The sequence below is a fragment of the Cohnella soli genome, assembly GCF_042655525.1.
GTDB lineage: Bacteria > Bacillota > Bacilli > Paenibacillales > Paenibacillaceae > Cohnella > Cohnella soli.
The window spans coordinates 288,356-339,314 of the sequence record NZ_JBHSMI010000002.1; the positions used below are offsets into that span (position 1 = coordinate 288,356).

A 50,959-nucleotide genomic window follows, 5' to 3' on the forward strand; every position below is an offset into this window, starting at 1 on the left:
GCCGTCATCGGCTACAAAGTGCTTCCGTTCATTCCTCAGAAACAGTTTCAGGCTATCGTTCTGATTCTGGCTGCTCTTGGAGGTTTGAATTTGATCCTCTTCTAAGTTCCGCAATTGACTTTTCTATGTCGGGACACCGAATCGCAATCGGTTTTAGCAATCCGGCGCACGTATCCGGTTGTCGACGTAACGCATCTGCAGAATAATCACAGTCGGAATTAGGATAAGCGCAATAACATCATTTTTCAGGTTATGGGTCACTGGAGGAATCCCCCATTTAAATTGATATCTTTTCGGACATCGTAATTCCGATCTCTCCCGAATCAAATCGCATCATCACGATCGCGTTGGCACCCGTAGCGGAGCATTCTTGATCATGAGGTCTATCGCGGATTTGAGAGCGTCTTCGATCATCTCGGTGTATTCCTTGATCTCGCCTCCGTCGATACTGCGAAGACCCGCTACGATGTTGCCGCCTTCACCGCGACTTCTTACAACAACAACACTTAATCATAGTAATATTTATCAATTAATGTGATTAAGATTACTCTGAGCTCTACCGTTCACGTGAGATCTCCTTCATAACATAGCGTCATTCGTCGGCATCACGGGCCCATTTCCAATCATCCGAAGAATGCGGATCTCCTAATCGTGCCGCAACCGTACTCATACTCTTGAATGACCTCTCGAAGTACGGTTTCTTTTCCGTTTGTCGATCGATAAATGGCTGAATAGGGAATTCTAGCCTGTTTAAAAGTCTGCTTATCATCCATGCCAGATCGATTTATTCGATGCAATAAATTATAAATGAGCTTATAGGCAGCCAATCCATACCGTGGATTCAGCTAAACATTTGATATAACTACAATTAAACTTAAACTGAAGAACAACAAAACAATAACTAATTATCAATAATTTAAATCAACCAACAACTGGTTTATACCTCAAAATAATATTTCCACGAAGACACTGTGCCCTCGCAGGAATTTTTACAAACACCCGCAACGCATTAACATGTAAATTTACATTTGACATTTATACTGGAATCGATACCATACTGCATTTGAAGGAGATTACGGAGAAATGAATAGAAAATTGAAGGCTTTTGGTTCCGTTTCATTCGCCTTTTTAGTGCTTTCGCAGAGTGCGGCGACGGTGTCGGCGACAGAGAATACCGTTTCCGCTGCTCCAATTGGAAAGTGGATGTCCGGCGAGTATCACGTTCATACGGTCCAATCTGCCGATGCATCCGAGCCTTACATGAAATTGGAAAATGTACTCAATGCTGCGTTTCGAGAGAATATAGGTCAGATGCCTGCGGAAACAGTTACTTCGTTGAGTTTCGGCGCTCCCTTTGACTACATTGTACTGTCCGATCACCTGCGAGATTCGCCGAGAAGCCCGGACGGCGCCGATAATCTTACTGCGCGCTGGCAAGCGATCAAAGATCAACAAACCAAACTTGCAGCACTCCAGGCTGACCGTAAGTACCAAGGCAAAATCGTTTATTCCGGTTTCGAGTGGGATATGATGGGGCTGGATCATGGTTCGGTAGGGATCATTGACTCCAACAGCAACGAAGTACCAGTCGAGGCGATTCACCAATTCGAGTGGCTGTACAGCTATGACACCACTCCAGGCATGTTTCACTCCGATGAAGCAACTCTTTGGGGAGCAAGGCCTCAAAAGGCTGACTTGAAACCCGACAAAAATAAAACTCTTGAGGCAATCGGATGGCTGAAAACGAATTACCCGGAAAGTTACGTTTTGCTTAACCATCCGTCCCGACATAACGGCGACAGCAGCGGTGTTGTCACAATTGAGGACATTCGCAAAATGAATGATAAGGCTCCTGAAATCGTGTTCGGCATGGAAGGCTTGCCTGGTAACCAGATGGCAGCCGGCAAGAATAGAGGGGAATTAGCTGACATATACGGCGGGGCTGACGTCATGGTTGCCAAAGTTGGCGGCATATGGGATTCGTTACTTGGCGAGGGTCGCCGTTTCTGGAACTTTACCAATTCCGACTTTCATTTCAAGGTGAGCAGCAATAGGAGTTACTCTAGTGGCTACTGGCCTAGTGAATACTCGCGGAACTACACTTGGGTTGAAGGCAACACCTTTAAAGATGTCGTAGAGGGAATGCGCTCAGGCAAATCCTATTCGGTATTTGGCGATCTCATCAACGCGCTTGATTTCAAGGCGGGAGGTGGCGGCAAACAGGCGGAAATGGGCGGGAATCTGCAAGTGACAGAAGGGGACCTGACGACGATCACCATTCGTTTCAAAAGCCCGGAGCAGAACAATTATGCGCCAATTAGCGCTCATCCGTCTTCGGTCACGAATGCGGTTAAAGTCGATCATGTCGATCTGATCTCTGGAGAAGTGACTGGCAAGCTTGATGCGAGCCAATATGCAAGTAACACTACGAATGCCACAACGAAAGTTATTAAACGTTTTACAAAAGAAGACTGGGGACAGCCGGATGCCGAAGGTTATTACACGATATCCTATAAAGTTCCGGCAGACAAAAACCGTTATTACCGTCTACGCGGCACGAACCTGGGAACAGACGTCGAAGGTTTCACAGCTAACGGCGAACCGCTGCAAGATAAGTCTTATGACTACAACGGTACCCCAACGCCGACAGAGAATGAGACACGTTTTAACAACATTAATGACCGCAACTACACAAGCTTATGGTTTTATTCCAATCCGATTTTCGTAGACGTTGAAGCGCTTAGCGACGAACAGGCAGTGAACGATACGATTGCAAGCGTCACAACAACACTTGGCGATACGAGCGCGGTTAGCTCTAATGTTGCCCTCCCGGTTGAAGGGTTGCACGGCACCAAGATCGAATGGAAGAGCAGCAACACGAATTATATTCGTATCGATAACAACAACGCGATTGTTACACGTCCATCTTCCGGCTACTCGGATGCGAACGTCACATTGACTGCCACGGTATCCCGCGGCGAACAAAGCAAAGATAAAAATTATACATTTATCGTAAAAGCTTATCCTTACACCGGCACGCCAGGCAACGGTATCGGCAAACCAAATACGTCAGTCTCGGGCAGCGGTGGAACAATTGCCGCAGATGCCAACGGCACGGTTACAATTACACCGGACAAAGGTTACCGGGTTAAAGAGGTTACAGTGAATGGAGTATCTAAAGGAGCGCTCACCCAATTGACCGGTCTGAAAGCTTCGGACCAAGTGGTCGTGACTTTCGAGAAACTGCCGGAAGAACCTGAGAAGCCGACCAATCCGACAGAGCCGACTAAACCAGAGGTGACTTTCAACGATATTTCGAATCACTGGGCGGCTTCATCTATCCGTTATGTTGTAGAGCATGAGCTGTTTACGGGAACGGCGGCGAATACGTTTAGCCCTGATCGTACGATGACTCGCGGCATGTTAGTTACGGTTATGCACCGCTTAGCTGGCAAACCGGAAGCGGGGACCAACCACTTCCAGGACGTCAGTGAGAATAGCTACTACCGTGACGCGGCCGCTTGGGCTAGCCAGAATAACATCGTAAACGGGATGGACAGCACTCGATTTGCTCCGGAACAATCTGTCACCCGCGAGCAACTTGCTTTGATCCTTTTCAATTATGCTAAAGCGAACAAATGGAATGTCAACGGCAGTCAGTCTTTAGGGGGCTTCTCGGATGCGAATAGCCTCTCCAAGTGGGCGACTGACGCGATGAAGTGGGCTGTCAGCAACCAAATCCTTTCCGGCAAAGGAAACGGTATTTTGGATCCGAAAGGCGCGGCGTCGCGCGCTGAGGTCGCGGCCATCATGAATCGTTTTATGGCAGCCTTTAATCTGTAACTTATAGTATTTGTTGAACAGAAGCGCACCTGTAGAACTATCAGTAGGCGAATCCCGAGAGGGGGCAAGCTGATGTTCTGGAGGTGCGCTTTTTTGCTTTTAGCAGTCGTGTAAGTGGTAATGATTTTCATATTAAAGAAATGATTCCTATGTTAATATTTAGGAAATTAGTCTATTAGTCGTCGTCGGGGGGCTTGGATATGTCGCACGAGAAGTATATGGAATTGGTCAAGAAGCTGGAGGAGTCGTCAAGAAGTAATCCGAAGGGCTATAAGTGGAAAATAATTGGATTGGTCAGTATTGGCTTTGCTTATGTGGCGGGGATATTACTACTGCTTCTTGCCTTGGCGTTGACACTCCTCTTGACGATGTTCAAGCATCCGCTTCTGCTAATTAAGCTGGGGATTCCGATTGGCGGATTAATCTGGGTTATTCTGAAGTCCTTCAACATTAAATTTGAACCGCCTGAAGGCATAGAGCTTACGCGCGATTCTGCGCCTGAGCTTTTCCGAGAAATTGATGATCTGGGCAAAAGTCTGCGTGCAATCAAAATACATAAAGTCTTGTTGACATCGGAGTTCAACGCGTCGGTCGTGCAAATTCCGCAAGCCGGCGTATTGGGCATGCACCACAATTATTTAATGATCGGGTTGCCGCTTATGCAGGCGCTAACTCCGGCTCAATTTCGTGCGGTGCTTGCACATGAAATGGGACATCTGTCGCGGTCTCACTCCAAGTTCGGCGGTTGGATTTATAGGCTTCGCCGTGTATGGGGACAGCTAATGGAGCAATTCGAGGAAAGTGGACGAAGTGGGCAATTTTTGTTCAGACGTTTCTTAAGGAGCTACTCTCCGCGTCTTAATGCGTATACGTTTGTTCTGGCCAGAGAGAACGAGTATGAGGCTGACCGATTGGCTGCGAAAGCGGCTGGGTCGCGGAACATGGCAGACGCTCTTATTCAATTGAGCGTCCGTGAGTCACAATTGAACGAGTTTTTCTGGCCGGAAGTGAACAAGTTGCCACGCTCGCAAAATCGACCACCTAAAGTATTTACCGACATGAAGGTATTTTTGGACAGACCTGCTGGTTCTCCTGAACATGCCAATCGGGCTCTTAAACATGCTCTTCGTGCCGAGACATCGTATGATGATACGCATCCTTCGCTTGCAGAACGGTTGCAAGCGCTGGGAGAGGACATGCGATTGCCGGAATATGAGGAGCGGTCTGCTGCAGAAAATTATTTGGCCTCATCTTTGGCGTCACTAATGAACCAATTGGATCATCAGTGGCAGGAGGAAGTCGAATCCAATTGGTCGGAGCGGGCGGAGCAGTATGATGCCATGCGCGAGGAACTGGACAAGCTTCGGACAGAACGTCCGGACGAACTATCGGAGCAGCAAGTCTGGCAATTGGCGAGAATTACGGAGGAACTCCACGGTCCATCTGACGCTCTGCCTTTGTATGAAGCGCTCATTCAAAGAAATGACAAATTGGCCCCAGCCTACATGGCGGCGGGGACAATACTGATTCGAGAAAGCAATGCTGCAAACGATGAGAAGGCCAGAACTTACATAAGCCGGGCAATGGAGCTGGATTCGGACTATACGTTCGCATGCTGCGATGAGTTGATCGCCCATTACGAGAAGCGGGGCGATGATGCAAAAGCTCAGGAGTGGTTGGAGATCGGCAGAAATCATGCCCGTCTTCACGGATTGGCAGTGCAGGAACGTGAGACCATTCAACCGACAGACGAGTACGAGCCACACGGTTTGGAAGATTATCAGTTGGTGCCGTTCATTAATGAATTGCAGCGTTACCCGATATTAAAGGAAGCTTACCTCGTTCGTAAGAAGGTCAAATATTGGCTGGATAAGCCGCTGTATGTCCTACTCATCCGCAACAAACGTAAATGGCTAACTGGAAAACGGAAGATAGCGGAGCTTGTAGTCCGCAATTTGGGACAAGATGAGGCGTTGCTACCCGGAACGGCGATCGTCGTACTGAATACACATCGTAAGTTCAGGAGAGTTCGCGATCAAGCTCAACGGCACCCGGAAGGTTGTCTGTTTCAAAGATATTCGGTGCTCGAACGGGTGAGCCCGATCCGAATTTACAAAGATGTGGTTGCGAAGCGGCTTATGCGAGCAATCGACCTGAGGAAAGCTGGTGCGGTTCGCATGTGGCTGGCTCTCGGAGCGGATCCGAACGGCCTGACAGACAATATGTTGCCACTTTCGCTTGCCGCTCATGAGAACGATATTGCGACGATGAACGCGTTGCTTCGTGCCGGTGCTCAAGTGAACGGCATAAATTCGGATGGGAATACACCGTTGTTCTGGGCGGCGTACCAAGGCCACGAAGAGGCTGTTGGCTGGTTATTGAAGCAAGGTGCGGATCCGAACGTGCGTTACGTGTCGGGCCGCTCTGTCTTGTCGCCTGTATGCATGCATGGCTATGAGAACATTCTGAAGTTGCTTTTGGCAGCTGGGGCAAAGCCGATCTATACCTGTCATGCAGATGGAGAGACGCCGCTCATGATCGCTGCTTACAACGGTAGATATGAATGCGCTGAGATACTGATCGAAGCCGGCGCCGATCCGAGTACGAAGGACAATCATGGCAATACGGCATTAAGCTTTGCCAAGCAATATGGTCATGAACGGATTGTGGAATTGCTGCAGCCATGTGTGGCTGCCGGATAATCCTTTACACGGGAACAATCGTTCGGTATAGTTGTTTTATAAAAGTGATCAATCGTTGAGTGAAGCACACTCCAATTTGCGCGAAATCGCGCTTTGGGGTGTGCTTTTTTCATTCGTTCGTATGATCGCGATGAAGGGGGGAGTGGTGTATAATGAAGGCAACGGACCGACGAAAGAAAGAGAAACTGAAGCTGGATCAGATGATGCGCGTGTTGTTTCGTTTGTCCAAGCGACTGACGATTCAGCTTATCAACGGCTTGTTCGGCGAAAATTTTGCCAGTTCAGATGTAGAGGCGATTCATTATGGCAATGCCGAGTTTGTTTTGGACGAATACGAACGGATTATAGGCGACCTGTTTATGAAATTGGACACCCTCCGAGGACCCGTTCATTATCACGTCGAGTTCCAGACGCTGAACGATCAGTCGATGGTTATTCGCATGTTCCGCTACGGCTTCGAGAAAGCGTTGGAAGTGTCTGCGGGAGAAGCTGAGGACGGCGTACCGCTTGTCATTTTCCCGAAGCAGATCGTCATTTTCTTGGAGGAAAATGAAGCGATATCCGACGAATTGTTGTTCAGGATGCGGATGCCGGATGGGACGGAGACGGTGTACACTGTGCCGGTGTTGAGGCATTGGACGCTGACGCCCCGCGATTTGCAGGAGCGGCAACTGTTCGCGCTACTGCCGCTGAAAGTGTTCTCTTCACGCAAGAGTATGAGGCTGATCGCTACTAGCGGGCTGTCCGACGATGAGAAACGGCGGTTGTTTGCCGGGGAATTCGTACGATTGAATGAGACGATCAGAGAAACGCTGGAAATTATCAGCGAGCTTCATGGGAAACGGCAATTATGGCTGGGAGATATAGATAAAATTTTGCGCGTGTTGGATAGCATTGTGAACTACTTATACCGAAATTACGGCAATAACCAACAAACCGAGGAGGTTAGTCGAATGATCAAGACGTTCATAGACCCGGAAATATTGAAAAAGGGACGGAAAGAAGGACGGCGGGAAGGCTTGCAGGAAGGTATGCAGAAGGGCATGCAAAAGGGTTTGCAAGAAGGTAAAGCTACGGTAGCCCACAATTTGCTAAAGCTTGGGGTCGATATCGGTACGATCGCTGAGGCTACGGGATTGACACAAGAAGAAGTGGCGAACATGAACGAGAGAACATAAATTAATCGAGCCGATTAATCGATTCGAATCAAATGCGACACCGAATCCGGGATTTCGGAAAGGTGTCGCATTTGATTGTTAGGAAACGGCAAAATCGGCTGTTTTATCACCTATTCTGACTTCTTCCAACATTGGTACAAGGACATTATTTTAATCTATTTCCAATAGTGTTACACTGTAATAGATGATAGTCGAATCGGGACGTAAAACGAATGAAATAAGGAAGAGGTAATCATGAGCGAAAGACAACAGCAAACAGACATTATTTTGATCGGTGCCGGAATTATGAGCGCCACATTAGGGACGCTTCTGAAGGAACTGGCGCCGGATTGGAACATCTCGGTGTTCGAGAAGCTCGGCAAAGCAGGGGAAGAAAGCTCCAACGAGTGGAATAACGCAGGCACTGGCCATGCGGCGCTGTGCGAATTGAATTACACAGTCGAGAAACCGGACGGTTCCGTCGACATTAGCAAGGCGATTCAAATTAACGAGCAGTTTCAGCTCTCAATGCAGTTCTGGTCTTATCTGGTGAATAACAAACTGATCCGCAACCCGCAAGATTTCATCATGCCGCTGCCCCACATGAGCATGGTTCAAGGGGAGAAGGACGTTGCGTTTCTGAAGAAGCGTTTTGAAGCGATGTCCGGCAATCCGCTGTTCGAAGGGATGGAATTTTCCGACGATCCCGAGAAGCTGAAGGAATGGATTCCGCTGATTATGCACAATCGTCAGGCCAATGAACAAATCGCCGCAACCAAAATTGACACGGGCACCGATGTTAATTTTGGCGCTTTGACGCGCAATTTATTCGAACATTTGGAGCACCATAACGTAAAGCTGAATTATAATCATACCGTTAACCACATTAAACGTAAAAACGACGGTTCGTGGGAACTGAAAATTCGCAATGACAAAGGGATCGTCGAACGTCATTCGGCGAAATTTGTCTTTATCGGCGGCGGCGGTGGAAGCTTGCATCTGTTGCAAAAATCCGGTATCCCGGAAGGAAAACGTATTGGCGGGTTCCCTGTCAGCGGTATTTTCATGGTGTGCAACAATCCGGAAGTCGTCGAGCAGCATCATGCGAAAGTGTACGGAAAAGCGAAAGTCGGTGCTCCTCCGATGTCCGTTCCTCACTTGGACACCCGGTTCATCGACAATAAGAAATCGTTGCTGTTCGGACCGTTCGCCGGCTTCTCTCCGAAGTTCTTGAAGAACGGTTCGATGTTCGACTTGATTACTTCCGTGAAGCCGAACAATCTCACGACGATGCTAGCTGCCGGCGCTAAGAACATACCTTTGACCAAATATTTGATCGAGCAAGTGCTGCAGTCCAAGGAAAAAAGGATGAATGAGCTGAGGGAGTTCATCCCGAACGCCAAAATCGAGGATTGGGATCTTGTCGTTGCGGGCCAGCGCGTGCAAGTCATCAAGGATACGCAAGCTGGCGGCAAAGGCACCCTGCAATTCGGCACGGAAGTCATCAGCGCGGCCGACGGTTCGATCGCTGCACTGCTGGGAGCGTCGCCGGGTGCTTCCACCGCTGTTCACGTCATGCTCGAAGTGATGAAGAGATGTTTCCCGCAACGGATAAACGAGTGGGAACAGAAAATTAAAGAAATGATTCCTTCCTACGGCTTATCGTTGTTGAAAAATCCGGAGCTTCTGCGCGAAGTTCATGCCTCCACGTCGGAGGCACTTGGCTTACATGCCAACGCTCCGAAACAGGCTGCTCGCGAGGCTTTGTCTGTGTGATAACGAAACGATGGGGAATGATTGATAAAGCAAACAGGCTGCCGATCGTCGGCAGCCTGTTTATTTGCTGTGTTTTTCTATGATTTCCGCGATCTCGAGAAACGAATACTTATGATTCACCATGTCTACCGTAAAGTCTTCGGCTGCTTTCTGCTCCATGTCGAAATCAAGACCGTTATTTTTTAGAAATAGAACAAGAGCAATGAAGGCTGTTCTCTTATTGGCATTATGAAAAGGATGGTTTTGTCCGAGAGACTCAAAAAGGGCGGAGGCTTTCTCCGATATTGTGAGATAAGCATCTAGACCAAAAGCAGAAGATTGCGGACGTATTAAGGCTGACTCTAGTAAGCCGCCATCTTTCACGCCAATAATCTCTCCCGGGCTGTATTTCTGAATGACTGCGACGTTAATGGCGATGGCCTCTTGAACGGTAACATAGCGGATTTCTGGCATGTTAACGATCCTTTAGACCCTTGATCGTCTCGTCGTACTGTTCCATGACTTGAGACAACGTTTCCATAAAATCAGGACTGATCCCTGCGGGCAAAGTGACCTTGTTTGCCTTTTTGATCACGATTTCGCCGTCTCTTTCCCGGACGTCGATGGTTACGGTATCTCCCATATCAACGCCAATTTGCTTTAGGGCTTCGGTCATTGTAATGCCCAAACTATTGCCGAATTTAGTTACTTTGCGTTCCATATCCATCACCTTGCCCACATTAAGCTCAACTCCTTAATTATATTATTCAACTGTTATAACAATTATACGTATTTTAAATCATAATTAATGGTTGTGCAAGCCATCGTATACCGTTTATTTGTCCTGGGGAAAGGACCGAAGCGCCTGCTCCGATTCTTGAAGTCGGGCGCCGATCATGTGGAGCGCAGCTATTCGACGCATTATGTGAAATTAGTTAAACCTGCTGCTCCGGCGGTTAATGTTGTTCCGCCATCCTCTGGCCACTAGTGGTCAGGGGATTTACCATCGTGTCATTGAATGCAGACCGAGGGTCTTACTCTAATTCAGAGCGGGATGGAATAATCGAAAAAAGAATAATACCTTCTACAATGCTATAAAGGTCTTTGTGTACAAAGTTGGGGAATCTATCCATGTTGGTAAGGATGGAGTTTTTAGGTGGGTGCACATGATAGGGTTCGGTTGTGGTTTGATACCGTTTATCTTGATCGTGAGGTTCACTATGGTATTGGGCCTTTAGACGCCCGTTTACATCTACCCAATCGTAGAAATATTTATCGATAATGCCACTTTTGCTCGTATACTCAGTTACATATAGGATCGAGTCATCGAGGAAGGTTATAGTTGCTCGAAGTGCGTAAATCGTCGATGCTTGTCCTGAACGGTCTGTTAAGCGAATCTCCCCTAATATTCCATGACTTAAGTCTCTTTGAATATGGTTGAGGTTACTCCGAGGCCTACCGTTCACGAGTAATTTCCCGAATGACATATCTCCACTCGTCGGCATCACGGGCCCATTTCCAATCGTTTGATGATTGCGGGTCTCCCAGTCGTGCTAAAACTTCCTCGTATTTTCCTCCGTACAAGGCTTCAAAGGATAACACCGTTTGTACAAGGTTTTTCATTCGATCAACCTCGGTGTATACAGGCTCTTGCGCCTTTTGATACTCATACTCTTGAATCACCTCTCGAAGAATGGTCTCTTTACCATTCGTGGACGTATAGATAGCGGAGTCGGGAATTCTTGCTTGTTTGAAAGATTGCTTATTATCCATTCCGGGGTACGCCAACCGCTTTTCTCGCAACCAGTTATTAATTGTCGTTGTAGATACTCCGAAATAGTTGGCGAGTTGCCCTGTAGTATACACTAACGGTTTGTCTGCCTCTGTCGCATACTCGAATGCTACTTGCAGTAATTGGCTTAAGGAATGGTTTAATTCCTCTTGAGAAAGATTTTGCAGGCTACTGCGATGGGTTAACTCATTAATGTAGCCGTCTAACAAATCGGTATGACGAATTCGATTCAGAAGGTTATAAATAAGCTTATAAGTGGCAATGCCATACAGGGGATTTTGCTGGATATTCCGATGCAGTTCATCCTCGACCAATTTACGTTCTTCGTAAGTTATCACAAACATCACCTCGCCTCCATTGTAGCAAACATCAATTCGAACTACAATTAAACTAAAACTAAACTTAAAGAAAACAACAATTTCTTTTTAATAATATAAGCATCAATAAATATATTTATACCGAAAGCGGAATTCATGTCAAAGTGAATGACGACTTCGAGTTTTGCGGTAAAATATGTAATAAGAAGAGTACTAACATAATCTGGAGTGCACCATGACAAGGACGTGTCGCGATGGATAACATTCAGCAAAAGTATGAAGCCGCGCTCATGGAAATAGAAGCACTTAGGCGAGAACAGGAGAAGTTGAAACGCGAAGTTGAGAGTTTAAAAAATCAATTAGCGTCACTGTCATCAATTGAGCCTGAAGGGAATCGTACCTCACAAAAGAATGAGGCACCTTACGATGAAAGTATTCCACCGATTTTGGCAGCGGAGTTGGAAGAGGATAGTGTAGTCGTCCACCAACTATCAAAGGTCGAGGATAAACTTGCTTTATATCGTAATTATTTTCGCGGGCGTGAAGATGTATATCCGATTAGGTGGAGCAATAAGCAGGGGAAATCGGGCTACTCGCCTGCCTGCGGCAACGAATGGACGTCAGTTTGCCAAAAACCGAAAGTGAAGTGTTCGGCCTGTGCGCATCAACAGTTTCTGCCTGTGACAGACGATGTCATTTCAAAGCACTTGGATGCACGACAGGATAAGACTATAGGAGTTTATCCGATGCTGTCGGACGAGACCTGCTGGTTTCTGGCAATGGATTTTGATAAACAGAATTGGCAAGAGGATGTTGCTGCGGTCATACAAGTCTGTAAAGAAAACAGCATCCCTGCGGCTCTTGAACGATCGCGTTCCGGTAATGGCGGGCACGTCTGGATATTCTTTGAAAAATCAATTGATGCAGGTTGGGCGAGAAAATTCGGATCAACGATCTTGACACTTACAATGAAAAATAGATATCAAATTGGCTTGGATTCCTACGATCGCCTGTTCCCCAACCAGGACACGCTTCCAAAAGGCGGTTTTGGTAATCTGATCGCTTTACCGCTTCAGGGTGGGGCGAGAAAAAGTGGAAACAGTGTCTTCGTCGACCATAATTTCGAACCCTATGAGGATCAGTGGCGTTTTCTGTCAAGTGTGGGGAAAATGACAGAGGAAGCTGTATCTAAGTTTATTCAGCTTTATTTTGCCGAAGCGGACTTAGACTCCGGATTGATAAACGTAAGCGATGATGAAGATGAAAAGCCTTGGGAAAGAAGAAGCAAGCCATCTCAAGAAACTTGGAAACAGGATTTGCCGGAGACGATTCAGATCGTATTATCCAATCGGCTGTACATTAACAAACAAGGGCTAACTTCGAAAGTCATTAACAAGCTGATGAGGCTGGCCTCTTTTTCAAACCCGGACTTCTATAAGACGCAGGCGATGAGACTTTCTACTTACGCGAAGCCGAGGGTTATTTCTTGTGCGGAAGATCTTGTCCGCTATATTGCACTTCCACGAGGATGTTACGAAGCGGTGCTGGATTTCTTTCAGCAAAATCATGTCAAAGTGGATGTCGAGGATAATCGGGTTGGCGGTACTATAATTCATGCTGCCTTTACCGGCACTTTGACGGTTCTCCAAGATACAGCTTCCAGAGCGATGCTTTCGCATGACTTGGGGATATTGTCAGCCGTTACGGCTTTCGGTAAGACAGTAGTTGCAGCAAGCATAATTGCAAAGCGCCGTGTCAACACATTGATCCTGGTGCATAGACGAGAGCTGATGGACCAATGGCAATCGCGATTGCAAACATTTCTCGATTTGCCGAAGCATTCTATTGGTTTGATCGGTGGGGGAAAGACAAGCAGAACAGGTATAGTGGATATCGCGGTCATCCAGAGTGTTAATAACAAGGGTGAAGTCAAGGAATGGATCGAAGAATACGGACAGATTATCGTGGATGAATGTCACCACGTATCCGCATTCAGTTTCGAGCAGGTTCTGAAGAAAGCTAAGGCGAAGTATGTGTTCGGACTTACGGCGACGCCGAAACGCCAAGACGGTCAAGAGGCAATTGTCATGATGCAACTTGGCCCTGTCCGTATGAAAATCGATGCCAAAGCGCTAGGGAGCTCACGCAGTTTCTCACTCACGGTTGTTCCCCGATACACGGGCTTTACAGTGCCTGCAGACATAAGAAGTCAAGGAATTGGAATTCAAGATGTATATCAATACTTGATTGTGGACGAAGAGCGCAATACATTGATTTTCAATGATCTCCTGCAATGCTTGGAAGAAGGTAGAACTCCACTTCTGCTCGTCGAAAGAACCGCACATGCGGAATATTTCGCGGACAGGCTGCGCCCTTTTGCTCGCAATGTGATTGTTCTTCGCGGCGGCATGGGCAAAAAGCAAAGGGAGGCTGTTCATCATCAAATCGCAACGATCCCGGATACGGAAGAGAGAGTATTGATTGCAACGGGAAAGCTCATTGGCGAAGGCTTCGACGACGCGAGGCTGGACACCTTATTCTTGGTTCATCCGATCTCATGGACAGGGTCGTTGGAGCAGTATGCCGGCAGGCTGCATCGGGCGCATGCGAATAAGCAAGAAGTGAAAATTTATGATTACATCGATCTGATGGTACCTGTATTAATGGGCATGTACAAGAAACGGATGAGAGGTTATCGGAAAATGGGCTATAGCGGCATTGTATGAAAACTCTTCATTCAGATGCCGCCGTCTTAGCTATCCTACTCGTTTATGCAAGCGGAAGCCACCCTGCCAACATCGCTCCGTTGCCTTGAGGGCGATTTCCCGCACGAAGCTCGCCGTTATGCGCCCGAAGAATGCGCTGAGCAATCGTAAGGCCAAGTCCTGTGCCGCCGTTTTCCGGATTACGGGAATCGTCTGCACGGTAGAAAGCTTCGAAGACGTGAGGCAGGGCTTGTGCCGATATACCGGGTCCGGTGTCCTCGATGGAGAAGGCGATCCGTGCGTGCTCTACATGCCAACGGATCGTGACTGTTCCCGACCCCGGCGTATACCTGATCGCATTATCCACCAGATTCCCCAAGGCACGCCTAAGCAGATGGGCATCCCCAAGCAGCATGGAGCGTTCGACCGGTCCGTCCAGCTCGATTTCGATTTCCTTCTCTTTGCCGATTGGACGGTAGTCGTCTACGATTTCAGCGAGCAGGTCGTTAAACGCGATCAGCTTCGGACGCATGGCCTGGCCTAGCGATTCCAGCTTCGCGTAATCAAACAGATCGGATACGAGCCGGTCGATCTGTTCCGTCTTCTGGCTGCATATCGCAATGTACCTCGCTGTTTTCTCCGGATCGCTCGTTGTTCCCCGCTGCAGTCGCGACAAGAACCCTCGCAAAGCAAATAACGGCGTCCTCAAGTCATGGGCGATGGCGCTAATGAAAAACCGCCGCTCCTCCTCCAGCTCGGACTGCCGGGTCAGCGATTCGCGAAGCCCGTTGCCCATCGCATGGAAGGCAGCCCGAACGTCCGCAACCTCCCGCACAGTCGTAGCGGGCAACTGAAAATCCAGATCGCCGTCGGCGATTCGCCGGGCCGCGACACCCATTGCCTCAAGCGGCTTCACGACGACTCGTCCCATCTGAAAACCGATAAAAAGAATGGCGCACGCCGTGGCGATAATGGCTAGCGCGTTCGCGAAGACGCTGTTCTGTTTCGGCGCGTAGAAGAGAGCGCTACCTTGCAGTTGGCCTTGCTCCATGACGTCAACTTGCCGAAAGGCGCGCTTCTCGGACCCGGACGGCACGGAACGAAACAGTTCTTGTCCGGAGGCATCGAGCAGACGAATGCCGATTTGTGAGGAAGAAGCCCGCTGGGCGATGGGGGTCCGCCAGTTCGCATCGCGCCACTGGGGCGTATCCGCCCGGCTTACCTCTTGAATGATCTCGTTCAGCGAGGTTTGCTGCTCGGCATGCAGCGAACGTTCGAAGACATGGCGATCGAGAAAACCCGGAATTTCATAAAACAATCGAGGAACGATAAGGACGATGAGCATGCCGACGAACATCCACTCGCGAATTTTAAGTGCTCTCATTTGCGAATTCCTTCGAAACGATAACCGACGCCCCACACGTTGGCGATAAGCTGGGGATTCCGATGATCCATTTCGATTTTCTCGCGAATTCTCCCGATCTGCACGGTGACCGCGTGTTTGTCTCCGATGCCGTCCCAGAATCGATCCAGCAACTGCTCATAAGTAAACACTTGTCGAGGGTGTTCGGCGAACAAGCATAATAGCTCGAACTCCTTGGGCGAGAAGGAGACAGGTTTCCCGTCGACGCGGGCTTCATGCGCTTTTACATCCAACACGAGGCGGCCGAAGTCAAGCTCCAGCTTGAGTTCTTGCTCGTTTCTTCCATAGCGGCGGAGTACCGCTTTCACGCGGGCGACGACTTCTTCGGGAGTAGCTGTCTTGACGATATAATCGTCGCCGCCCAGACTCAGCCCTCTGATTTTGTCCATATCTTCGTCCCGAGCGCTCAGGAACAGAATAGGCGTATCCATCGTTCTGCGAATGTGACGACATAGCTCTAGACCGCTCTGTCCCGGCATCATGACGTCGAGCAGGATGCAGTCGATGCGTTCGCGTGAGAGTACCTCCAAAGCTTGTGCGGCATTGTAGGCTTCCCTTACCGCGTAGCGTTCGTCCTCCAGGTAATCCCTCATTAATTCCACGATTTCTTTATCGTCATCCACGAGCAGTATCGTGCGGTCGTTATTCATGGCGCTCATCTCCGCTAAGTGTATTGGCGCTGTCGTGCATATTGTAGCATAACCGCGCCGCGCTCACGTTCGGAATGATCGCTATGATCCCTTCGTGTGACTGTATCGTGATTATTTAGGAAGCCAGCGCCTCGTCCGTAATCTTCGCAATATCAATCGGGGAACGCGAGCCTTCGCGCACGAGATCCGGCAAAATATGCTTCAGAAAATACGCGACGCAATGAAGGTCGATTTGCTTAATTTTAATCAGAGCCGAACGGTACATGACGATGAATTCTTTCTCCGTATTCCCCCGCTGCAACTCCGCGAAAGCTTCGTAGATTTGATCCATTTTATCGGCAACTTCCAGAATCTGTCCTTCGACAGAGTTATCTTTGCCTTCGCGCAGCTGTCTTCGGAAGATCGGCTTTAACTCCTCCGGAATGTGCTCGTCGATGAACAGTTCAATCATACCTTCCTCGACTTTCTGCAACATTGCTCGAAGCTCCAATGAATAGTGTTTCACCGGCGTCTTGATATCACCAATAAAAATTTCCCCGTAATCGTGGCTGCTCGTAATTTCGTAAAGCTTCTTCCAATCGATGGTCACGCCGCAGCTTTCCTCGATGTCTGCCAACGTCTTTGCGTATTGTACGACTTTCCACGAATGAGCTGACACGCTATGTTCCTGAAACTTGAATTTTCCAGGGCAACGAATGATTCTTTCCAGATCGGTCAGCGATTGAAAATAAGTGTGGATACCCATGTCGGATGTTCCTTTCGGATGAGTGTGCGGATGTGCGGGTACATCTTCAGTGTAAGCGCCGATTGTTATAGGGCGATTAAATCCGCCGAAAAACATATTGTGTCGACTGATGTCCAAATTTGGCCAATCTTGTTGTAAAATAAGGGTTATATCAACCACGGAAGGTTGTTTTGATCATGAATGCGTTCAACGATAAAAGGCACAGCATCAAAAGAAAAATAAGCGCCATGATGTTGGGCAGTCTATTGCTTATTTTGGTCGGCGCCTTATTCGTATCTTGGAGCACTTTCAATACCGTAAGTAAATACGAGCGGGTCACTCAGAAGCTCAGCTTGAGCCAGGAATACATCACGGATTTGTCGAACGAGACGAACGAGATCATTTTGCGTGTCAGAGGGTATTTTGCGTATTTGGATAGTTACGAATACGAGCAAATTTTTAAGGCCAAAGAAGGCTTGGACAAGGCGGTCGCGTCGATCAAGGAGACGTCCGTCAATGGCGACGAACTGGAACTCGTTGAGAGGGTTCACGATTACTTCGAAGATTACTTAAAGAACGTGCTGCCAAAGGGAGCGGCATTCGCCGAGAAGGGCGACTACACATCTTTGCGCAAGCTGATTACGCTCGGCGTCAACAATCCCGTGAACGAGACCATTCAATACGCGCACCAGTCGGAGAAGCTGATTCAGCAGCACTTGAAGGACGAAAGAGAAGATCTGCTTCGAACGCTCGTGCTTCAAGGCATTTATTTTATTATCTACATAGTGCTGATATTGGTTGTGTCTGCGTTGATCACCCGGAGATTGGCGAAGGATATTGGCAACCCGTTAAGCCGTCTGTCGCAATACGCGCTGAACTATGGCAAAGGGGAGACGATCCAAGCCGAGCTGTTAAGCCGCCGAGACGAGATCGGGATGTTGTCCAGATCGCTCGAGAGAATGACTTACGAGATTCAGGAGAAGGAAGAAGAACTGCTTGCCCAGAACGAGGAGTTGCATGCGCAGCAAGATGAGCTTGAAGCCCAGCAAGCGGAGCTTCAACGGGCGATCGTCATCATGGAACAGAACGAGCTGTTTCTGAATAAACGCAATTCGTTAATACAATCGCTCGCGAATACGCTTAACCGCAAAGAACTGCTGGATAGCGTCATTCGCAACGTCGTGGAGATCTCGCGAACCGACAAAGGCATGATCGTCCTGATGAACGAATCGATGGATTACTCGGCTCACGGATTGTCGGAGGAAGAAGTGGCGCAGTGTCTCGAGGGATTCGGACAGAGCGCCGCGGTTCGGGCAGTGCAAAGCAAACGGGTGTTTATCCGGGAAAGGGACGCGACGACAGGAGAGAAGGGATACGTCGCCGACCTTGCAAGCGCGTATGACATCTTTATCCCACTGCTCAAAGGGGATGACGAAGTTGCGGCTTGTATGATGCTTACTCGTATTGGCAAGGCGATCGATACGAAAGACGAGACAGAGATCTACGGACTAGTCGGTCAAATCTCGCTGTCGCTCGAGAAGCTGGAGATGTTCGAGACGATCGAGAATCAGCGGCAAATGACGCGGGATATGCTGAACACGATTCAGGAAGGCGTACAACTGATGAATCTTGGAGGCCAGTCGCTCCGGGTAAACGAGAAGTTGTATGAACTGCTTGGCCTCTCTTACGAGAGCGCCGAGTTGAACGGAATCGGGCTTCCTTCGCTCAAGGCGCTGCTGTCGGAGAGAATCGATGAGCCCGAAGCGTTGTTCGATTGTTGGGACAGGGCGCTTGGCAGCGATTCGGAACAAGCCCGAAGCATGATTTACGTCATTAATAAGCCGGAACACCGAACGATTCAAATGTATTGGGAACCGATTTACCGCAAACAGCAGCAATTCGGCATTTTGCTCGTACATCGCGATGTAACAAAGGAATTCGAGGTCGACCGGATGAAGTCAGAGTTCGTGAGCACTGTCAGCCACGAGCTGAGGACGCCGCTCGCCAGCATTCTCGGATTCTCGGAGCTAATGCTGCATCGCGAGCTTAAGCCTGAACGTCAGCGCAAGTACATGGAGACGATTTATCGGGAAGCGCAGCGGCTGACCTCGCTTGTGAATGACTTTCTAGACTTGCAACGCATGGAAAATGGCATGCAGTTCTACCATATCGGTGAGGTAGACTTGGCCCTCCTTCTGGAGGAAGTCGTAGAGATTCAGCAGGCCGGCACGGCGAAGCATCGACTTATCCGGAGCATCCCTCGTGAGAAGATGACTGTGCTAGGCGATAAGGATAAGTTGTTCCAACTGTTTGTTAACCTCGTGAATAATGCGATTAAATATTCTCCCGAAGGGGGAGCGATCACGATCGAAGCCCGCCGAGAAGGCGACAGCTACAGGATCAGGATTGAGGACGAAGGCTTAGGCATTCCCGAGCAAGCGATCCCGAACTTGTTCGCCAAGTTCTACAGGGTGGACAATTCGGATCGCAGGGAGATCGGGGGAACCGGTCTCGGACTTGCGATCGTCAAGGAAATCGCGAACCGGCATAAAGGAGACGTCAGCGTGCAGTCCCGGCTCGGAGAAGGCAGCACGTTCACGATCGAGCTTCCGGTGCATGAATCAAGCATAGTGGGTGTTGGCGATAGAAATGACTCAGGCAATCAAAGCGAAGAAATCGTCCCGACGCCGCAAGTGATGCTTGTGGAGAACGACCATAGCTTGTCCGTCATGCTTCACGACCATTTGACGGAGAAAGGGTATACGACAAGCGTTTTTTCCGACGGCGAGAGCGTGATTCGCGCCTTGGAAGCCGGTCGGCCGGATATTGTTATTCTGGACTTGAAGCTGTCGACTGATATGAGCGGCTGGGAAGTAATCGAGCGGATGAAGGCGTCCGAAGCGCTTGTGAACGTACCGATTGTTATTTCCAGCGCTTTTGAAGAGCAAGGGAAAGCGTTGCAATGGGGCATATCCCATTTCCTAACTAAGCCGTACGACCCCGACAAGCTGATCGAGACGATCGAAAGCATCATTCAGTCGAAATCAGCAGTCCCAATACTGACAAGTAGCGGAGAGAATGCAATTGAGAGATAAATCCTACAAGCATCTGATCAAGCAACGGATGCAAAACGTGCTGGACGATTGGTCAAGCAAAGAGACGGTCGAAGAGACCGAAATTTACAGGTTTCTGCACAATACGAAGGGGACTGCCGGCACGATAGGATTACCGGACATCGCATACGAGGCGTCGATCCGGATGGAGCGGTTCTCGGAATCGGGAACCCGGCGCTGGACGTATTCCGAGTGGTATAACGAGTTGCAGAGCTTATTCGACCTCCTTCCCGGCATTCAAGGGAAGGAAGAGCGAAGAGGTGAGGGAGAGGGTGATCCCCCTACCGCTTCGCTGCCCGATCGGATGGGCAAGCGCATTCTGGTCGTTGATGACGACGTTGATCTGGCCGGGTATTTGAAGGGGATTCTGGAAGAGCGCGGTTACCCGGTCAACATTGCGTTAACGGCAGAGAGAGGGTTGAAGCTGTTTTACGACTGGAAGCCCGATTTGATTCTACTTGATGTTTTTCTGCCGGACACGAACGGGATGGACGTTCTGCGGCAGATCGTAGACAAAGCGCAGCTCGAGCATTCGCCGGTCATTGTGATCAGCACGGAGGATACAAGAGAACATCGCATGCACGCCTATCGCTTCGGAGCGATGGACTTCTTCCCCAAACCAATCGACCAAGAGTTGCTGGTAGCTTTAATAGAGAACCGGTTCCAACTGATCCGGCATTGGCAGCATTCCATTATCGTTGACGAGCTTACGGGCGCCTACAATCGCAAGCATCTAAACCGCTCGATGCAGCAGCTAATTTCCGATTATCGGCGTGAAAGTCAAATTTTTTCCGTGGCCATGATGGATTTAGACCATTTCAAGAAAGTGAACGATACGTATGGGCACCCGATGGGAGATGAAGTGCTCAGATCGTTCGCCGCGACAGTGATGGAGACGAAACGGGAACGGGATACGTTGTGCCGATACGGAGGCGAGGAATTCTCGCTTCTGCTGCCGGATACGAATAGGGAGCAGGCGCTTGAACTGCTGCAGCGAATCCGGGTGAGTTTCTCGGAGAAGACATTCTCTGCCGGAGACGATACTTTTCGAGTAACGTTCTCCTCAGGCATTACGGATATTCACGACGCCAACGCCCATGCGATGCAATTGATCGAAGAAGCCGATCAAGCGCTATATTCGGGCAAGCAAGCCGGACGAAACCGAACGGTCGTCTACGCGCCGCAATTGTCGCAAGATTCGGCTGCGAAGCGGCTTCATTTGCTCGTTGTCGATGACGATCCGCTCATCCGCAACATCATCGTCTCGCATTTCGAGCGGTGGCAGCCGGACCGGAATACGCAAGTATCGATTCAAAGCTACGAAGACGGCGTGCAGTTCATCGCCTCCGATTGGTACTCCGAACAGTCCAAATATATCGTGCTTCTTGACGGTGCGATGCCGGGAATGGACGGTGCGGAAGTGTTGAGCAAACTGCGCGAAGGCTATCCCGAGCGCAACATCGTCATTGCGATGCTGACGGCGAGAGTGAACCAGGCGGATATCATCTACGCTCTCCAGCAAGGGGCGGACGATTATATCGTCAAACCGTTCAAGCCGGAAGAACTGATGGAAAGAGTCGAGCGACTCGCGCACAAATTATTTAATTGACGGAAGTTGGGTAGCGCATGAGGAAAATATTGATCGTGGACGACGAAGAAATTCTACGTATGTTAATCGCGGATACGCTCGAAGATTTGGATGTGCAGATCGACGTAGCGGAAGACGGCAAGATCGCGCTCGAGAAGCTCGGCCAATCAGAATATGATCTTCTGCTCCTCGATTATATGATGCCGGAGCTTACGGGTATGGAAGTGCTGGAGCGGCTGCCGCAGGCGGCGAGAGATCGGATGCCCATCATTATGCTGACAGCGAAAGCCCAGGATTCGGATCGGACGAAAGCGATGGAGGCAGGCGTTCACCGCTTTATTCCGAAGCCGTTCAGCCCGCTTGAATTGTTGCAGGTCGTGGAGGAAATGTTGGAGGAGCAAGAAGGGCGATAAGCGTTGGCATACGATGATCAAAGGGGAAGATCGACAGCATGAACGGATTAAGAAGTCGATTGGTAGTGAAGTTGTCAGCGATTATTTTGGCTGTTCTGCTTGTGCTGTCTTTTACGCTCATCTACATGCAAATCCAGAATACGAAGAAAGCCAGTGAGGAGGCGATCGGCAAGTTCAGCATCCATAATGCGGAAGCTTACGCAGGGCAATTTGATCTGAAAGCGTACGGGGAATTCCTGAAGGATGCGCAGGAGAATGACCTCTATTGGAGCATTCGCGATCAGATGAACCATTACCGCGTTCAGATCGGCGCAATGTACGTCTACACGGTCAAGATCGATGATAAGGGTCAGCCGATTCTGCTTATCGATGGCCAGCCGAAAGACTCGGACGCCGCATCCCCGATCGGCGAAGTGACCGATATTCCGAAGGGCGCGATCGAAGCGTTGTTGAAGGGCGAGACGGCCAAGTCCGGCGTTATCCAAAATCCGGAGTATGGAGACTACATATCGGCTTATGCGCCGCTTCGCGACGCGAATGGCACTGTCGTTGGCGTGCTCGGGATCGATACGGACGTCTCCGTATCGCACACGATCTTCCGTGAAGTGATGAAGGAGAGTATGCCGCTCTTTGTCTTGATGGGCGTGTTGACGTTGGTGTTTTTCCTTGTCATCGTGTTGTTCCTCTCCCGCGCTTTGAAGCCGCTCGGCGTCATTGTGAAAGGAGCAGAAGCGATCGCCCAAGGCGACTTCGCCACAGCGAAAGCGAGCCTGGGCGCGATCCGAAGGCGATCTAAGGACGAGATCGGACAAGCTTACTCCGCGATGGGGCAGATGATCGAGAGGCTTGGCGTCGCGATGGGCGAAGTCGTCCGCGATATGGAACTGACTGCCCGTAATCTCGTAGATTCCACTGGACAATTCAGCACTGAAGCGGCGCAGATGGTCGCCTTGAACGAGAAGCTTGAACAATCGATCGCGACGCTCTCGGAAGGAGCGCATCACCAGCGGGTCGGTGCTGAAGAGAGCGCCAAATCGATGGAAGAGATTACGGTTGCTATCCAGCGGGTGTCCGAAGCTTCGTCCAGCGTCTCGCGGGCGTCAGTCGAGGCGCTTGAGACAGCCGAACAGGGCAGGGATTCTATTCGACAACTCAAGGAGCAAGTCGCTTCGATTTCCGGCGTCGCGACGGATACGGCGAATTCCGTTCAGTCTCTCAACAGGTACATGTCCGAGATCGAGCCGGTGCTTCGCTCGATCTCGGATATCGCCGAGCAGACGAAGCTGCTCGCTCTGAATGCCGCTATCGAAGCGGCGAGAGCTGGCGAACAAGGCGCGGGTTTCGCCGTCGTCGCCGGCGCAGTACGCAAGCTCGCCGAATCGTCGGCCGTGTCTGCAACGCATATTACGTCCTTGCTGCAGCAGATTCAGCAAGAATCCGCTCGGATCGGCGAGAAGATGGAAGAGGGCAGCCGGGAGATGCTTGTCGGCACCGAGTTGTCGGGGCAAGCAGAATCGTTGTTTAACCTGACGCTGGATCGGTTCGTGCACGTAAGCGGCCAGATTCAGGAAATATCCGCCGCATCGGAAGAAGTCTTGGCGGGCTCCGAGGAAGTCGCTGCGTCTGTCGAGCAGATTTCCGCTATCTCGCTTGCGGCGGCCGAAAATACGGCATCGATACGGAGGATGTCTGGCGATCAATTCGAATCGGCTAAACGAATTGCCGACACGACCGAGCTGTTGAAGACGAGGAGCGCCAATCTCGAGGCGGCCGTCTCGAAGTTTAAATTGTAAGTACTTAATTTTTCCATATCCGCAGTAACTCCCTCAGACGAAGTACCTCCGTGCCGCGCTTTGTACGAAGTTTCGTACAAACGCCCTCTGTCTGAGACCCTTGCGCACGGCTTTGTACGAAATTTCGTACAAACGTCCTCTGTCGGAGTGCTTTGCGCACGGCATTGTACGAAATTTCGTACAAATGCCCTCCGTCGGAGGCCCTTGCGCCGCGCTTTGTACGAAATTTCGTACAAACGCCTCCGTCGGAGACCCTTGCGCACGGCTTTGTACGAAATTTCGTACAAACGCTACCCGGCTACCTGATTTTTGGTTCTTTGTTACAGACAACGGAACCCGCCAACCCGTCACCAAAGAAATTACTGATCGTCCTAACGATAAAGAGAAGGCCCGATTTGCTCACCACGGAGCAGTCGGGCCTTCTTCTTGTCTAACTCACAACGGCATTATCAAGCCTCAGCCTCGACTGTCGTCGCGTTTGGTCGATCCATCGTATGGGCATCGGCTGCACCGTCTGCAAGGCGTTGTTCTCTTTCCTCTGACAATTTACCAATCCACCATCCGGCCATCACGTTCACGACCGCCAATGCGCCGAACAAGAGATAATCCCCCCAGGGTTCCGGAAGAAGCAGGTCGGCTCCGAGCCATCCTCCTGTAAACGTAAGCCCCGTAAACGCTCCCTTTAGCGCTTTCGAGTAACGACTTCCATTCATTTGAACGCCCTCCTCGAACATGGTTTATCTTCATTAGTTCATCGTATGTGAGCCGAAGGGGCGAATATGCTTGCGGTGCCGCCAAGGTATAGAATGCCTGCAAGCGGCATATATTAAATCGTCTTTTTGCCCTTTTCTTTGATTGGGTTATGGAACGAATTCACCCCGGAAGGAGATGGGACGATGTGGGTGAAACCCGACTTTAAGATTATCGAAGTGTGCGCCGAAGTGACCGCATACGCCTATCAGAAGTAACGACGACGCACGAAGCAGATTGGTCTGGGGGCGGGGAAACTTATGTTCATCCGGGTGTTAGGTTCGGCGGCGGGAGGGGGATTTCCCCAATGGAATTGCGATTGCCCGACTTGCCGCCGCGCGCGCACAGGGCATCGTTCCATTCGCGCCCGCACAACCGATTCGCTGGCCGTCAGCGATAACGGCAAGTCGTGGTACCTCATCAATGCAACGCCGGATGTCGGCGCGCAGGTTGAAGCATTTGCCGCGCTGCACCCCGGCCCCTACATACGAGAAACGCCGATCCGGGGCGTCATACTAACGGATGCGGAACTGGATCATACGATCGGGCTGCTGCAAATGAGAGAAAACGCAGAGATTGAAGTGTATGCGCCGTCCTGTGTCCTTCAGGCTTTGAGCGGCCCTTTGCCGATCAGGCGTATTCTTGAGCCTTATGCGAAGTTCCACTGGTCGAATGTGGAAGCGGGGGAATCTTTTTGGCTTTTTGAGGAGAGATTGAACGTATATCCTTTCCGTCTGGGCTGTAAGCCGCCGAGGTATGCAACCGCGAGCGTAGACAAGGAGAAGGAAGCGTGGGTGATGGGCTATCGCATAACCGATCGATTGACGGGGGGCGTATTCGTCTATGCGCCGGGAATCGAGTCGTGGACGGACGAATTGACAGAGCATCTATCGCATGCGGATTGCGTGATGATAGACGGGACGTTCTGGGAAGCCGATGAGCTGCAGAGGTTAGGTGTGTCCGACTTGCTCGCATCGGAGATGGGGCACGTCCCTATCTCGGGGCCGAGTGGCAGCCTGGAGCGGCTTGCCGATCTGACCGCGAAGCGGAAAATTTACATTCACATCAATAACACGAATCCGATTCTGGATGAACATTCAGCCGAGTACCATCGTCTCCGATCGCTTGGCATAGAGATTGGCTTCGACGGATTGGCAGCGGAGGTCTAACATTACAGGAATATGAACAACCACCTCATGTCCAACGAACAGTTTACGGAGAGGCTCAAACAAGTTGGGCAACATCGTTACCATGACAAACATCCTTTTCATGTCCGTATGCACGAAGGCAAGCTTAGCCCTGAACAGCTTCGGGCTTGGATAGCCAACCGGTTCTATTATCAGAAAAATATCCCTGTTAAAGATGCGATCGTCCTCTCCAAACTTCCATTGCGAGAAGATCGGCGCATCTGGATTCAACGGATTATCGACCATGACGGGCGAGAAGGCAGCGAAGGCGGCATCGAGGCTTGGATACGCCTTGGCGAAGCTGCAGACATTCCCCGAGCGGATATGTTGAATGAAGTCCACGTGCTTCCGGCCGTCCGTTTCGCAGTGGACGCCTACGTGAACTTCTGCCGACTGCAGCCGTGGGTCGAAGCTGTCGCCTCTTCGCTTACCGAGTTATTCGCACCGATCTTAATGTCCCATCGAATCGCCGTCTTCGAGCAAGTGTATCCTTGGGTTCGCGTGGAGGGGCTGGAGTATTTCCGAAACAGACTGCACCAGGCTCCACGAGATTCGGATCACGGCTTGGCCATCGTGATGCGAGAATGCCGGGATCGGGCGGAGCAGGAGCGAGCAATCGCTGCGCTGAATTTCAAGTGCGATGTGCTATGGGCGATTCTGGATGCATTAAGCTTGGAATTCCCGAATAAGGAGTAATCGCCATGACGCGATGGGAGTTATCGGATCAACCGAGATTGCGCAGCCCGGCTCGTATGAAATACGATAAAGCCCGCTCAACGGAATTGCTCCTGCTCCCGGAACGCGTCGTCGAACTTAATGCGACTGCCGGCGCGATTTTGCGGTTGTGCGACGGGGAGCGCACGATCTCCCAAATGATCGAACAACTCGAGGCCACGTACGGGGAATCGAATCTGGAGGCGGACGTCCGGGATTTTCTGCATCAAGCGGCCGACAGAGGCTGGGTGGAACGATGGAAGTGAGCGCACCCTACGCGTTAGCCGCGGAGCTTACCCACCGCTGCCCCCTTCGCTGTCCTTACTGCTCGAATCCGCTAGAGCTTCAGAAAAAAGAAACCGAGCTGACGACCGTTGAATGGTTGCGAGTATTAGAGGAAGCAAGCGAGCTTGGCGTCGTTCAAGTGCATTTTACCGGAGGAGAGCCTTTATTGCGGCCGGACCTCAGCGTGCTTATTCGACAGTCGAGGCAGTTAGGTCTGTTCGTCAATCTGATTACGAGCGGCGTAGGGCTGACGGAGCGGCGGGCCGAGGAGCTGGCAGAGGCCGGCGTAGACAGCATCCAACTGAGCGTTCAAGCTTCTGAGGCCGAGCTCGCCGACACGATTGCAGGGTTCAAAGCGCATGAATTGAAACGGCAAGCGGCCGGCTTCATTCAAGCCGCAGGTGTTCCTCTGCATATGAATGTCGTGCTGCACAGGCGTAATCTTCATCTGGTCGAGGAGATCATCGAGCTTTGCCTCGCATGGGGAGCACGAAGATTGGAGCTAGCCAATACGCAGTATTACGGTTGGGCACTTGCGAACCGACGACAACTGCTGCCAACGAAGGAGCAGCTCGTCGCCGCGGAAGAATCGTATAGGACGACGAAGGAGCGTCTAGGTCATCTCGTCGAACTGATCTGGATTGTGCCGGACTATTACGAAGATCTCCCGAAGCCTTGCATGGGAGGCTGGGGCAAGTTATCGCTGACTGTAGCGCCCGACGGTCGAGTATTGCCGTGCACGACAGCGGGCAGTATCTCATCGCTAAGTTTCGAATCCGTTAGGAAGCGGGATTTGGCCTGGATATGGCGAGAGTCGGAGAGCTTTAACGCTTTCCGAGGGTTCGAATGGATGCCCGAGCCATGCCGAGGCTGCGATCGCCGCTTCGAGGATTTCGGAGGGTGCCGCTGCCAGGCGTTCCTGCTCACAGGCGATGCGGGCCTGACGGATCCTGTATGCGGTCGGTCGCCGCATCGTGGCATGTTGACGGAGTTAGTATCGTCCATGAACGATGCCGATCAAGAGCTTGAGATTTCCTATCGTTATCGCGGCGGATGAACAAGGGGGAGAGAAAATTCCGGTGAAAATATTCGACGCTCATTGCGATGTGCTGAGCAAGCTGCTCGAGAACCCGGAGCTCGATTTTGTTCATGAACGGCATCGTCTGGATGTCACGTTGGATCGTATGGTTGAAGCGAACATCGGGGTACAGAACTTCGCGATTTATTTGTCTGAGCGAATGTCGAGACAATTCCAATTTGTACTGGACAGTATCGATTTGTTTTGCCAGCGCATTCTTTCCAATCCGCAAATGCGGTTCGTCCGTTCGAAGAACGACTTGCGTCGCGTGGCCGCAGAGGGAAGCATTGGGGCCATGTTGTCGCTTGAAGGTGTTGACGCGTTGCAAGAAAATCTCGCGAATGTTCGCATTTTATTCTACCTGGGCGTTCGAAGTGTCGGGATCACTTGGAATTATGCGAATTGGGCAGCCGACGGCGTGTTGGAGCCGAGACGGGGCGGGTTAACGGAGCTAGGGAGAAACCTCGTCAAGGAATGTAATCGAATTGGCATGATTTTAGACGTCTCCCATCTGTCCGAACGGGGCTTCTGGGAACTGGCGGAGCTTTCCAATAAACCGTTTATCGCCTCTCACTCGAATGTTTACGCTGTTCGACAGCACCCACGTAATTTGAATGATGAGCAGATCAAGTCGATCATCAGCTCGGAAGGCGTCATGGGAATCACGTTCGTTTCTCCTTTCGTGGATGCGGTCCAGCCGGTTGCGATAGATAAATTATTGCCTCATATCGACCGCGTATGTTCGCTTGGCGGCAGCCGTCACCTCGGTTTAGGTTCGGATTTCGACGGAATCAAAGAATGGATGATCGGGCTGGAGCATGCGGGAAAATACGGACAATTGGTCGAGTTGTTGCAAAAACACTACTCCGAGTCGGACGTCAAACGTTTCGTTTACGGCAATTGGTATGACTTTTATTCCAAACATTTGCCGGATGGGCAGGCGAATTGAGGATTGGTCTCATAAAATAAGAAGATTGTGCTAATATTAAAATGGGTTACACACAAAACGGAATCGGAAATCGTGAATCGGAAATCGTGAAACGGAAAGAGGGATAAGCTTGTATTCTTCTCGCAAAAAAACGGTCGAAGAGCTGCCCGAGGAATTAACGGCAATCTGGTCTTGTTCGGACGACAACTGCAACGGATGGATGAGGGATAACTTTGCGCTCTCCTCGACGCATCAATGCCCGTTGTGCCAATCTGAGATGGTGAAAGGCGAAAGAATGCTCGTCGCTCTCGCGAACACAAGCCCGCTTCATCACAAAGCCGAGGATTAAGTTCAACGGGGCGACGAAATGGCAATAGGAGCACCTTCATGTCGGCTCCGGCAGAAAACCCGGTCTTTCGAGGCCGGGTTTTTCCTGTATGCAGGCGGGTCACATTCGAACGTTCGATTGATGCGTGAAAATGTGATGTTTCTCACATCGCGGGCGAGCGGTATGGCGTATTCTACGTGTAACCCAAAGAGAGAAGGTGAGGAGCGGCATGGAAGTTGAAGCGCTCGAGAAGGTCGAGCAGCTCGCCCTCAAGAAACATCGAATATTCGAGACGAGCCGGCTCCGTTACATCGCCCGTTCCGCGCTTGCCAGCATGTTTATCGGCTTTGGCGTCATCGTCGCCTTCAAGACGGGCAGCTTCTTCTACGCGGAGCATTCGCCGATGACGTATCCGATGGCGGCGATTACGTTCGGGGCTGCCATTATATTAATTTGTTACGGCGGCGGCGACTTGTTTACGGGAGATACGTTTTATTATACGTACGCTGCGTTAAGACGCCGAATACGATGGCCTTCTGTTATGCGGTTATGGCTGTTCAGCTACTTGGGCAACATTCTCGGAGCTTCGTTCTTCGCGCTGCTGATCTACACGACAGGGCTGTTCTCGGAGTCGTCGGTGAACGGGTTCTTGCTCAGCGTCGTGGACAAGAAGATGAACTTGCCGACGATGGAGCTGTTCTTCCGAGCGATATTGTGCAACTGGCTTGTCTGTCTGGCGTTTTTCGTACCGATGTCGATGAAGGGCGACGGGGCCAAAATGTTCGCGATGATGCTGTTCGTATTCTGTTTCTTCATTTCCGGATATGAGCATAGCATCGCCAACATGTGCACATTTGCGATTGCGCTTGTACTGAATCACCCGGGAACCATTTCCTTAGGCGGCGTTATTCACAATCTAGTCCCCGTCACCTTAGGCAATCTGATCGGCGGGGGATTGTTAATGGGATTTATGTACCACTACGTTAATAAACCGGAATTGGAGAGTGATCGACATGAGTAAAACGAAGATTGTTGTTATCGGAGTAGGCGCGGTTGGGGCGACAACGGCGTACACGCTGCTGCTGAGGGAACGGGTGGACGAACTGGTGCTCATCGACGTTAACAAGGACAAAGCCAGAGGCGATGCGATCGACATGAACCACGGTCTTCCGTTCGTCGGGAAAACGAAAGTGTGGGCCGGCGATTATGAAGACTGTCGCGGGGCCAGTATCATCATTATTACGGCAGGCGCGGCGCAGCGGCCGGGCGAGACGAGGGTCGATCTACTGAAGCGGAATGCGGCCATCTTCGAAAACATTATCGACGCAGTGCTTCAGCATAATGATGATGGCATTTTACTAATCGCGTCCAATCCGGTAGACATTATGAGTTATTTTACGTGGCGGAAAACGCAATGGCCGGTCGAGCGCATTATCGGCTCGGGCACGCTTCTCGACAGTGCCCGGTTCCGCTATCTCATCGGCGAGGAGCTCGGCATCGATCCGCGCAGCATCCATGCCCATATTATCGGCGAGCACGGCGACTCGGAGCTGCCGGTCTGGAGCTTGGCGAACGTGGCTGGAACGAGCATTCCGCTCGGCGAGGAGAAGAAGGAGCGAATTTTCGCAAACACGAGAGACGCCGCATACGAGATCATCTCTGCCAAAGGCGCGACGTATTACGCGATCGCCCTTGCGCTTGATCGGATATGCACCGCGATCCTCCGCGACGAAGGCGCTGTGCTGAACGTATCGACGCTGCTGAAAGATTATCATGGCATCTCCGACGTATACCTCGGCGTTCCTTGCGTCGTTGACCGCAGCGGCGTACGCGAAGTGCTGAAGCTGAGTTTGTCGGAGCGAGAGCAACGGCAATTGCGGATGTCCGCGGAGAAGCTGCAAGACTTGATTCGCTCGATGAATGAATAGTAGATCTGCCCGTGGAGCCAATCCGCGGGTTTTTTTGTGGCTATCCAAATGCAGGAAAAGGCCGCGATAAATCGAAATAGCATAAATAGCCTATTTAAGTCAGGTCTGGAGGATTGCGATGAATATCGATTTCGGATCAATCGCGGATGCTGATCAGAAGCGGCAAAGCCTATAAAAAATATTTGCGTGAATCGATCAAGAAATATAGCCGGGTCAAAACGATTCTGTACCGCGATGCGCCGGTGTATCTGTATGAGTTCTACTTGGATACGAATATGAGCATTAACAGCCGGACATACAGCGCAAGCCATGTGAACAACGTGCTGACGCATGGGTATTTTATCAATTTCATCGGTTCTGCCGGAAGCGGCAAAAGCACGCTGTTTAAGCATTTGTTCCTCGATACGATCAAAAACACGTCGCACATTCCGATCATGGTCGAGCTGCGGGAAATCAACAATCGGGACCAGTCGCTAGGGTAATGTCTTTTTCAATCGATGTGCAATTTAGGATTCGATCTGGAATACGAACACTTCAGCAAAAGCATCGCGAGCGGAAGATACGTGTTCCTCTTCGACGCCTTGTACTCCCAGCACGATGCCACCAAGTCGGGGTACAAAAGAAGAATGAAAACGCAGCTCGCTTCCGATGATTTCAAGAGCATCGTGGCTGCCGTGTCGATTTCCAGCTATTTGGACAGGGTGTTCTCCATGGCATCCGACCAGCTCTTATCGTACTTGAGCCTGCGTGCAATCAAGTGGATATGATCAGGCAGTATGGCGTGGAAGAAAGCGACGGGGTAGAAATTCTGGTCGACATTAACCAAATTCACCCCGGAACGGAGTTAAGCAAGGAGTTTATCGGCCATGCGCACTTTATTCTAAATAAGCTGAATTACGCCACGGCGTTGCTACCGATTATTGGAGAAACATAAGGATAGGAAAACAATTAAAGAGCTGCTTTTCAAAAAAAGAGTTAGCCATTGAGTAAGCGATCCCGGGGATTGTGTGAAAACGTTAATGCTACAAATCGGTTATGCTGTGATATATTTTTACAGTATTCATAAAAGCGATTTCACGTTAATTCACGATCACCGGGAGGGTTTTATGCTCCGTTTGTACAGTTCAATTCGAAGCCGATTGCTGATCCCGTTAGTCGCCATCCTGATGCTGGCATCGGTTGTTCCGAGTGCTGCGGCTGCAGCTAAAGCGGACGATGCGGCAGTCGACGTGACGATTATGATCGACGGCGAGAAAGCGAAGTTGGCCGATCCGGCGCGCATGAAGGATAACAGGCTGCTCTTGCCGATCGCAAGCGTAGCGACGCTGCTGAAAGCGAAGACTAAGTGGGACGCGGCCAACGAAGCCGTGACGATTCAATCCGTGCGCGGAGACAAAATCGTGCTGAGCAACGGCGTGCCGGTCGTCTATTTCAACGATAACCGTTATGTAATGGACACAGTGCCTTTCCTGGACGACGGTCGAATGTACATCCCGCTGCGCGCCGTCGCGGAATTGCTTCACGCCAACGTGAAGTGGGATATGGAAACGTTAGTCGCCGAGATCACGCAGGTCGAGCCTGCTGTCATAACGGCGGAGTACGGTCTTGCGGAGATCGGAGAACAGTTCAGCGTCAGCCAGGATGCGCTGCTAAAGCGAAACGGGTTAAAAACTGCCGCGGAAGCGAAAGAAGGAACGGAGCTTCGTGTCGTCATCCCTTCGATATTCGATAACGAAGCGGAGCCGTTCACGAAAGAGGATTATGCGTTGCTTGCCAAGCTCGTGCAAGTGGAGTCTGGATATGAGCCTTACGAAGGCCAACTGGCCGTTGCGAACGTCGTACTGAACCGGGTGAACGATCCGCGTTTCCCGAAATCGATCAAGGACGTCATTTACTCCGGCAAGCAATTCCCGGCCGCTCACAACGGCTTGCTGCAGAAGAGTGTCCCGAACGCGAGCGTGCTTCGCGCCACCAAGGATGCTCTGAACGGGAGAAATAACGTGAAAAACGCCGTGTACTTCTACGATCCGCGAGTAACCAAAGGCTCGTTCTGGTCCGGTCTCGACACGATCGTGACGATTGGCACGCACCGTTTCGCGAAGTAATCTCTGTCGTGGGAGCAAGTAGAGCCCATTGTATAATCCCTACCGGTAAGTCGGTGGGGATTTTCTCGTTAGCGGGCAGGACTCGGCGGATTTGCGTCTACAGCACTCCTGTAACGATGAAAAACATCGCACCAGTCCGCCGATCAGCCCATTTCGATGCTGTAGCGATGTTTTTCATCTTTAACGGGTAGAACTCGGCCGATTTGCGACTGAAGCACTCCTGTAACGATGAAATTCATCGCACCAGGACGCCAATCTGACCATTTCGATGCTGCAGCGATGTTTTTCGTCGTTAGCAGGTAGGGCACGGCCGATTTGCCGAGCCTCCGTTGGCCATACGTTCTAAGGCACAACCTGCGCCCGAGAAGTTTGGGCAAACTGCAAACATTTTACCCGAGTCACGACATTATTATCGATTTACCGCTTTAAAACGCAAAAATTCATCATAAGATGCCAAATATATACATGTACTAATCGCGCGGAAAGAGATAAAATATACATATAAATGTGATTAAATTCACAAAACTTTCTTAGATTGCTGATGATTTCGATTAGGGGAGGAAACAGAATGTCTGAATCGACTGTTTTGAATGCCGATCAAGGGTCCGTAGCGACCGATGCTGCGGCGAAGCTTGACGTGTTGGATCAATTGTTGAAACCGGAAGTGCAGCAAGCGATCACCCAATTGGTGGATCAACTGCCGAGACTCGCCGAGATGATGACCGTTCTGACGAATGTGTACGATTTCGCGCAGAAGGTTGCAAAAGATAAAGTGTTGATCGAAGATACGATCGGCGGCATCCAAGAGGTGGTCAAGCCCCTCGCGGAGAAAGCGAAAGGTGTCGCATCCGCCGTCATCGAAGCCAACGACCGCGCGGAGAGCAGCGATGCGACGATCGGCGTGTTTGGCATGATGAAATTGCTCAAAGATCCGGAATTGCAGAAGATGCTGCGTTTCGGCCAAGCTTACTTGAACATCATTGGCGAAAGAAAAAACAACGGTTAATCGGACCGATCCATAGGCGATGAACGGAGGAACATAGATGAGAAAAGAAATTTTGATTCTCGGGGCGGGTTACGGCGGCTTGCTGAGCGCCCTGTCCGCCAGACAGCATCTGTCGACCGCGGAAGCGAACATTACGATCATCAACCGCTCGAACACGCACCAAATCATTACGGAGCTTCACCGTCTGGCTGCGGGCAACGTGCACGAGAAAGCCGTTGCGCTCCCGCTTGAGAAATTGTTCAAAGGCAAAATGATTAACGTCGTCGTCGGCGAAGTGTCGTCCGTCGATCCGGAAGGCAAGAAAGTCGCGTTGAACGACGGCACAACCTACCGTTACGACGCGCTTGTTCTTGCGCTCGGCAGCGAAACGAACTATTTCGGCATTCCGGGATTGCAGGAGAACAGCCTGATCTTGAAGTCCGTTAACGATGCGAACAAAATTTTCGCTCACGTGGTCGACCGCGTTAAAGCATACGCGAAGTCGAAAGACAAAGCGGATGCAACGTTCGTCATTGGCGGCGGCGGCTTGACCGGCGTCGAATTGGTCGGCGAGTTGGTCGACGAATTGCCGGCGATCTGCCGCGAGAACGGCGTAAACTTCTCCGATCTCTCGTTAAAGCTTGTCGAGGCGATGCCGACGATTTTGCCAATGTTCTCGCCTGAACTGATTCAGCGCGCAGTTACGAGCCTCGAATCCCGCGGCGTGGAGTTCTTGACGAGCTTGCCGATTACGGAAGTGAAAGGCAACGTCGTTACGCTGAAGGACGGCCGTACGATCGAATCGAACACGGTTGTCTGGACGGGCGGCGTTCAAGGCAATACCCTCGTTGCGAATTGCGGTATCGAAGTGAATCGCGGTCGCGCGTCGGTGAACGAAGCGCTGCAATCGGTGTCCCACCCTGACGTGTATCTCGCAGGCGACTGCGCGGTCGTCTTCGGACCGGAAGGCCGTCCGTATCCGCCGACAGCCCAATTGGCTTGGCAGATGGGCGAACTTGTCGGCGCCAACATCGCGGCAGCGTTCAAAGGCACGAATCCGGATTCTTTCAGCCCTGTGTTCTCCGGCACGCTCGCCAGCCTCGGACGCAAAGACGGCATCGGAGCGGTTGGCGGCACGGGCATCGAACTGCGCGGCACGTCGGCTTCCCTCATGAAAAAGGCGAGCAACGCACGTTACTTGTCCCACATTAACGGATTGTTCTCGCTCGCTTACTAAGATTTCAAATCAATAATGTCCAACCCGCGATGCTAATTCGTTCGAATGGCATCGCGGTTTTTTTGTTTTAAAGTAAAGGCAAGAACCGAGGAAGGGTGGTGTTGTCCGGTATCATCGCAACGCGGCAGTGCGTAAGCGCTTTCCAAATCGAAAGAGGAGGTTTCGTAATGAGAAAACGGAGCAAGCTGAAATGGATCTGCATGAGTGTCCTGCTGGCGCTCGGATCGTTGACCGCAGCGGGGGCGGGATCACCCGGGAAAGCGGAAGCGGCGGCGCTTGGGGCAAGCGACTTCCTGAAGGCTGCAGGGCCGGTGCTGAAGAACAACTCGGGCACGGGATCGATCGTTACGCTTCGAGGGACGAATCTCGGCGGCTGGCTGGCGACGGAGCAGTGGATGTCGCCGCAAGGAGAAGGCGCGTTAAGCCGTAGTGGATGGTCGGCTAGCGGGTCGGGCAGCGGGCAGTCAAGCGCATTCGACGGTAATCTTGCGACGCGGTGGACGGACGGGGCGGTGCAAACTCCGAACAGCAACTGGTTCCAGCTCGATATGGGCAGTCAGCGCACATTCGATCATTTGACGATTGACGCGGGTTCTTTTACCGGCGGACTGCCTGCAAGTTTACTGATTCAAGTGTCGGCGAACGGCAGCAGTTGGACGACGGTCAGCGTGCTTAAAGATACGGGCAACTCCCAGAAAATGAACCTGACGCTCGACCAGGTCTATACGGCTCGTCATATTTTGCTTATCCAGCAAGGAACGAAAGCGACGCCTTGGTCGCTGGCCGAGCTGACCGTCTCGCAAGCGGACGACTTCAGCATGCGAACGGCGCTGTACAACCGGTTCGGCATTTCTGCGGCGGATACGCTGCTGGACGGCTACCAGAACACGTGGATTACGACGAGCGACCTCGATAACATCCAGAACATGGGCATGAATTTTGTCCGCGTGCCGATCAGCTGGCAAGAGCTTGTCAATCCGGACGGAACATGGAAATCCGGCGCCTTCACGCAGCTCGACTGGGTCATCAGCGAAGCGGGATCGCGGGGCATCTACGTGCTGCTCGACCTGCACGTGCTGCCCGGCGGGAATTGCCCTTGGGCGAGCTGCGGCCAAGCCGGCACGAATCCGAACGGCTTCTGGACGAATACGGCCAATCAGGATTTGGCTGTCACCATCTGGCAGGGGCTGGCAACTCGATACAAAAACAATCCGGCCGTCGCCGGCTACGACCTCATGAACGAGCCGATTCTGAGCTTCAGCGAGACGCCGACGGAGATCGCAACGAAAAGCGCGGTGTACAACAGGCTGTACGACGCGGTTCGGGCGATCGATCCCGACCACACCATTTATCTCAATGCGTTTTTCGGCTTCGATAAGATTGCGGCTCCTTCCACTTACGGCTGGACGAACGTCGTTTACGAGATCCATCCTTACGACATGCCGAACGCCAAAGATTGGGATGCGCAGAACACGCTCATCACGAACTCGCTTTCCTTGCTCGGCACTTACCAGCAACAATGGAACGTACCCGTGTATGCCGGCGAGTACAGCTTCTATTTCTTCTACGACCTGTGGGCGAAATGGATGTCCGGGTTGAACGCGCTTAACGCTTCCTGGACGAACTGGAGCTACAAAGTGACCGGTACGGTGTCGGAAGGCGGCGGCGCGAACTGGGGCTTCTACAACACGAACACGAATCCGGTGCCGGATGTGAACAATGACAGCTCGGCGACGATCGCCTCCAAGTGGAGCCAATTCGGAACGAGTAACTTCCTGCCGAATACGAACTTGATCAACACCGTTAAGAAGTTTACGACGGGCAAAGATTGGATGGCAACCGTGCCGATCGATCAGACGGGCTGGACGGCGACTGCATCATCAAGCGGGGCGGGCAACCCGGCGTCTAACGCGCTCGATTGGAACGCGTCCACTCGTTGGAGCACTGGAGCGGTGCAGGCAAGCGGCCAATGGTTCCAGGTGAACATGGGCTCCAAGAAGGTGATCGATCAGATTTCCATCGAGACGGATGCGACGAATACGGGAGACTACCCGATTGGTTATCAGGTGCAGTTGTCGAACGACGGCTCGACATGGACGACGGTTGCCACTGGCGCGGGATTCGGACACAAAATGGTCATTCCGATCGCGACCGCTTACGCCCAATACGTCAAAATCACCCAGACGGGAAGCAGCACGGTCAATTGGTGGAACATCGCCGAATTCCATGCGTTTAACGAGCAGCCGGTCAGCAAGACGGGCTGGAGCGTATCGGCATCGTCGACGGATACGGCGAGCAGCTCGCTGGCCGGCGCGATCGACGGCAATCCGGCGACCCGCTGGAGTACGGGGCTGCCGCAGGCGAACGGCCAATACTTGCAAATCGACATGGGGCAAAATCAGACGTTCGACCGCGTGCTCATCGACGCGGGCGCATCGGCCGGAGACTATCCGCGCGGTTATCAGGTGCAGGTGTCGACGAACGGCACGGCGTGGACGACGGTCGCGAGCGGCGCAGGCAGCTCCGCCGCCATTATCGCGGAATTCGCCCCTCAGACGGCCCGGTATCTCAAAATCGTTCAGACCGGCACGTCGGGCAGTTGGTGGTCGGTCGCGGAACTGGCCGTATACGGCGAGCTGGAGAGAGGCCATTCCGGCTGGACGTCTACCGCTTCTTCGACGGAACCCGGCGGTTCGACGGCGAACGCCCTCGACGGCAATCCCGCCACCCGCTGGAGCAGCGGAGTCGGTCAGGCAAGCGGCCAATATTACCAAGTGAACCTGGGTTCTTCCCAATGGTTCAACCATCTGGTTATTGACGCCGGATCGAGCACGGGAGATTATCCGCGCAAATATATCGTTCAGGTATCGGGCAACGGCAGCAGTTGGACGACGGTTGCGTATGGGGAAGGCGCAGGGCAAGTCGTAACGGCGAACTTCCCGATCGTTCAGGCTCAGTATGTGAGAGTTTCGCTGCTTGGCAGCTCGGGCAGCTGGTGGTCGATCGCGGAACTGAAGCTTTACGAATGACGCGATAATCGTCATGGAAGGCGGGCACCTTCGGCGTCATAATGGCGACGGAGGTGTTTATCGCTTTTTCTCTTGACGGCAGGCACCGCGTGCCCCACAATACGGTCAAGTCTGGAAAGCGCATTCATCGGCAAGAGGGGGCAAACCGCGGTGAACCGAATGAGCATACGGGTCAAGCTGATGGTCATGATGATTTGTTTAACGACGCTGCCGGTTATGACCGTCACGTGGATTGCCACGAACAATACGCGAAGCTCGGTTGAGAAAGAGATTTTGCGCGCTAACGAATCGCGCATGATGTGGGCGGATCAGTATTTGGACGAATTGACCCAGCAGATCGATATTTTGTTTTATACGCTGCAGATTAACGAATCGCTAATGTCGGCGATCATGATGACCGACGACCCGAACGTCGGCGTGCAATTCCGGACGCAGAAAACGATCCGGGACACGCTCACTTCGACGTTTCATGCGAACTCCCGCAAAGTCGACGATCTGACGCTCTATAACCACGCAGATCGCAAAGCGTTCACCGTCAATTACGCGAATAGCGGCCTCAGCTCCAAGCTCGATATCACAAGCGGACCTTGGAGCCGGATGCTGACAACGCCGGTCAATATGTATTTCAAGCAGACCGGGGACGGCATCCGGGCCTACCATAGCATCAACCGGTTCGAGGATCGCAAGCTGCTCGGCGGCTTATCGGTCCGCATTGACCGCGACGTCTGGGAAGAGGTCGCGCGTATTCTGCAATCGGAGGCGGAGAGCTCCGTCTTCCTGCTCAACGACGAAGGAGAGCCGTTGTCGGGCTCGACGTCGGGCGCGATCGGGGAGGAGGAGCGGGGGGAATTGCTGTCGGAATGGCGGGTGTCGCATTCCGATCTCGAGTTCCGCCGTACGGCCAATTATTACGCGTTCGCCAAGCGGGTGAACGACGGCCAGCTTACGATCATCAAGGCGATTCCGATCCGCACCGTGACGGCGAGCGCCCGAGCGACGATGAAGGCGGGCATCGTCACGGGCGGTTTGTTCGCTGCTGCTTCGCTGCTGCTTTCCGTTCTCGTGTCGCTCAGAATCAGTCGTCCGATCGTCAGCCTGGCGCGGACGATGAAGATGGCGAACGTGCAAAATTTCGCTCTCACGTCCGTTCGCACGAGAGACGAGATCGGCCTGCTCCAGCATGGCTACAACGTCATGATGCAGCGGATTAAGTCTCTGATCGAGAGCGAGTACAAGCAGGAGATCGAAGTGAAGAACGCCCGGCTGCTGGCGCTTCAGGCGCAGATTAACCCTCATTTTCTGAACAATACGCTTCATATGATCGGCGGCATGGCGCTATCGAAGGACGCGCCGGAAATCTATCGGATTACGCGGGTCATCGGCGACATGCTTCGTTATTCCATCAGCCAAGAAGGCGACATCGTGCCGATCGATCGGGAGCTGTCCCATATCGACAACTATTTGTTCATCCAGGAGCAGCGCTTTATCGGGCGGTGCGCCATAACGGTTGAGAAGGACGAACGGCTTCAAGGCGCGGTACTGCCGAAGTTCACGCTGCAGCCGCTTGTGGAAAATGCATTCGAGCACGGTTTGCAAAAGAAGGAAGGCGCCTGGAGGCTGCGCGTGCGGGCGTTCCGGATCGGAGACCGGGTCGCGGTGGCGATCAAGGACGAAGGCGTCGGCATTGCTGCGGATAAGCTGGCGGACATCCGGGAGGAGCTGCGCAGCGGGACGCCGCTGCAGGTACGGGCGACGGAGTCGCTGCCGCGGCAGCGAGGCATCGGGCTGCGCAACGTCGATGCCCGCTTGAAGCTGCAGTTTGGGCCGGCGTATGGCGTGCGCCTTTTCGGCAAAGAAGGCGAAGGCTCGCTCGTTATCGCCGTCATGCCTTATCGGACGATGGGAGGGGGAAATCCGTGAACAAGTACAAAGTGTTGATCATCGACGACGAACCGTGGTCCCGTCAAGTCGTGAGGGCGCTCGGCGATTGGGAGGGCCACGGTCTGACGATTGTCGGGGAAGCGGAAGACGGGACGGAAGGGTTGCTGCGGATCGAGCAATGGAAGCCGCACGTTGTCGTGACGGACATGCGCATGCCGGGCAAAGACGGCGATGCGCTGCTGCGAGAGATCGGGCAACGTTATCCGAACGTGCGCATCATCGTCATGAGCGGCTACGACGATTTCACCTACATGAAGCAGGCGGTTCGTTCGCGCGCAGTCGATTATTTGCTGAAGCCGCTCGATCCGGCTGAATTTAACGAAGCGCTGGCGAATTGCGTCCGGGGCTTGGATCGGGAGCGTGCGGAGGCGGGGGAAGCTTGGGCGCCGGCTTTCGCGCGCCAAGATGTCCACCGCGAATATACCGCTTATCGGGACAGAACTCACGCGGGTTTGCTGGAGCTGAACCGGGCGGCGGTGTCCGAGGCGTTCGGTAAGCTGGCGGCATTTCTGTCCGCCTCCGTTGCGCCCGGTGAAGAGCAGGCGTGCGTCGCGGCGGTAACGAGGGATTACGCGGCATTGCTGCAGCCGTTCCTCGCGGAATACGAGCTTGGCCGCGCGGCTGATGGGCTCCGGAACGGACTCGGGGACGGACTCCGGGATGGCGAGGGGCTTTCCCCAGATCTTGAGTCTGAAGTCTCGAGGCCTGCTGCGGCTCGTTTGGACGGTGCGCTTTCGCAGGCGGTCGCTAGCATTGCCCGCGTGTACGAGGACGCGATGGAGCGCGCCGCCGTCATTCGCCGCAATCGGAACCGGCTCGACCTGGAAGCGGTGCGCGCTTACGTCGACAAGCATTTTCTTGATGCGATTTCGCTGGAGACGATCGCCCAATGCTTCTATGTCAGCAAGGAGCATCTAAGCCGGGCGTTCAAGGCGCACACGGGGGAGACGGTGACCGACTACATGGTGCGCAAGCGGATGGAAAAGGCGCGCGAGTTGATCGTTGAGCAGGAGCTGTCGATCAAGAACGCGGCGCATCTGACCGGGTACGACGATATCGCGTATTTCTACCGGGTGTTCAAGAAGCATTTCGGCTGCACGCCAGGCAACTTGCGGGGGGAGCCGTAACGACCGCCCCCGCGATGATCAATATTGTGCAATACCCGAAGCTAATATCCTGAAATGTTCGGGAGCGGCTCACCTTCTATACTGAAGATGCAAGCCAAGAACAAGAGGGGGAAACATCCAATGAAGAAAGCGCTTTACCTCGCGACTGCTTTGACGCTGGTCGCCTCGCTCGCCGCTTGCGGCGGCAACAACGATGACAAAGGCAATTCCTCGCCTTCGAACAGCCCCGCGAGTCCTTCCGCTTCCAAGGAGCCGGCTTCGAGCGAGCCGTCCCCAAGCGCAAGCGCGCCGGCGACGAAAGTTGACCTGAAGGTGTTCATGAGCTTCCCGCGTTTCAAGGACCAGTTCGATAAGTATTTCGAACAGTTCAAAGCGAAGGAACTGGCCGAGAAGAACATCGACGTCACGATTAAGCTCGAGATGCCGAACCCGGATCAGGCGAAGCAGATCTTAGAAACCCGCCTTGCCTCCAACGACGCTCCTGATCTTTTTACACTTCATGCCAACGATATTCCGACCTATTACAACGCCGGTTACCTGGACGATATCTCGAGCCAGCCAGCCATCGCGACGCTATACGATTCGGTCAAGAAAACGGTCACCTATGACGGTAAAGTCGTAGGGCTGCCGCTCGAAAGCTTATCGTGGGGGTACTTGTACAACCAGAAAATTTTCCAAGACCTCGGCATTCAGCCGCCTCAGACGCTTGACGAGATGAAAGCGGCGATCGAGAAAATGAAAGCCAATAAAGTGACGCCATTCCTGCTCGCCTTCCAGGAATCCTGGGTACCGCAATTAATGACGGCGCTCTCCCTAGGCGGAATCGTCTCGTCGGAGCACCCGGACTGGATCGAGAAGATGAACAAGGGCGAAGCTTCCTACGCCGACGTTAAAGATATTTTCAACATTATCGATCTGGTCATGGCCAACGGTACGAAAAAACCTTTCGAAGTCGGCAACGAGGCAGGGGCGACGGACTTCGCGAACGGCAAGGCGGCGATGTGGCTGCAAGGGCCATGGAACGCGGAAACGATTCTGAAGGTCAATCCGGATATGAAGTTCGGCGTTGCACCGCTTCCGGTCAGCAATAACCCGGCCGGCACGATGATCAACCTGTCCACGTCGACGACGCTTGCCGTATCGCCTTCGAGCAAAAACAAGGAAGCGGCGCTCGACCTGCTCAACTACATGCTGGACGCGAAGGACTCTTCGGCGCTGTTCCAGGAGCTTAAGTTCAACCCAGTGTCCACTGTCCACCAATACGAGGCGTTCCCTTGGGTGAACGAAGCGTCGACGTACGTGTCGCAAGGCAAAGCCTATCAGGACTTGAAGCTGCCGAACGGCGTCACCGACGAGCAGGCGAAGCTGCTGCAAAGCTACTACGCCAAAGACGTCACCCAAGAACAGTTCATCAAGACGATGGACAAAACGTGGGCGAACGCCGTTAAGGCCGCCGCAGCCGCGAAATAAATCGACGAAAGACCGGGGGTAGGCCAACATGAGCACGGTAGCCAAACGCAGAAAAATCATCAGCCTGCTCGCCTTCGTCTTCCCCGCGCTTTCGTTCTACGTCGTGTTCACCATCGCCCCCGCTTTCGGGGGCGTGATGTTCAGCCTGACGGACTGGAACGGACTCAATCCCACCTACCGCTGGGTGGGATTGTCCAATTATCGGGAAGCGTTGGTCGAGGATCCGTATTTCGTCGCTGCGATTTTGTTTACGTTGAAATATGTCGTCTGCATGGTCGTTTTGCAGAACGGCATCGCGTTAACGCTCGCTTTGCTCGTAGAGACGCGCAGGCGCAGCAAAGCGTTGTTCCGCACGATCTTTTTTACGCCCAACATGTTGAGTCTGATCATCGGCGGTTTCATGTGGGTGTTCATTTTTACGAAAGTGCTGCCTTCCATCGCGGAGGGCACCGGGCTAACCTGGTTGGACCAGTCCTGGATCGGCGAGCCGAAGTTCTCGTTCATCGCCATTCTGCTTCTGTCGCTATGGGGCGGCGTCGGGTACTTGATGGTTATTTACATCGCGGCGCTTCAGAACGTGTCTGGCTCTTTGATTGAAGCGGCGGCGATTGACGGTGCAAGCGGCTGGCAGATGACGAGGTATATTCGGCTGCCGATGATCTATCCCGCGATGACGATCGGCGTGTTTCTGACGCTCGGTTCCTCGTTTAAGGTGTACGATGCGGTGTACGCCTTGACGGGAGGCGGCCCGGGCCGCTCCACGCAGGTGATCGCGCTGAATATCGCGGAGGAAGCTTTCAGCTTCAATCACCGTTACGGCTACGCGAGTGCGAAAGCGATTCTACTGTTCCTGATGGTGATGATCGTCACGCTAATTCAACTGGCGGTCATGAAGCGCAGGGAGGTGGAGGCGTGAAGACGAAAGCAGTCAACGCGCTTGCTCTGCTGGCGCTTGCGGGAGCGGCAATCTTCACGCTGTTCCCGATCTATATGGCCGCGCTCAATTCGCTTAAGACGGACGGAGAGATGCTGAGCCGCGTGCTCGCGCTGCCGGAACGACTTCAATTCGCCAATTATGCGGACGCGTACCGCAAAATCGATTTTCCGCACAGCTTCGCCAATACGGTGATCGTCGCGGTCGTCGGTGTAGGGGGCATTCTGCTCTTCGCGTCGATGGCGGGGTACAAAATGTCGCGGACGCCGGGAAAGCTGAGCGGTTTCCTGTTCGGATTTTTCGTGCTCTCGTCGCTCATACCGTTCCATTCGATCATGATCACGCTCGTCCGTATCGCCAAAGGGTTAACCGTACAAGGGTCGACATTCGGGCTCGGGCTCGTGTACATCGGTCTCGGGGTGGCGATGGCGATTTTCCTCTATCACGGCTTCGTGAAGTCCATTCCGAGGGAGCTGGACGAAGCGGCGCTGATCGACGGCTGCGGGGAGCTGAGGTTATTTTTCGTCGTGATTCTGCCGCTGCTGCTACCGATTACGGCGACGGTAGCCATTCTGAACACGTTGTGGATGTGGAACGATTTCCTGCTTCCGCTGCTTATGCTGACCGACTCGTCGTCGTACACGCTGCTTATTTCGACGAACATGCTGTTCGGCGAATACAACAACGACTGGTCGGCGATTCTGTCGTCGCTCGTGCTGACGATGCTGCCGATTCTCATCTTGTACGTGATGCTGCAAAAATTCATTTTGAAAGGAATCGCGGAAGGCGCGATCAAAGGGTAACCGGGATGACGGTAGACGCGGAAAAGTTTCTGCGAGCGGAAGGCGGCCGGCTCGTTAACGGAGCGGGTCGCGAGGTGCTACTGCGGGGAGTCGGGTTCGGAAGCTGGTTCCTCCCCGAAGGGTATATGTGGAAGTTCCCGGACGGAGGCGACCGTCCCCGCCGGATTGAAGCGATGATCAGAGAACTCGTCGGCGAGGAAAAAGCGGTGCTGTTTTGGGAGACGTATTACGACCGATACGTGACGGAAGCGGATATTGAGCAAATTGCGGCGGAAGGATTCAACTCGGTGCGGGTGCCGCTGAACGCTCGTTTTCTGCTGGACGATGAGGGAACGTGCAGGGAGGATCGGCTTCGGCGGATCGATGAGCTACTTGGCTGGTGCCGCAAGCACGAGATCTATGCGATATTGGACTTGCACGGCGCGCCGGGCGGGCAGACCGGGACGAACATTGACGATTCGGAGCGGGATTTGCCGGAGTTGTTCACGGACGAGCGAAACCGGGAGCTGACGATCGGGATATGGCGTGCGCTCGCGGAACGGTACAAGGAGGAGTGGATCGTCGCGGGGTACGATCTGCTGAACGAGCCGCTGCCCGAATGGTTTTCTTCCTACAACGATCAAATTATGCCGCTGTACGAGGACATCGTGCGAAGCATTCGGGAAGTTGATGGCAGGCATATGATTATTTTGGAGGGCGCGCACTGGGCGACCGATTGGTCGGTGTTCAGCGGCGAACCGATCGACAGCAACGTGATGCTGCAATTCCACAAGTATTGGAACGTACCGGATACCGCGAGCATTCGCCAATATATCGAAGCGGGGGCGCGATGGAACGCGCCGATCTTCATGGGCGAAGGCGGCGAGAACAATACCGACTGGTATGCTGGCGCTTTCCGTTTGTTCGAGGATCACCATATTTCGTGGAATTTCTGGACGTGGAAAAAGATGGAGACGACGAATTCTCCTTATTCGGTGCGCATGCCTGAGGATTGGCCTTTGCTGGTCACGTATTTGGAGGGGGGCCCGAAGCCGGATGCGGAGACGGCCTGGGCGGCGTTGTCGACCTATCTTGATAACCTGCCGCTCGATCGATGCGACTATCGGCCGGAAGTCGTTCGTTCGCTGTTTCGGCAGCCGAACGCCCGCATACCGGCGATTTTCTACCGGAATGCGGAGGAAGGAGTCGGATTCGGTTTCGGCGAGGGGAGCGATCGTCGGGACAGCGAATTTGGCGAGGAACGGAGACGAGGAGGCGGTGGGCTTGGGTTCCGCGATGCCGACGGCACCGATATCCGGTTCGTCGACAGCGAGCGAGAGAAGCCTAACTTCCAGCACATGCGCGGAGAAGCTTGGGCGAGCGATGAATGGTTGTGCGTGCGGCTCGCGCCCGGCGATTGGTTGGCGTATGACGTCGAAGTTCCGGAAGTTGCAAGGGAAGGAGCGGGCTTGACGCTTCGGATGCGGGGCATTGGCGGCGGAGCTGGAGCCGGAGATTCCGGAACGGGAGCCGTCGAAGTGCTGAGGGAAAGCGGAGAGGCTGGCGTTCTGGAGCCTATTGGGGCTGTTCGCATTCCGGACGAAGCGGAAAGTTGGATCGACGCGAAGCTTGCCGGAAGACTAAGCGGGAGACCCTCCGCGCAACGGATCGTCATCCGAGCGGCCGGGCGATCGGTAGACGTGCAGTGGATCAAGCTGGATCTTTAAAACAAACCCCGCGGTGTCCATTCCTTCGAATTGCATTCGCGGGGTAGTTTTTAAATAAGATCTGTAAAGGTCATCCTATGTCCCAGGCCGGGAGTGCCGGTAGAGAAATCGAACTTTGACGTCTCGCTGAGCGACATCATGATATCTTCGTACTTCCACCAATCCCTTGAACCGGTCCAGAATACGCCGTCGATCTGCGAATCGCAATTGATGTAGTTGTACTTGCCGCCGCGAATATCTTCGATGATAAAGGAAATGGAGTACGGAGCGTGCATCATCATTAATTTATCGTTGTTCTTCAGCAGGATGAACACGACGGTAATTTCGTTGTTTAGTTGATGGAACATCATTTCCCTGCCCGGGGAAATATGCTTCTCTATCAATTCCTTGCTTTGCAAGTATGGGGCATTATGGCATACGAATATTTCCCGGCTGCTTAGAAGAGGGAAATCAAGCAGCATTTCCTCATAGTCATCCGAGTACATGCAGATCGGCAAATCCCCGAATTTGCAGACGGTCGCCTCGAACTTGTCGCGATCGGCGTGGAAAAGGAATCGTTTGCCGAATCCGATATCGTCGAAGATTAGGCAATAATATTTATTCTGTCCCCCGAGGATCAACACCCACATCGAGCTTATAATTCCTCGCTTCAGATCGAAATCTTCAAGCTGGATGTCGTCAATCACTTCGTACCTCTGATTGATCGGCGCAGGTCGGACGAGATCGAGCTGTTCCATAAACTGTTCAAGTTCGTTTTTATTCGGATCGTTGTTGACTGACCCTGCGCCAAGATCGCGGATGTTTTTGTCCAGTATCTTTACCGGAAGCGAAAGGAGCGTGAACTCTTTCTTCATATGCTCGACCAGCTTTATGCAGCTCGGCGGATCTAGAGGCGAAGAGTCGAGCTTCGCGCGCTGCAGCAGAAGGTCGTCGGTAATGCTGCCAACATCGTACTCCGTCAATAATGCCTCCAACGAGTTCAGCAGCAGATGAAACCTGTAGTCGGGATTATAGTCGATTTTATCGGATACGAGTTGCCGCACCAGTTCCGATTCATTCAGAATACGCAACTCCAGCAGGCGGCCGAATGCCAAGTTCATCGCCAAAGAGCCGATGCGAGCAATGAGACCTGACGACAGCATTTCCTGCCAATTGTCCGAATTCAAGTAATGGAGCACCCGATGCAATTTAAAGCTGCCGTAAGCGTAATTCGTCTGCAGCTCGGCAAATTTGACGTCGAAGTCGGCGGGGTTCATAAATTTGATCATAGCGTATTGCGAGTAATAGGAGAGACATTCGTATGTCAGCTCGGAACTGGCGACGTAGTGGCTTGACAGCCCTGCAAGAAACGCGTAACTTTCAAAGTTTCCCGACGCCAGACAGTGTACGGCCGTCTCTTGAATCAAATAATTAACCGCGCCGAAAGATGTGCTTTGGGCGACTTCTCGATGTTTCAATTCATGCAGGACAATATGAAGCAAGTCGTTGGGTTGTTCGTAAAATCGATTGGATTCCAGGTGAACAAAATTCTCAAACGTATATTTACCCGAGATGCGGCTCATCGTTCGAATCTCCCTTTGGCAATTCTCAAAGGTATATTTGCCCGAGATGTAGCTCATGGTTCGAATCTCCCTTTGGCTTACGACTCGTTGTCGGAATAAAATTTGCACCATGCGTTTCGTCCGATTTTGTAAGCGCCGAGGAGAATGAGAGAAATAACTCCGGTGACGAGACCGACTTCCAGCCCGAAACGCGCCGCGACAGCCGTGGACACAAGCAGCACGACTTTGTTGAAACTTTCCAGCGCACCTTTGCGTTCTTGCGCATATTCTTTCGAATCCCCGCACAGAAGCTTATGGATTTCGGACTTGATATACGTGTAGATGCTTTTCTTGCCTTCGTCGAGATTTAGATCGGACTTTTTGGATTCGAGCGCTTTAGCCAAAATTCTTTTCTCGATGCTTTCGCCGTCTTCGGGAACGAAGTCAGTCTGACCGTATGTCGCGCTCCATTCGTGGAAATAAATAGGGGATACCCCGTTTGCCCGCAAATTTTCGCCGATCGCCGCTTGAATGGACTCGAATTCTGCATCCGAGAAAGTCAGATTCATTGAAGTTCCTCCGTTGTTCATAAACTGATGACTCGACTTTATTATGGCATAATTTGGGGTTGCGTGACATCGGCTGCTCGAACGTTTGCTTAGCGACAGAGTCCTGTGTTAGAATGGGCATACTTTCAAAATGAACGGAGGGTTACGTGTGAACGATTTTATCCGAGTTAGATCTTTGCGCGGCTAATTGCATAGCGCCAAGGCTCTGCCTGCGTGCAGAGGACTCAGGATAAGTCTGTAACGCGTGACTTATAATTTCGGATACGCAAGACGACTCGCCGAAAGGGTGGGTTTCTTAACGTAACTCCGATGTCCTCTTCTCGTACGCAGAACGCACTGGCCGACGTAGCCGTGCGTTTTTTTGCGCCCGAAACCGTGATACGAAAAAGGAGGAATTTTTCTATGGAACAACCGAACAACAAAGCCGTCATCGTCGGCGTGAACTTAAACGATCGTCCGGACTTCGCCTACTCGATGGAGGAGCTTGGCAACCTCGCTCAAGCGTGCGACATTGAAGTCGCCGGGCAACTGACGCAGAACGCGTCCAAAATCAACAGCTCGCATTATCTCGGCACCGGTAAAATCGATGAACTGTCCGCACTGGCGGAACAAGTCGATGCATCGACGATCATTTTTAATGACGAGTTGTCTCCTTCGCAACTCCGCAACTTGGAGAGCTCGCTACAGAAGCGCGTTATCGACCGCACCATTCTCATTCTCGATATTTTCGCGGAGCGCGCCCGCACCAGGGAAGCCCAGCTTCAAGTCGAAGTCGCGAAGCTGCAGTATATGCTGCCTCGGCTCGTCGGCTTGCGCGAATCGCTCGGTCGTCAGGGCGGCGGTTCGGGCCTCAAGAACAAAGGCGCGGGCGAGACGAAGCTCGAGCTTGATCGTCGTCGCATTGAAGAGCGGGTAACCGCGCTGCAAGATGAGCTCGAGAAGCTTGTCGCCCAGCGGCAAGTGCAGCGCAAGCAGCGCCGCAAGACGGGCGTCCCCGTCGTCTGTCTTGTCGGCTATACAAATGCGGGCAAGTCCAGCGTGATGAACGCGGTGCTGGAACGTTACATGCCGGATACGAATAAGCAAGTGCTGGCGAAGGATATGCTGTTTGCCACGTTGGAGACGTCGGTTCGGAGCATCGAGCTGCCCGATAATAAATCATTCCTGCTTACCGACACCGTTGGCTTCGTCAGCCAGCTTCCTCATTATCTCGTCAAAGCGTTCCGCTCGACATTGGAGGAAGTGGCGGAGGCGGACCTGCTCGTCCAGATCGTAGATTACTCCAACCCGGAATTTGAGCGGCATATCGAAGTGACGAACACGACGCTGAAGGAGATTGGCGCGGACGGTGTCCCGATGATCTATGCGTTCAACAAATCGGACTTGACCGACAAGCCGTATCCGTTGACAGTGGAAAACAAAGTGTATATGTCCGTGAAAGAGAGAGCAGGCTTGGAAAGTCTGGTCGGGCTTGTGAAGGAACGCGTATTCCAGGATTACGTGGAGTGCGAAGTGGTCATTCCTTTCTCGGAAGGCCGACTTGTGTCGTACTTTAACGTCAACGCGAACGTACAAGCAACGGAGTATGAAGAGAACGGTACGCGGCTGCGAATGGAGTGCAAGCGGGCGGACTACGAGAAGTTCAAGCATTTGTTCGTCGACACAGCGGTCACGGAAGCATAGCCGGGAAAACCCGGCTACAGGGCACCGAAGGTCACGCGCCGCACGAATAGCCGGGAAAAACCCGGCTACAGGGCGACGAAGGCCACCCGCGACGCGAATAGCCGGGAAAAACCCGGCTACAGGGCGCCAAAGGCTCCGCGCGGCACGAATAGCCGGGAAAACCCGGCTACAGAGCACCGAAGGCCACGCGCTGCACGGATAGCCGGGAAAAAAAACCGGCTACAGGGCGCCAAAGGCCACGCGCCGCACGAATAGCCGGGAAAAAACCGGCTACAGGGCGCCGAAGGCCACGCGCGGCACGAATAGCCGGGAAAAACCCGGCTACAGGGCGCCGAAGGCCACGCGCGGCACGAATAGCCGGGAAAAACCCGGCTACAAAGCGCCGAAGGCCTCGAGCGGCACGAATAGCCGGGGAAAACCCGGCTACAGAGCGCCGAAGGCCTCGAGCGGCACGAATAGCCGGGGAAAACCCGGCTACAGAGCGCCGAAGGCCACGCGCGACGCGAATAGCCGGGAAAAACCCGGCTACAGAGCGCCGAAGGCCACACGCAGAACGAATCTCCACAGCCCCCTAATTAAGTTGGAGTCCTCCACCATGAAAATGTACACTTAATACATGAGGAGGACGAACTCAATGGGAAAAATGTCTGAACAGA

Annotated in this window: 43 protein-coding genes and 1 pseudogene (1 of these 44 only partly in view); 33 read left to right on the forward strand and 11 right to left on the reverse strand. The window is 52.5% G+C overall.

Annotated elements, in window-relative coordinates:
- Nucleotides 1–105: the 3' end of a sulfite exporter TauE/SafE family protein gene (locus ACFPOF_RS01605; protein ID WP_378128949.1), read on the forward strand. Its footprint begins 639 nt before the window's first position; only the last 105 of its 744 coding nucleotides appear in the window; its start codon lies beyond the left edge, outside the window; the stop codon is at nucleotides 103–105.
- A gap of 172 nt (nucleotides 106–277) precedes the next feature.
- Here ACFPOF_RS01605 and ACFPOF_RS01610 read toward each other — a convergent pair.
- Nucleotides 278–501 (reverse strand): annotated as a pseudogene (locus ACFPOF_RS01610) (heavy metal-binding domain-containing protein); the annotation flags it as partial.
- A 582-nt stretch (nucleotides 502–1,083) separates the two neighbouring features.
- Here ACFPOF_RS01610 and ACFPOF_RS01615 point away from each other — a divergent pair.
- The 4 genes from ACFPOF_RS01615 (at nucleotide 1,084) to ACFPOF_RS01630 (ending at nucleotide 9,478) form a co-directional block, all read left to right on the forward strand.
- Nucleotides 1,084–3,843: an S-layer homology domain-containing protein gene (locus tag ACFPOF_RS01615; protein WP_378128951.1), complete on the forward strand. Its 2,760-nt coding sequence runs from the start codon at nucleotides 1,084–1,086 to the stop codon at nucleotides 3,841–3,843.
- Nucleotides 3,844–4,043: 200 nt separating this feature from the next.
- The gene (locus ACFPOF_RS01620; RefSeq protein WP_378128953.1) at nucleotides 4,044–6,545 is read left to right on the forward strand and encodes an ankyrin repeat domain-containing protein; all 2,502 of its coding nucleotides are present in this window, start codon (nucleotides 4,044–4,046) and stop codon (nucleotides 6,543–6,545) included.
- Nucleotides 6,546–6,697: 152 nt separating this feature from the next.
- On the forward strand, nucleotides 6,698–7,723 hold the full coding sequence (locus ACFPOF_RS01625; RefSeq protein ID WP_378128955.1) for an Rpn family recombination-promoting nuclease/putative transposase: 1,026 nt from the start codon (nucleotides 6,698–6,700) through the stop codon (nucleotides 7,721–7,723).
- 234 nt (nucleotides 7,724–7,957) lie between these two features.
- The gene (locus ACFPOF_RS01630) at nucleotides 7,958–9,478 is read left to right on the forward strand and encodes a malate:quinone oxidoreductase (RefSeq protein ID WP_378128957.1); all 1,521 of its coding nucleotides are present in this window, start codon (nucleotides 7,958–7,960) and stop codon (nucleotides 9,476–9,478) included.
- A gap of 60 nt (nucleotides 9,479–9,538) precedes the next feature.
- Here the strand turns inward: ACFPOF_RS01630 and ACFPOF_RS01635 are convergent, their stop codons facing one another.
- The 4 genes from ACFPOF_RS01635 to ACFPOF_RS01650 form a co-directional block, all read right to left on the reverse strand.
- Nucleotides 9,539–9,931 carry a type II toxin-antitoxin system death-on-curing family toxin gene (locus ACFPOF_RS01635; protein WP_378128959.1) on the reverse strand — a complete coding sequence of 131 codons (393 nt, stop codon included), beginning with the start codon at nucleotides 9,929–9,931 and terminating at the stop codon, nucleotides 9,539–9,541.
- Nucleotide 9,932: 1 nt separating this feature from the next.
- Nucleotides 9,933–10,196: an AbrB/MazE/SpoVT family DNA-binding domain-containing protein gene (locus ACFPOF_RS01640; protein ID WP_378128961.1), complete on the reverse strand. Its 264-nt coding sequence runs from the start codon at nucleotides 10,194–10,196 to the stop codon at nucleotides 9,933–9,935.
- 295 nt (nucleotides 10,197–10,491) lie between these two features.
- Nucleotides 10,492–10,962, reverse strand: a complete 471-nt coding sequence (locus tag ACFPOF_RS01645) for a toxin-antitoxin system TumE family protein (RefSeq protein ID WP_378129038.1) — start codon at nucleotides 10,960–10,962, stop codon at nucleotides 10,492–10,494.
- A complete protein-coding gene (locus tag ACFPOF_RS01650) occupies nucleotides 10,913–11,593 on the reverse strand; it encodes a hypothetical protein (RefSeq protein WP_378128963.1) in 681 nt (226 codons plus the stop codon). The genes ACFPOF_RS01645 and ACFPOF_RS01650 overlap by 50 nt, the downstream gene beginning before the upstream one ends.
- Nucleotides 11,594–11,820: 227 nt before the next feature.
- On the opposite strand from ACFPOF_RS01650, the gene ACFPOF_RS01655 reads away from it, so the two are divergent.
- The gene (locus ACFPOF_RS01655; RefSeq protein ID WP_378128965.1) at nucleotides 11,821–14,292 is read left to right on the forward strand and encodes a TOTE conflict system archaeo-eukaryotic primase domain-containing protein; all 2,472 of its coding nucleotides are present in this window, start codon (nucleotides 11,821–11,823) and stop codon (nucleotides 14,290–14,292) included.
- A gap of 43 nt (nucleotides 14,293–14,335) precedes the next feature.
- Here the strand turns inward: ACFPOF_RS01655 and ACFPOF_RS01660 are convergent, their stop codons facing one another.
- The 3 genes from ACFPOF_RS01660 to ACFPOF_RS01670 form a co-directional block, all read right to left on the reverse strand.
- Nucleotides 14,336–15,655 carry a sensor histidine kinase gene (locus ACFPOF_RS01660; RefSeq protein ID WP_378128967.1) on the reverse strand — a complete coding sequence of 440 codons (1,320 nt, stop codon included), beginning with the start codon at nucleotides 15,653–15,655 and terminating at the stop codon, nucleotides 14,336–14,338.
- Complete coding sequence (locus tag ACFPOF_RS01665; protein ID WP_378128969.1) at nucleotides 15,652–16,344, reverse strand: response regulator transcription factor; 693 nt, start codon at nucleotides 16,342–16,344, stop codon at nucleotides 15,652–15,654. Before ACFPOF_RS01665 ends, ACFPOF_RS01660 begins: the two co-directional genes overlap by 4 nt.
- A gap of 115 nt (nucleotides 16,345–16,459) precedes the next feature.
- Nucleotides 16,460–17,089, reverse strand: coding sequence for a YfbR-like 5'-deoxynucleotidase (locus tag ACFPOF_RS01670; protein WP_378128971.1), 630 nt, complete (start codon nucleotides 17,087–17,089; stop codon nucleotides 16,460–16,462).
- Nucleotides 17,090–17,265: 176 nt separating this feature from the next.
- Between ACFPOF_RS01670 and ACFPOF_RS01675 the strand changes: the two genes are divergently transcribed.
- Genes ACFPOF_RS01675 through ACFPOF_RS01690 form a run of 4 tightly spaced genes read left to right on the forward strand, consistent with a single transcriptional unit; the run spans nucleotide 17,266 to nucleotide 23,975 of the window.
- Nucleotides 17,266–20,163, forward strand: coding sequence for an ATP-binding protein (locus ACFPOF_RS01675; protein ID WP_378128973.1), 2,898 nt, complete (start codon nucleotides 17,266–17,268; stop codon nucleotides 20,161–20,163).
- Complete coding sequence (locus tag ACFPOF_RS01680; RefSeq protein ID WP_378128975.1) at nucleotides 20,153–21,790, forward strand: GGDEF domain-containing response regulator; 1,638 nt, start codon at nucleotides 20,153–20,155, stop codon at nucleotides 21,788–21,790. The genes ACFPOF_RS01675 and ACFPOF_RS01680 overlap by 11 nt, the downstream gene beginning before the upstream one ends.
- A 17-nt stretch (nucleotides 21,791–21,807) precedes the next feature.
- Nucleotides 21,808–22,182: a response regulator gene (locus tag ACFPOF_RS01685; RefSeq protein WP_378128977.1), complete on the forward strand. Its 375-nt coding sequence runs from the start codon at nucleotides 21,808–21,810 to the stop codon at nucleotides 22,180–22,182.
- A gap of 38 nt (nucleotides 22,183–22,220) precedes the next feature.
- Entirely contained in the window at nucleotides 22,221–23,975 is a 1,755-nt protein-coding gene (locus ACFPOF_RS01690) for a methyl-accepting chemotaxis protein (RefSeq protein ID WP_378128979.1), read from the forward strand.
- A 449-nt stretch (nucleotides 23,976–24,424) separates the two neighbouring features.
- Here ACFPOF_RS01690 and ACFPOF_RS01695 read toward each other — a convergent pair whose 3' ends face one another.
- A complete protein-coding gene (locus tag ACFPOF_RS01695; protein ID WP_378128981.1) occupies nucleotides 24,425–24,688 on the reverse strand; it encodes a hypothetical protein in 264 nt (87 codons plus the stop codon).
- A 183-nt stretch (nucleotides 24,689–24,871) separates the two neighbouring features.
- Here ACFPOF_RS01695 and pqqA point away from each other — a divergent pair, with 183 nt between their 5' ends.
- The 22 genes from pqqA (at nucleotide 24,872) to ACFPOF_RS01805 (ending at nucleotide 46,510) form a co-directional block, all read left to right on the forward strand.
- Nucleotides 24,872–24,943, forward strand: a complete 72-nt coding sequence (gene pqqA / locus ACFPOF_RS01700) for a pyrroloquinoline quinone precursor peptide PqqA (protein WP_378129040.1) — start codon at nucleotides 24,872–24,874, stop codon at nucleotides 24,941–24,943.
- A gap of 42 nt (nucleotides 24,944–24,985) precedes the next feature.
- On the forward strand, nucleotides 24,986–25,894 hold the full coding sequence (gene pqqB / locus ACFPOF_RS01705) for a pyrroloquinoline quinone biosynthesis protein PqqB (protein ID WP_378128983.1): 909 nt from the start codon (nucleotides 24,986–24,988) through the stop codon (nucleotides 25,892–25,894).
- A gap of 27 nt (nucleotides 25,895–25,921) precedes the next feature.
- Entirely contained in the window at nucleotides 25,922–26,608 is a 687-nt protein-coding gene (gene pqqC, locus ACFPOF_RS01710) for a pyrroloquinoline-quinone synthase PqqC (RefSeq protein ID WP_378128985.1), read from the forward strand.
- A 5-nt stretch (nucleotides 26,609–26,613) separates the two neighbouring features.
- Entirely contained in the window at nucleotides 26,614–26,892 is a 279-nt protein-coding gene (gene pqqD, locus ACFPOF_RS01715) for a pyrroloquinoline quinone biosynthesis peptide chaperone PqqD (RefSeq protein ID WP_378128987.1), read from the forward strand.
- Nucleotides 26,889–27,968, forward strand: a complete 1,080-nt coding sequence (gene pqqE / locus ACFPOF_RS01720) for a pyrroloquinoline quinone biosynthesis protein PqqE (protein WP_465251463.1) — start codon at nucleotides 26,889–26,891, stop codon at nucleotides 27,966–27,968. The genes pqqD and pqqE overlap by 4 nt, the downstream gene beginning before the upstream one ends.
- A gap of 22 nt (nucleotides 27,969–27,990) precedes the next feature.
- Nucleotides 27,991–28,938 (forward strand): dipeptidase, encoded by a 948-nt coding sequence (locus ACFPOF_RS01725; RefSeq protein WP_378128991.1) that lies wholly within the window; start codon nucleotides 27,991–27,993, stop codon nucleotides 28,936–28,938.
- 109 nt (nucleotides 28,939–29,047) lie between these two features.
- The gene (locus ACFPOF_RS01730; protein ID WP_378128993.1) at nucleotides 29,048–29,266 is read left to right on the forward strand and encodes a cold-shock protein; all 219 of its coding nucleotides are present in this window, start codon (nucleotides 29,048–29,050) and stop codon (nucleotides 29,264–29,266) included.
- Nucleotides 29,267–29,474: 208 nt separating this feature from the next.
- Nucleotides 29,475–30,266: a formate/nitrite transporter family protein gene (locus ACFPOF_RS01735; protein WP_378128995.1), complete on the forward strand. Its 792-nt coding sequence runs from the start codon at nucleotides 29,475–29,477 to the stop codon at nucleotides 30,264–30,266.
- The gene (locus ACFPOF_RS01740) at nucleotides 30,259–31,173 is read left to right on the forward strand and encodes an L-lactate dehydrogenase (protein ID WP_378128997.1); all 915 of its coding nucleotides are present in this window, start codon (nucleotides 30,259–30,261) and stop codon (nucleotides 31,171–31,173) included. Before ACFPOF_RS01735 ends, ACFPOF_RS01740 begins: the two co-directional genes overlap by 8 nt.
- A 146-nt stretch (nucleotides 31,174–31,319) precedes the next feature.
- On the forward strand, nucleotides 31,320–31,655 hold the full coding sequence (locus ACFPOF_RS01745; RefSeq protein ID WP_378128999.1) for a hypothetical protein: 336 nt from the start codon (nucleotides 31,320–31,322) through the stop codon (nucleotides 31,653–31,655).
- A 15-nt stretch (nucleotides 31,656–31,670) separates the two neighbouring features.
- Entirely contained in the window at nucleotides 31,671–31,940 is a 270-nt protein-coding gene (locus ACFPOF_RS01750; protein ID WP_378129001.1) for a hypothetical protein, read from the forward strand.
- Nucleotides 31,937–32,107, forward strand: coding sequence for a hypothetical protein (locus ACFPOF_RS01755; RefSeq protein ID WP_378129003.1), 171 nt, complete (start codon nucleotides 31,937–31,939; stop codon nucleotides 32,105–32,107). The genes ACFPOF_RS01750 and ACFPOF_RS01755 overlap by 4 nt, the downstream gene beginning before the upstream one ends.
- 172 nt (nucleotides 32,108–32,279) lie before the next feature.
- Nucleotides 32,280–33,278, forward strand: a complete 999-nt coding sequence (locus ACFPOF_RS01760) for a cell wall hydrolase (RefSeq protein WP_378129005.1) — start codon at nucleotides 32,280–32,282, stop codon at nucleotides 33,276–33,278.
- Between the two features lie 568 nt (nucleotides 33,279–33,846).
- On the forward strand, nucleotides 33,847–34,284 hold the full coding sequence (locus ACFPOF_RS01765) for a DUF1641 domain-containing protein (protein ID WP_378129007.1): 438 nt from the start codon (nucleotides 33,847–33,849) through the stop codon (nucleotides 34,282–34,284).
- A gap of 37 nt (nucleotides 34,285–34,321) precedes the next feature.
- Nucleotides 34,322–35,500 carry an NAD(P)/FAD-dependent oxidoreductase gene (locus ACFPOF_RS01770; protein ID WP_378129008.1) on the forward strand — a complete coding sequence of 393 codons (1,179 nt, stop codon included), beginning with the start codon at nucleotides 34,322–34,324 and terminating at the stop codon, nucleotides 35,498–35,500.
- A 167-nt stretch (nucleotides 35,501–35,667) separates the two neighbouring features.
- Nucleotides 35,668–38,529: a discoidin domain-containing protein gene (locus ACFPOF_RS01775; RefSeq protein ID WP_378129010.1), complete on the forward strand. Its 2,862-nt coding sequence runs from the start codon at nucleotides 35,668–35,670 to the stop codon at nucleotides 38,527–38,529.
- 159 nt (nucleotides 38,530–38,688) lie between these two features.
- Nucleotides 38,689–40,449 carry a sensor histidine kinase gene (locus tag ACFPOF_RS01780; protein ID WP_378129042.1) on the forward strand — a complete coding sequence of 587 codons (1,761 nt, stop codon included), beginning with the start codon at nucleotides 38,689–38,691 and terminating at the stop codon, nucleotides 40,447–40,449.
- Nucleotides 40,446–41,597, forward strand: a complete 1,152-nt coding sequence (locus ACFPOF_RS01785) for a response regulator transcription factor (RefSeq protein ID WP_378129012.1) — start codon at nucleotides 40,446–40,448, stop codon at nucleotides 41,595–41,597. The genes ACFPOF_RS01780 and ACFPOF_RS01785 overlap by 4 nt, the downstream gene beginning before the upstream one ends.
- 120 nt (nucleotides 41,598–41,717) lie before the next feature.
- Nucleotides 41,718–43,067 (forward strand): ABC transporter substrate-binding protein, encoded by a 1,350-nt coding sequence (locus ACFPOF_RS01790; protein ID WP_378129014.1) that lies wholly within the window; start codon nucleotides 41,718–41,720, stop codon nucleotides 43,065–43,067.
- 28 nt (nucleotides 43,068–43,095) lie between these two features.
- Nucleotides 43,096–43,983, forward strand: a complete 888-nt coding sequence (locus tag ACFPOF_RS01795; protein ID WP_378129016.1) for a carbohydrate ABC transporter permease — start codon at nucleotides 43,096–43,098, stop codon at nucleotides 43,981–43,983.
- Nucleotides 43,980–44,804 carry a carbohydrate ABC transporter permease gene (locus ACFPOF_RS01800; RefSeq protein WP_378129018.1) on the forward strand — a complete coding sequence of 275 codons (825 nt, stop codon included), beginning with the start codon at nucleotides 43,980–43,982 and terminating at the stop codon, nucleotides 44,802–44,804. Before ACFPOF_RS01795 ends, ACFPOF_RS01800 begins: the two co-directional genes overlap by 4 nt.
- Nucleotides 44,805–44,809: 5 nt before the next feature.
- On the forward strand, nucleotides 44,810–46,510 hold the full coding sequence (locus ACFPOF_RS01805; RefSeq protein WP_378129020.1) for a glycoside hydrolase family 5 protein: 1,701 nt from the start codon (nucleotides 44,810–44,812) through the stop codon (nucleotides 46,508–46,510).
- Nucleotides 46,511–46,560: 50 nt separating this feature from the next.
- On the opposite strand, the gene ACFPOF_RS01810 is transcribed toward ACFPOF_RS01805, so the two are convergent.
- Together ACFPOF_RS01810 and ACFPOF_RS01815 are read right to left on the reverse strand one after the other, a co-directional pair.
- The gene (locus tag ACFPOF_RS01810; protein WP_378129022.1) at nucleotides 46,561–48,072 is read right to left on the reverse strand and encodes a hypothetical protein; all 1,512 of its coding nucleotides are present in this window, start codon (nucleotides 48,070–48,072) and stop codon (nucleotides 46,561–46,563) included.
- 77 nt (nucleotides 48,073–48,149) lie between these two features.
- Nucleotides 48,150–48,620 carry a hypothetical protein gene (locus tag ACFPOF_RS01815; protein ID WP_378129024.1) on the reverse strand — a complete coding sequence of 157 codons (471 nt, stop codon included), beginning with the start codon at nucleotides 48,618–48,620 and terminating at the stop codon, nucleotides 48,150–48,152.
- Between the two features lie 402 nt (nucleotides 48,621–49,022).
- Between ACFPOF_RS01815 and hflX the strand changes: the two genes are divergently transcribed.
- On the forward strand, nucleotides 49,023–50,303 hold the full coding sequence (gene hflX / locus ACFPOF_RS01820) for a GTPase HflX (RefSeq protein ID WP_378129026.1): 1,281 nt from the start codon (nucleotides 49,023–49,025) through the stop codon (nucleotides 50,301–50,303).
- Nucleotides 50,304–50,959: the final 656 nt, after the last annotated feature.

Bases quoted from the DNA above. Each gene is read 5' to 3' on its own strand.
- ACFPOF_RS01615 (WP_378128951.1), top strand. From the start codon at position 1,084: ATGAATAGAAAATTGAAGGCTTTTGGTTCCGTTTCATTCGCCTTTTTA.
- ACFPOF_RS01620 (WP_378128953.1), top strand. From the start codon at position 4,044: ATGTCGCACGAGAAGTATATGGAATTGGTCAAGAAGCTGGAGGAGTCG.
- ACFPOF_RS01625 (WP_378128955.1), top strand. From the start codon at position 6,698: ATGAAGGCAACGGACCGACGAAAGAAAGAGAAACTGAAGCTGGATCAG.
- ACFPOF_RS01630 (WP_378128957.1), top strand. From the start codon at position 7,958: ATGAGCGAAAGACAACAGCAAACAGACATTATTTTGATCGGTGCCGGA.
- ACFPOF_RS01635 (WP_378128959.1), bottom strand. From the start codon at position 9,931: ATGCCAGAAATCCGCTATGTTACCGTTCAAGAGGCCATCGCCATTAAC.
- ACFPOF_RS01645 (WP_378129038.1), bottom strand. From the start codon at position 10,962: ATGCCGACGAGTGGAGATATGTCATTCGGGAAATTACTCGTGAACGGT.
- ACFPOF_RS01650 (WP_378128963.1), bottom strand. From the start codon at position 11,593: ATGTTTGTGATAACTTACGAAGAACGTAAATTGGTCGAGGATGAACTG.
- ACFPOF_RS01655 (WP_378128965.1), top strand. From the start codon at position 11,821: ATGGATAACATTCAGCAAAAGTATGAAGCCGCGCTCATGGAAATAGAA.
- ACFPOF_RS01660 (WP_378128967.1), bottom strand. From the start codon at position 15,655: ATGAGAGCACTTAAAATTCGCGAGTGGATGTTCGTCGGCATGCTCATC.
- ACFPOF_RS01665 (WP_378128969.1), bottom strand. From the start codon at position 16,344: ATGAATAACGACCGCACGATACTGCTCGTGGATGACGATAAAGAAATC.
- ACFPOF_RS01670 (WP_378128971.1), bottom strand. From the start codon at position 17,089: ATGGGTATCCACACTTATTTTCAATCGCTGACCGATCTGGAAAGAATC.
- ACFPOF_RS01675 (WP_378128973.1), top strand. From the start codon at position 17,266: ATGAATGCGTTCAACGATAAAAGGCACAGCATCAAAAGAAAAATAAGC.
- ACFPOF_RS01685 (WP_378128977.1), top strand. From the start codon at position 21,808: ATGAGGAAAATATTGATCGTGGACGACGAAGAAATTCTACGTATGTTA.
- ACFPOF_RS01690 (WP_378128979.1), top strand. From the start codon at position 22,221: ATGAACGGATTAAGAAGTCGATTGGTAGTGAAGTTGTCAGCGATTATT.
- ACFPOF_RS01695 (WP_378128981.1), bottom strand. From the start codon at position 24,688: ATGAATGGAAGTCGTTACTCGAAAGCGCTAAAGGGAGCGTTTACGGGG.
- pqqB (WP_378128983.1), top strand. From the start codon at position 24,986: ATGTTCATCCGGGTGTTAGGTTCGGCGGCGGGAGGGGGATTTCCCCAA.
- pqqC (WP_378128985.1), top strand. From the start codon at position 25,922: ATGTCCAACGAACAGTTTACGGAGAGGCTCAAACAAGTTGGGCAACAT.
- pqqD (WP_378128987.1), top strand. From the start codon at position 26,614: ATGACGCGATGGGAGTTATCGGATCAACCGAGATTGCGCAGCCCGGCT.
- ACFPOF_RS01735 (WP_378128995.1), top strand. From the start codon at position 29,475: ATGGAAGTTGAAGCGCTCGAGAAGGTCGAGCAGCTCGCCCTCAAGAAA.
- ACFPOF_RS01740 (WP_378128997.1), top strand. From the start codon at position 30,259: ATGAGTAAAACGAAGATTGTTGTTATCGGAGTAGGCGCGGTTGGGGCG.
- ACFPOF_RS01745 (WP_378128999.1), top strand. From the start codon at position 31,320: ATGCTGATCAGAAGCGGCAAAGCCTATAAAAAATATTTGCGTGAATCG.
- ACFPOF_RS01750 (WP_378129001.1), top strand. From the start codon at position 31,671: ATGTGCAATTTAGGATTCGATCTGGAATACGAACACTTCAGCAAAAGC.
- ACFPOF_RS01755 (WP_378129003.1), top strand. From the start codon at position 31,937: ATGATCAGGCAGTATGGCGTGGAAGAAAGCGACGGGGTAGAAATTCTG.
- ACFPOF_RS01760 (WP_378129005.1), top strand. From the start codon at position 32,280: ATGCTCCGTTTGTACAGTTCAATTCGAAGCCGATTGCTGATCCCGTTA.
- ACFPOF_RS01765 (WP_378129007.1), top strand. From the start codon at position 33,847: ATGTCTGAATCGACTGTTTTGAATGCCGATCAAGGGTCCGTAGCGACC.
- ACFPOF_RS01770 (WP_378129008.1), top strand. From the start codon at position 34,322: ATGAGAAAAGAAATTTTGATTCTCGGGGCGGGTTACGGCGGCTTGCTG.
- ACFPOF_RS01775 (WP_378129010.1), top strand. From the start codon at position 35,668: ATGAGAAAACGGAGCAAGCTGAAATGGATCTGCATGAGTGTCCTGCTG.
- ACFPOF_RS01780 (WP_378129042.1), top strand. From the start codon at position 38,689: ATGAGCATACGGGTCAAGCTGATGGTCATGATGATTTGTTTAACGACG.
- ACFPOF_RS01790 (WP_378129014.1), top strand. From the start codon at position 41,718: ATGAAGAAAGCGCTTTACCTCGCGACTGCTTTGACGCTGGTCGCCTCG.
- ACFPOF_RS01795 (WP_378129016.1), top strand. From the start codon at position 43,096: ATGAGCACGGTAGCCAAACGCAGAAAAATCATCAGCCTGCTCGCCTTC.
- ACFPOF_RS01805 (WP_378129020.1), top strand. From the start codon at position 44,810: ATGACGGTAGACGCGGAAAAGTTTCTGCGAGCGGAAGGCGGCCGGCTC.
- ACFPOF_RS01810 (WP_378129022.1), bottom strand. From the start codon at position 48,072: ATGAGCCGCATCTCGGGTAAATATACGTTTGAGAATTTTGTTCACCTG.
- ACFPOF_RS01815 (WP_378129024.1), bottom strand. From the start codon at position 48,620: ATGAATCTGACTTTCTCGGATGCAGAATTCGAGTCCATTCAAGCGGCG.
- hflX (WP_378129026.1), top strand. From the start codon at position 49,023: ATGGAACAACCGAACAACAAAGCCGTCATCGTCGGCGTGAACTTAAAC.